We start from the raw sequence: 57,313 nt of genomic DNA on the forward strand, positions 1-57,313 counted from the left end.
GTCGTTGCGCACCCGGGCCTCCGCCTCGACGAGCCAGGGATGGTCCACTTGCGTCACCCACTCCACATCGGACGGTCGGGCCGGCGGGCCGGACGCCGCCCGGAGCGCGGTGATCGCCCGGGCGGCCACGTCCGGCGCCGCGTGGCTGTGCCGTGGTAGCTCCACGGCCGCGACGCCGACGTAGCCGATCTCCGTCAGCGCGGCCAGGGTCGCCGGCAGATTGAGCTCGCCCTCGCCGAACTCAAGATGCTCGTGGACCCCGGTGCGCATGTCGTCCAGCTGCACGTTCACCAGCAGATCCGCGGCGCGGCGCAAGCAGGTGGCCGCGTCGTCGGACTCCACCGCCACGCAGTGGCCGACGTCCAATGTGATGCCGAGCAGTGCCGGCGCGCCCAGCTCTTCGCGGAGCCGCAGCGCCTCGGACAGGTGCTCGACGAACATGCCCGGCTCGGGCTCCATGCCCAGCGGGACGTTCCGCGCGGCCGCCTCCTCCAGCACGGCCGCCACCCCGGCCCGCAGCCGCCGCCACGCGGTCTCGGGCGCCACCGTGGCCGGGCGGATGCCGGACCAGAACGAGACGCAGTCGGCGTTCAGGTCGGCCGCGATGCGCACCGCCCGGTTGAGGAAGTCGATGCGCCGCCCCGGCTCGTCGCAGACGAGCGTGGGGTGGTGCTTGCGGTGCGGGTCGAGCAGGTACCGCGCCCCGGTCTCGACGACGCAGCGCAGCCCGAGGCGGTCCAGCAGGCCCGCGACGTGCTCGGTCTGCTTGACCACGTCGTCGGCGAACGGGTCGAGGTGGTGGTGGTCGAGGGTGAGCGCCACGGAGGTGTATCCGAGATCGGCGATCACGTGCAACGCGTCGTCGAGGCGGTGGTTGGCGAAGCCGTTGGTGCCGTACCCGAGGTGGAAGGTCATGTCGGGCTCACCTTCCGCGACAGCGCGCGGGCCACGGGCAGGGCGGCGGCCACGGCGAGCGCGCCCAGCAGCGAGCCACGGCGGGCGGCGATGGCGGCCTGGAGCGGGACCATGCCGTGGATGCCCGCCATGGTGGCGTGCCGGACCGTCGCGGCGGACGGGTCCTGGCGCGCGGCGTACTGCGCGCGGCCGACGGTCGTGGAGTAGAGCGCGGCCGCGGTCAGCGCCCCGAGGCGGTGCCGGACCGAGTGGGCCCGCCCGCCTGCCGCCGCGGCGGCGGCGAGGGCGGTGCCGGCGAGCGCCGCCTCGGCGGTGGCCGCCGACGCACCGTGCACCTCGCCGCGGGACAGCGCGGTGACGCCGAGCGTGTGCCCGCCGACCGCGGCCGCCGCCGGGAGCGCGGCCCGCGCCCCGCCCGCGCCCATGAGCACGTCGAGCGCCCGGCAGGCGGCCATCGCCACCGGTCCGGCCGGGGTGGCCTTGAGGATCGTGTCGTACGCCCAGACCGCGGCGGCCAGTGGCAGGGCGACTCGCACGGCGTCGCGCCCGCCGGCCGCGGCGGCGAGCCCGACCCCGGCGGCGGTGAGCCCGCCGGCGACGGCCAGCGCCCGCCCCGGCGTGACCCGGCCGGACGGGATGGGTCGCTCGGGCCGCTCGGTGGCGTCGAGCTCGCGGTCGGCCCAGTCGTTGAGCGCCATGCCCGACCAGTAGAACGCCGCCGACGCGAGCGGCAGCAGTGCTCGCCTGCCGCGCAACGGCCGGCCCGCCGCGGCGGCCCCGGCGACCGTGTCGCCGAGGACGGTCAGGGCGGCCGGGGCCCGGACGAGCTGCAGGTACGCCTTCACGGCTCCTGCCTCGCCAGGGACTGCGCCCACGCGGTCAGCAGCTTGGTCTGCTCGGCGAAGCGGTGCTCGTCGCTGCCGATGGGGTCCTTGAAGAAGAACGCCAGCCCGCCGAGCGGACCCGACCGGCCGGCCGCGTGCGCGGCGGCGGTCAGCCGGGCGAGGTCCAGCACCAGCGGCGCCGCGAGCGCGGAGTCCAGGCCCGTCCACGTCAGCTGCAGGCTCATCCGCGCGCCGAGGAAGCCCTCGAACGACACGTGGTCCCACGCGGTCTTCTGCTCGCCCAGGTCGGGCACGTTGTCGATGTGCAGGGGCGCGGTCACCGAGTCGCCGAGCAGGGACGCGAGCCCGCGCGCCTTGGACTCCAGCTTGCCGCGCGCCTGCTCGGGGTCCGCGAGGTTCGCGCCGTCGCCGCCGCCCAGCAGGTTCGTGCCGGCCCACGAGCGGACGCGCAGGGCGCGCGCGGAGAACATCGGCGCGAGAACCGTCCGCAGCAGCGTCTCCCCCGTCTTGCCGTCCGCGCCCGCGTACGGCAGGCCGGCGGACACCGCCAGCTCGTGCAACGCGGGCAGGCGGATCCCGGGCGACGGGGTGAAGTCCACGAACGGGCAGCCGGCGAGCAGCGCGGCATACGCGGCCAGCGAGCTCGGCGGCAGCACGGCCCGCCCCGGCTCGGCGAGCGCGGCGCGCAGCGCCTCGAGCGAGTCGTGCTCGGGCAGGTGGGGCACCGGCGGCTCGGTCGAGGAGACGTTGACGACGACCACGCGCGCGAGCCCGTGCCGCGTGCGGAACTCGGAGATGTCCGCGGCGAGCCGGTGGGCCGCGGCCGAGAGCGGACCGGAGTGCGTCGACGGGTGGTAACCGTCCCGGATGGAAGCGTCGACGCCGCGCAGGCCGGCCGCCACCGCGGCCAGCACGCGGTGCGGGATCAGGCCGGAGTCGGCCAGCTGCTCGGCCCGTTTGTCCAGCGGGGTGCACGCGATGTCGTGGCCGCCCACGACGAGGTTGTCCCAGGACACCAGTCCCAGCTCGGTGAACGGCGGACGCTCGGTGACGCAGCCGGTGGGCTCGATGAGCCCGGCACGCAACGCCAGCAACCCGGTCACGGCGGTTGTGGCCACCGACCCCCGCGCACCGACCAGCCACAATCCGGTCGGTTCATGCGAAACCATGTGTGCGGACCCCTTTCCAGCGAATCAGGTGACACCGGTGGACCGGCGGCGTGGTGCGGGACGCCGCCGGCCCACCGGCCGTCCTCAGGCGCGAGCCACATACCCTCCCAGGCTCGGTGCTGCCGCTCGCGGTCGCACCGCGTCGATCGACTCGCGCGCAAGCTCGCTCATCGAGCGTTCACCGCCTTCGGCAGCTCGCGCGTCCCGTTGATCGAGTCGATCACCGCGTTGCCGTCGCGCTCGAGGACCGAACGGACGTCCGCGTCGGCGACCAGGGTGCGGTCGATCGCGAGCGTCACGAACGTGCCGAGGTAGCGCGCCGCCTTGCCGTCCTTGCCGTTCGCCTCGGCCTTGCGGGCCTTGGCGAGAATCGAGGACAGCTGCTTGTACGCCGAGAGCGACAGCCGGTTGGTCGCCCGGAACCGGTCGACCAGCTGACCGATGTCGCGCATCGACGTCGTCGTCATGAAGGACAGCGTCTGGCTCGTGGTGTTGCCGGCCTTGTCGGTGGCGCTTACCGCGAACCCGTGGTTGCCGAGCGGCAGCTGGTACAGCGCCACCGCGCGACCCGACGTGACCGCCTCGCCGTCGAGCGCACCGGTCACAGTGGACAATCCGGACGTGGTGTCCTCGGCGTGCCAGGACAGCACCACGTCCGTGGCGTCACCGTAGACCCGCCCGTCGGCCACGCCGGCCACCAGCAGGGTCGGCGACGTGCCGTCGATCTTGATGGTCGCGGCCTTGTCCGCCTCGACGTTCCCCGCCTTGTCCGCCGCCCGGTACAGCAGGGTGTGGTCGCCGTCGCCGGTCACGGACACGACGCCGGAGTAGCGGGTCCAGTCGCCGTCGTCGAGCCTGTACTCGATGCGGTCGACGCCCTGGCCAGCGTCGGTCGCCGACAGCTCGACCGGCACGGTGCCCGGATGCCACCCCGACGGGCCGGGGTCGGCGAACGTCGCCGTGGTGACCGGTGCCGCCTCGTCCGCGATCTCCTTGATCTGGATGTCGCGGAAGAAGACGTCGTCACCGTCGCCGTGGTTCTGGATGCCGACGAAGCCCTGGGTGAGGTCCCGCGCGGGATCGGTGCTCACGAAGTCGTTGATCAGCGCTCCGTTGAGGTAGACCTTGATGGTCTGGCCGGCCACGACGATCTCGTAGGTGTTCCACTCACCCGGCGGGTGCAGCGCGGCGTCCCGGGCCGGGATGTCCGCCGACTGGACCGAGTAGATCGAACCGGTGGTCTTCTCGTCCGCGTCCGTCGCGTCGATCTGGATCTCGTAGCCCTGGTTCACCGCCACCCACGGGTCCTCGCCGACGTCCGGGTAGCCCACGAAGACACCGGAGTTGTCATCGCCCGCGACCTTCCAGTCGACCTTCAGGCTGAAGGCGTTGAACTCCTCGTCGAAGGACAGCAGCCCGAGCCCGCCGGTCGACATGATCGTGCAGTCGTCGCGGTGGACGAACGAGCCGGGCCCGGCGTGCTGCCAGTGCCGCAGGCTCGCCTCGGTGCCGTCGAACAGGCTGCGGTAGCCGTCCTCCGGCGCCGTCGGCGTGCACTCCTGCGGACCGCCGCCACCGCCGGCCACGCCGTCGCCCTCGACGTGGATGGCGTCCACATCGAACAGACCGCCGCCGGTGCCCTGGAAGACCAGGTAGAGCGGCCCGGTGCCGCCCGGATCGGTGATCGGCGCCGGGGCGATGTCCACGTAGTTGTCCGGGCTGCCGGTGTTGGCCACCTGGACGGTCTGCACCAGCGGGCCGTCCGGCGCGTTCTTGTGCACCTCGATCGTGCCGCCCGGGCCGCCCGAGGACACCCGGTAGCCGATCGCGTCCACTCCGGTCAGGTTCACCGGGTCGAACTTCAGCCAGTCGCCCGGGTCGATGTAGCCGACCCGCTTGCCGCCCTCGGCGCCGTCGTGGTCGACGACCTGGATGCCGTTCATCTGGGTGAAGAACTCGGCCTGCTTCACCTTCGGCTGCAGTACGGCCTCGTCCTGGCCCGTGAGCGCCGGCGCGCCGGGCGCGCCACCGTCGGTGTAGCTCGCGTGGATCACGCCGAACACGTTCGCGTCCGCGCCGTGGCCCTCGTCGGCCGGTGTCTCGATCGAGCCCTCGCATCCGGTCGCCCGCGACAGCGGGTGCCCGTGGTTGTCGTGGCCGAGGATGTACTCCACGGTCACCTTCGAGCAGTCGATCGTGCCGTCCTCCGGGTCGGTCACGGTGACGTGGAACGGAACCGTGTCGCCGAAGCCGAAGAAGCCGCCGTTCACGGGCGCGTCCAGCTTGACCGCAGGCTCGGTGTTGCCCGCGGTGATCACCACGCTGGCCGCGCCGGTCAGCCCCGTCGTGTCGGTGACCGACAGCTTCGCCGAGTACTGGCCCGGCGTGGCGTAGGTGTGGTCGACCGGTCCGGCCTCCGTGGAGTCGGTGGTGCCGTCCCCGTCGAAGTCCCAGGCGTAGGTCAGCGCGTCACCGTCCGGATCCCGCGTGCCCGCCGGGTCGAAGTGGACGGTCAGCGGCGCCGGCCCGGAGGTCTTGTCCGCCTGCAGCGACACCTCGGGCGTGCGGTGGCCCTTGGTGTAGTCGATCCGGTAGAGCGCGGAGTCCTCCGCGCCGCCGAAGTACCCGCTGCCGTAGTCCAGCACGTACAGCGAGCCGTCCGGACCGAACTCGATGTTCATCGGCCTGGTCAGCGTCATCGAGTCGAAGAACGGCTCGATCGCGCCGCGCTCGCCGCCTCCACCGACCTCGATCGTGTGGATCCAGCCGCGGTCCCACTCGTAGGCGAAGTCCTTGCCGTCGTAGAACTCCGGGAACTTCGTCGGCGAGTCGAGGTTCGGGTCGAAGTGGTACACCGGGCCGCCCATCGGCGACTCGCCGCCGGTGCCGAACTCGGGCACGGACCCACCGTCGTACGGGATCCACGCCGCGATCGCCGGCGGCAGGTCGACCAGGCCGGTGTTGTGCGGGCTCTCGTTCTTCGGCGCCGCGCAGTCGAACGCCTGGCCCGACGCTCCGGTGGCGAAGTCGTAGTCGACGAACGGCTGGTTGTCCCCGATGCAGTAGGGCCACCCGTAGTTGCCCGGCCCCTTCAGCAGGTCGAACTCCACGATCCCGCCCGGACCGCGGGCGGGATCGGCCCCGCCGGCGTCCGGACCGTAGTTGCCGAGGTAGATCCACCCGGTCTGCTTGTCCACCGCGATCCGGAACGGGTTGCGGAAGCCCATCGCGTAGATCTCCGGGCGGGTCTTGTCCGTACCCGGCGGGAACAGGTTGCCCGCCGGGATGGTGTAGCTGCCGTCGTCCTGCACGGTGATCCGCAGGACCTTGCCGCGCAGGTCGTTGGTGTTGCCCGAAGTGCGCTGCGCGTCGAAGGCCGGGTTGCGGTCGGCCCGCTCGTCGATCGGGGTGTAACCGTCCGACTCGAACGGGTCGGTGTCGTCGCCGGTGGACATGACGAGGTTGCCGGCGCCGTCGAAGTCGATCTCACCGCCGACGTGGCAGCAGCGGCCGCGGTCGGTCGCGACCTCCATGATCTTCTGCTCACTCGCCAGGTCCAGCGTGCCGCCGCCGTCGCCGTCGTCGACGAACTTGAACCGGGACAGCTGGTTGTGGCCCTTGAACGGCTCGAAGTCCGCGGCCGTGCCATTGCTCGGCGCGTCCCCGGCCGGCGTGTCCAGCGGCGGCGCGTAGTAGGTGTACACCCAGTGGTTCTCGGCGAAGTGCGGGTCGATCGCGATGCCCTGCAGCCCGTCCTCGTCGTGGTTGTACACCGGGATCGTGGCGGCGAGTGACGTGCTCGCCTGCGGCGTGGTCAGCCACACGCGGCCGTCGCGCGAGGTGTGCAGCACGCGGCGGTCCGGCAGCACGGCCATCGCCATCGGCTCGCCGGTGACCTCCTCGCCCTTGGCCAGCGTGATCTGGTCGAAGTCGGAGTCGGCCGGCGGCTCGGCCGGGCCGGTGTCGGGCGTGCAGTCGGCCGCGTCCAGGCCGGCCGCGTAGCGGATGCCGCCCGCGAGGTGGTCGAGGAACGCCGGGTCGCGGTAGGACTCCGTGGTGTGGCCGCCGCCGGTGTACCAGGACCGGCCGGTGCCCTGCGGGTGGCACCACATGATCGGGTGGTCGCCCATCGCGTCCGGGCCGGCGTCGTAGCTGGTCTCGTCCAGCGACGCCAGCACCTTCACCGCGGTCCGCGGGTTGGTCCGGTAGTTGTACCACTCGTCGGTGCGCGTCCAGTCGTCCGGCAGGTTGGCCGTCGACGGGTGGTCGTGGCTCTCGACGTGCACCTTGGCTTCCTGGATCGCCGGGTGCGACTTGAACCAGGCGCCGACGAGCCGGCCGTACCAGGGCCAGTCGTACTCGGTGTCGGCCGCGGCGTGCACGCCCGCGTAGCCGCCGCCGGCCTCGATGTAGTTCTCGAACGCCGTCTGCTGCGCGGCGTCGAGGACGTCGCCCGTGGTCGACAGGAAGACCACGGCGGAGTAATGGGCGAGGTTCTCGGCGGTGAACGCGTTCGCGTCCTCGGTCGCCTCGACGGCGAAGCCGTGGTCCGCGCCGAGCGCCTGGATGGCGGCGATGCCGGCGGGGATGGAGTCGTGCCGGAAGCCGGCCGTCTTCGAGAACACGAGGACGGTCGGGTCCTCGTGCTGGGCGACCGGCTGTGCCGTCGAGTCCGCCGCGGCGACCCCCATGCCGGTCAGCAATGCCAGTGAGCCGACCGCGAGGCGCTGCCCGAAATGTGCTGCGCCGCGTAGTCCCCGCCGCACCCCAGGTGGTTTTGTCCGGTAACCGTTCGAAATGTGCCCTCGCACTGGTACTTTTCTCCTCGTCTCAGGGAAATCAGGGACCGCGAGAAGGACCTTTCTCCTTTCCGTGTTCGCGGCGCCGCCGGACGTGACGGGTCTGGCGGCGCCGCCTTTTCGTCAGCGGGTGCCGAACAGGTAATCCAGAGCCAGCTGGTCCAGCGCCTCGGCGTGCGCACCCCGCTGCGCCGCCGAAGCGACGTCGAGCTCCTCGGCCCTCAGGTCGGCGAGGCTCTCGCCGGGCGCGAGGGTGGGTTCGGACAGCTGGCCGACGCGGCTGTTCGCCAGTGCGGCAGCCACATCGGGGTCGGCCCGGAAGCGCCGGGCCTTGTCCGCGAGCACCAGGTAGTTGCGCATGCACGCCGCCGCGGAGGCCCAGACACCGGACTCGTCCTCGCTGCGCGCCGGCTTGAAGTCGAAGTGCCGCGGGCCGTCGTAACCGGCCTGTTCCAGCAAATCGACAAGTGCGAACGCGGATTTCACGTCGCCGTTACCGAACCGCAGGTCCTGGTCGTACTTCGCGCCGTTTTGACCGTTCAGGTCGAGGTGGAACAGTTTTCCGTGCCACAACGCCTGCGCATAACCGTGCACCACCGACATTCCGGCCATCTGCTCGTGCCCGACCTCCGGGTTGAGGCCGACACGGTCGGGATCCTCGAGCGTGGAGATGAACGCGATCGCGTGCCCGATGGTCGGCAGCAGGATGTCGCCACGCGGCTCGTTGGGCTTGGGCTCCAGCGCGAACCGGATGTCGTAGCCCTGCTCGCGGACGTACGCGCACAGGATGTTGACCGACTCGGCGTAGCGGTCCAGCGCGGCCCGCACGTCCTTGTTGAACGGCGACTCCGCGCCCTCCCGGCCGCCCCACATGACGTAGGTACGGGCGCCGAGCTCGGCCGCGAGGTCGAGGTTGCGCAGGATCTTCCGCAGCGCGAACCGCCGCACGTCGCGGTCGTTCGCGGTCAGCGCGCCCTCCCGGAACACCGGGTGGGTGAACAGGTTCGTGGTCGCCATCGGCACCACGAGCCCGGTGGAGTCCAGTGCCTTGCGGAAGCTCGCGATCCGGCTCGACCGCTCGGCGTCCGCGGACCCGAACGGGATCACGTCGTCGTCGTGGAAGCTCACGCCCCACGCGCCGAGCTCCGCGAGCTTCTCCACCGCGTACGCCGGGTCCATCGGCTCGCGGGTGGCCACGCCGAACGGGTCCACCCCCTGCCAGCCGACCGTCCACAGCCCGAAGCTGAACCTGTGCTCCGGACGCGGCCGGTAGTCGTTCACGGTATCCATGGTTCGCTCCCGCTCACTGTGTGCCTCCCGGCTGGATGTCGGCCCACGCCGAACCTTCCGCCGCGCTGCGCTCGACGGCCTCGAGCACCCGCTGCACCTGCAGGCCGTCCGCGAAGGACGGGGACGGGTCGACGCCGTCGCCGATCGCGCGGATCAGGTCGACGACCTCGTGGGTGAACGTGTGCTCGTAGCCGAGCAGGTGGCCGGGCGGCCACCACGCGCCGACGTACGGGTGGGTCGGCTCGGTGACGAGGATCCGCCGGAACCCGGCCGCCTCGCCCTCGGTCCCGTCGTAGAACGACAGCTCGTTCATCGACTCGAAGTCGAACGCGATCGAGCCGAGCGAGCCGTTGATCTCCACCCGCATCGCGTTCTTGCGGCCGAGCGCGAACCGCGTGGCCTCGTAGCTCGCCAGCGCCCCGTTCGCGAACCGGCCGAGGAACAGCGCCGCGTCGTCCACCGTGACGTCGTCGAGCTCGCCGGCCTCGGTCGGTCGCTTGTGGACGAACGTGTTCGTCACCGCGGACACCCCGGTGAGCAGGTCGCCCACGAGGTACTGGGTGGCGTCGACGATGTGCGCGCCGAGGTCGCCGAGCGCCCCGGAGCCGGCCTTGTCCTTGCGCAGCCGCCAGACCATCGGCGCCTTCTCGTCCGACAGCCAGTCCTGCAGGTACACCGCGCGGACGTGCCGCACGGTGCCGATCCTGCCGTCGGCCACCAGCCTGCGCGCGTACGCGATGGCCGGCACCCGCCGGTAGTTGAACGCCACCATCGACCGGACGCCGCGGGCGGCGGCCTCGGCCGCCGCCGCCGCCATCTCCTCGGCCTCGGCGACCGTGTTGGCGAGCGGCTTCTCGCACAGCACGTGCTTGCCCGCCGCGAGCGCCGCGATGGCGATCTCCGCGTGCGAGTCGCCCGGCGTGCAGACGTCGACCAGACCGACGTCGTCGGACGCCACGACCTCGCGCCAGTCGGTCGACACGCTCGCCCAGCCGTACCTCGCCGCCGCGGCCTTCGTCCGGGCGAGGTCACGCCCGCCGAGGACGGCGAGGTCCGGAACCATCGGCAGATCGAAGAATCTGTGTGCGTTCCGCCATGCGTGGGAGTGCACCGCTCCCATGAACGCGTGGCCGACCATGCCGATTCCGATCCGGCCCCCGCTGCCCTCAGTCATCGCTCATCCTCCGTGTCCTCCTGCGTGTCCACTGTGAACTCGCACTCCGCTCCGCCCGCTTCGCCTCAGGAGTCGAAGCCGACGTCCAGGTACGAGTCGACGTTCTGCTTGGTCACCACCGCCGAGTAGGTGGTGATGAACGCCGGGATCTCGTGCTCGGCGAAGTCGGCGACACCCTTGTTCTGGCCGAGCAGGCGGGCCAGCGAGACCGCGGTGGACGCCATCGACGGGCTGTAGAGGACGGTCGCCTTGATGACCGTGTTGTCGGCCTTGATGCGGTCCATCATGTCCCGCGAGCCGGCGCCGCCGACCATGATGAACTCGCTGCGGCCGGCCGAGTCGATCGCGGCCATCACGCCGATGCCCTGGTCGTCGTCGTGGTTCCACAGCGCGTCCAGCTTGGACGCACCCTGCAGCAGGTTCGCCGTCTGCTTCTCGCCGGACTCCGCGGTGAACTCGGCCGCGACGCGCGGGCCGACCTTGAACCCGGCCTTCGCCAGCGCGTCCTTGAAGCCTTTGCTGCGCTCCTGGGTCAGCGGCAGCGAGTCGATGCCGGCCACCTCGCCGATGATCGGGCTGGACACGCCCTTGGACTTCATCTGGTCGGCGATGTAGTTACCGGCGTTGACGCCCATGCGGTAGTTGTCGCCGCCGATCCACGTGCGGTACGCGAGCGGGGTGTCGAAGACGCGGTCCAGGTTGATCACGGGGATGTCCTTGTCCATGATCTCCTGGGCGGTGGCGGTCAGCGCCTTGCCGTCGAAGGGCAGGATGACCAGCACGTCGAGGCCGTCGTTGACCAGCGACTCGACCTGCGCGATCTGCTGGTTCACGTCGTTCGTGCCCTCGGTGGCGTTGAACGTGACGTCCTTGAACGCGTCGGCCTGGGCCTTCGCGTTCTTGGTGATCGCCGCGATCCAGCCGTGGTCGGCGGCCGGCGCCGAGAAGCCGATCGTGACCTCCTTGCCGGGCTGGGCGTTGTCGGCCCCACCGGCGGCGACCTGCTGCTCGTTGCCGGCGTTGGCCGGCTCGTTGGAGGTGCAGCCGACGACGAGCGCGCCCGCGCCGAGCGCGGAGGCGCCGAGGAGGAACCGGCGGCGGGCCAGGAACGGGCTCTGGGACATGGGTACTCCCTTGTACTGTCTGAAGTGGAGGAAAGGGCGGGGGTGTGTTGGTAGCGCTAGGTTTTTCGGGTGCGGGTGGTGGACGACTGGAGCAGCACCGCGGCGACGATGATCGCGCCCTTGGCGATGTTCTGGATGTCGGTCTCGAGGTTGTTCTGGGTGAAGATGCTGTTGACCACGGTGAAGATCAGCACGCCGATGAGCGTGCCGATCAGCGTGCCGCGGCCACCGGACAGCAAGGTGCCGCCGATGACGACCGCGGCGATCGCGTCCAGCTCGTAGAACTGCCCGTTGGTCGACGCGCCCGATGTGGTGCGGGCGACGACCATGAGCGCGGCGATCCCACAGCACAGGCCGGCTAGCGCGTACACGTACGCGGTGTGCCGCTTGACGTTGATGCCGGCCAGGCGAGCGGCCTCGGCGTTGCCGCCGACCGCGAACGTGCGCCGGCCGAACGTGGTGCGGTTGAGCACCACCCAGCCGATCACGTACACCACGGCGAGCATCCAGATCAGCACCGGGATGCCCAGCAGGTCGCCGCGGAAGAACTCGAGGAACCCCTGCACGGTCACGACCTGGGTGCGCCGCTCGGAGAGCCGCTCGGCCAGGCCGCGCGCGGACGCGTACATGGCGAGCGTCGCGATGAACGGCACCACCCGGCCGTACGCGATCAGCAGGCCGTTGATCAGCCCGGCGCCGAGCCCGACCGCGAGCCCGCAGAGCACCATGATCCACGGGCCGTAGGACTGGGTCGCGAGCGTGGTCATCCAGACGCTGGCGAGCGCCACCATCGAGCCGACGGACAGGTCGATGCCGCCGGAGATGATCACGAACGTCATGCCGACGCTGACCACGCCGATCGCCGCCGCGAGGCGCAGCATCGTGGAGATGTTGCTCTCGGACAGGAACGTCTGCGGCGCGGTGACGTAGCCGACCACGCACAGCGCGATCAGCACGCCTATCAGGATCGCCAGCCGGATGTCCATCCGCAGCCCGCTGGGCGTGCGCACCCCGCCGGTCGGACCGGTCTGGACCGGCTCCGGCACGGTTTCGTCTACAGAGGACCGCTCCTCCACGTCGCTCACGCCATCACCTCGCTGCCTTCCATGACCATGTCGAGCACGGCCGCCTCCGTGAGCTCGCTCGCCGGCGCCTCGGTGAGCAGGCGGCCCTCACGCATCACCAGCACCCGGTCGGACAGACCGAGCACCTCCGGAACCTCGCTGGACACGAGCACCACCGCCACCCCCGCGGACGCGAGCTCGTGGATCAGCCGGTACAGCTCGGCCCGCGCCCCGACGTCGACGCCGCGGGTCGGCTCGTCCAGCAACAGCACCTTGCAGTCGCGAACCAGCCAGCGGGCCACGACGGCCTTCTGCTGGTTGCCGCCGGACAGCGTGCGCACCACCCGGCGCGGGTCGGCCGGGCGCAGGTCGAGCCGCTCGAGCGTGGCCCGCGAGTCGCGCAGCTCGCGGCCGCGGTCGGAGAAGCCGGCGGTGCTGTACTCCGGCAGGCTCGCGAGCGTCACGTTGTCGGCCACCGACTGGTCCAGCAGCAGCCCCTGACTCTTGCGCTCCTCCGGCGCGAGCCCGACCCCGGCCGCCACCGCGGCCGGCACGCTGCCCGCACGCAGCCGCTTGCCGTTGACCCACACCGAGCCGGCGTCGGCCTTGCGCGCGCCGAACACCGTCTCCAGCACCTCGCTGCGCCCGGCGCCGACCAGGCCCGCGAGGCCGACGATCTCCCCGGCGTGCACCGTGAAGCTGACGTCGGCGAACTCGCTGCCGCGGGTCAGGCCCTCGACGCGCAGCACCTCGTTCGTCTCGTCCACGGTGGACACCTCCCTCTTCGGGAAGACCGTCTCCACCATCCGGCCGGACATCAGGTTCACGAGCTCGCTCGTCGACGTCGTGCGCGCGTCGAGACCGGCGGCGACCGTGCGGCCGTCCTTGAGCACGGTCACCCGGTGCCCGATGCGGCGGATCTCCTCCAGCCGGTGGGAGATGTAGACGACCGCGACGCCCTCGGTGGTGAGCTCGTGGACGATGCGGAACAGGTTGTCGACCTCGTCGGCGGCGAGCGCGGCGGTGGGCTCGTCCATGATGATCAGCCGGGCGTCGTGCACGAGCGCGCGGGCCATCGACACGAGCTGCTGGCCGGCCGCGGACAGCAGTGCGACCTCGCGGCCCGGCGGGATCTCCGGGTGGCCGAGCCGGCGCATCAGCGCGCGGGCCTCGTTGCGCATCCGGCGCCGCTGCGGGAAGCCGAACACCGCGTGCTCGTGGCCGAGGAAGATGTTCTCCGCCACCGTGATGCCGTCGACCAGGTCGAGCTCCTGGTACATCGTGGCGATGCCGAGGTTGAGCGCGGCGTTCGGCGAGCCGAACGTCGTGGGCTTGTCGCGCCAGCGGATCACGCCGCCGTCCGGCTGGTGCGCGCCGGAGAGCACCTTGATCAAGGTCGACTTCCCGGCGCCGTTCTGACCGAGCAGGCAGTGCACCTCGCCGGCGCGGACCTCGAGATCCACCCCGTCGAGCGCGCGCACCCCGGGGAAGGTCTTGACGATGCCGGACATCGTCAGCAGTACCTCGGCGTTCGGGTCGGGTTCGCCCGGCGCCGATGACTCGCTCGCGGGCTCGCTCATGCGGGCGCCTCCTCATCGTCGACGTTCGGTTGTCCGGCGGGCACGACGGTCGGGTCGTCGAGGACCCGGCGCAGCGCCGCGAGCGCGCCGCCGGCGGTGGCCGCGGTGAAGCCGAGCCCGGAGGCGACGATGCGCGCGCCGCCCGCGCCCGGGGCCAGCACGTTCGCCACGACCTCGTTGCGGATCGGCTCGACGAGCCACTCGGGCAGCGCCGCGAAGTAGCCGCCGAGCACGACGACGGCCGGGTTGAGCAGGTTGACCAGGATCGAGACGCCGTGCCCGAGCTCGGTGCCGATCTGGTGCAGCGCCTCGAGCGTGCGCCGGTCGCGCTGCTCGGCGCGGGAGCGGACGATGCGCATGCGCTGGTCGAGGTCGAGCGTGGGGTCGCGGACCGGGTCGTCGGGATCGGCGCACGCGTGCAGCAGCGCGCCGAGGCCGACCTGGGTCTCCCAGCAGCCGCGCCGGCCGCACGAGCAGTACGGGCCGAGCGGGTCCATGGCCATGTGCCCGATCTCGCCGGCGAAGCCGATCGAGCCGCGGATGAGCTTGCCGCCGGCGATCACGCCGCCGCCGATGCCGAAGTCGCCGGTGAGGTAGACGAGGTCGTCGACGGCCCCGCCCATCCTGGCGAGCTCGGCCTCCGCGCCGAGGTTGGCGTCGTTGTCGACCGCGATCCGGTCCAGCGCCAGTCCGGTGCGCGCGGCGAGTCCGTCGGCGACCGCGACGTCGCGCCAGCGCAGCCGGGGCGCGAACGTGACGATGCCGGCACCCCGGTCGACGAGGCCCGGCACGGAGACGGTGGCGCCGGCCGGCGGCCCGACGGCGCCCTTGACCTCGGCGAGCGCGGTGTCGGCGAGCTCGGCGAGCTGGTCGATCGCACGCTCGGGTCCGATGCCCGGCACGTCGCAGGCGACCCGGCGGTGGAAGAGCAGCTCGCCCGACAGGTCGGTGACGGCCGCGCCGACGTGCCCGACGTGCACGTCCAGCCCGAGGCCGCACACGCTGGTCGGCCGCAGGTCGACGAGCTGGCCGGGGCGGCCCTGGCCGCCCGCCGAGACGCCGGCGGAGTGCACGAGCCCGCGCAGCTCGAGGTCTGTGACGAGGCTCGAGACGGTGGCCTTGGACAGGCCGGAGCGGACCGCGAGCTGGGCCCGGGACAGCGCGCCGTGCTCGCGGAGGGTGCGCACCAGAAGTGCGAGGTTCCCTCGGCGCAGACCGGCTTGGTCCGCGGGGCGGCTCTGGCCCACCGTCGGCACTCCACTTCGTTGAGGCTCCGATCGAAAGTCGGTGCGCTGACTCACATAGGAGCGTCCCGTAGCGCCACTTCTCGTCGCAATACCCCGTTTGGCGCAACATCTGGATCGATCTTTTGACTCCAACCATCAAAAGTAGTGCTGATTCAACACGAAGCCGAGCACCAGGAGAGGGAGAGCGGGTCGGCGAGGGCGCGCCGGAGAGAGAGGAAGGGAGAGCAGGAGCGAGAGAGCGGACCACCGCTCAACAGACAGCTGAGGGACCGCGACAGCCGACCACCACTCGACAGCAGCCAAGACACCCGACCACCACTCGACAGCTACCTAAGGGGACCGCGACGCAACTCAGCCACAGAAACGCGCCCCAACCCGCACCATCCGCTGGAACGCAACCAACACTTCTAATCCCGGGGAGGCGGCACAGCGAAGGCGCGGTCGGTGGCGGACCAGGCCGCGCCCGTGACGCCGGCCAGCTCGCCCAGCTCCGAGAGCACGATCGGCAGGTTGCCCGTGGCAAGCGGCAGCGACCGGCGGTAGACCGAGCTGCGCACCTCGGCCAGCAGCGGGTGCCCGAGGCGGGACACGCCGCCGCCGATCACGACCATGCCCGGGTTCAGGAAGCTCACCAGCGACGCGACCACGTGGCCGAGCCGCCGCCCGCCCTCGCGCACCAGGTTCGCCGCGGCGAAGTCGCCGGCCACCGCCGCCTCGCCGACGTCCTGCGCGGTCAGCTTGCCCTGCTGCTCGAGCGCCTCCGCGAGCATCGTCGACCGGCCGCTCCGCGCGAGGGTCAGCGCGTCGCGGGCCAGGGCCGCGCCGCCGAAGTACGCCTCCAGGCAGCCGACCTCACCGCACGCGCACGCCGGGCCGTAGTCGTCGAGACGGATGTGCCCGATGTCGCCCGCGGTGCCGGCCACCCCGCGGTAGACCCGGCCGCCGAGCACGATGCCGCAGCCGATGCCGGTGCCGACCTTGACGAAGATGAGGTCGTCGAGCGAGCGGGCCACGCCGGCGTGCCGCTCGCCGAGGGCCATCACGTTCACGTCGTTGTCCACGGTCACCGGGCAGCCCCACTTGCCGGCGAGCTCGTCGCGCACGGGGTAGCGGTCCCAGCCGGGCATGATCGGCGGCGCGACCGGCATGCCGTCGCGGAAGCTGACCGGACCGGGCAGGCCGATGCCCGCGCCGATGAGCCGGCCGGGTGCCTTGTCCCGCACGCGGTGCACGAGGTCGACGACGCGGCCGAGCACCGGGACCGGGCCGAGCCGCACGTCGCAGTCCTCGCTCTCGCTCGAGAGCACCTCGCAGCGTCCGTCGGTGATCGCGACGTTGACCGACGTGGCCCCGACGTCCGCGGCCACGAACCGCAGGTCGTCGGCGAGGTGCACGAGCGTGGAGCGCCGGCCGCCGCGGCTGGCCGCCGGGCCGCCGATCTCCACCAGGCCGGTGTCCACGAGCCGGGTCAGCTCGCCGGTCAGCTTCGCCCGCGGCAGCTCGAGCCGCTCGCCGAGCGCGACGCGGGACATCGGCCCCTCGTCCCGCAGCAGGGCCAGCAACCTGGACTGTTGGCGGGAGCGGACGCCCGGCTGCTGGCCGGCATTCGATGCGGTCATGAGCGGACTCCTCGCCGATGTCTCTTCGCCCAATTTAGCCTCCGCGCACAGAGGACGGCCGTAGACTTCGGCGCCCGCGCCCCAGTCCCCACCTGGCCGCGGTGTGAATCGATCAACCCGGACATCCTTGGAGATGCGCATGGCGGCGAAGTTCGAGATCTACAACGACGCGAAAGGCGAGTTCCGCTTCCGGCTGAAGGCCGGCAACGGCGAGATCGTGGCGACGGGCGAGGGCTACCAGACCAAGTCCGGCGTGATCAACGGCGTCGACGCGGTCAAGCGCGCCGCCGCCGAGGCCGAGATCGACGACAAGACCGGCGAGAAGGCCAACGCCTGATCTCACTTGCCTGATTTTCACCCCGACGGGGGCTTTACCTGCTCGCCCGGCAGGTGAGGCCCCCGTCGTCGGCCGCGCGGAGGGTCGGCGTTCGCGAAGTCGACCTTGCCCCTAGGCTTGCCTTCGTGCGTCACGCAACCGTCAGGTTCGTTCCCGCCTTCGTCGTGTCGCTGTGTGCCCTGGTCGTCGCGGCTCTGGTGGCCGCACCGGGCGCGTCCGCCGGGCAGCGGGCCGGCCGCAAGGCCCAGCCGCAGACCCAGGACCAGCGGGCCGCCTGCGAGGCCCGCCAGCTACCGCCCGCACCCATCGACACCTCGGAGGAACCGCCACCCGGGGAAGCCAGTCCGGAACCACTGCCGGTTCCCGAGGACCCGGTCGGGGGACCACAGATGGGTAACTGCGGCATCATCCGGCCACCGGACGCACCCACCCCACCCGGTGGCATCAGCGCCGCCACGTGGGCCATCACCGACCTCGACAGCGGCGACGTGCTGGCCGCGAAGGACCCGCACGCGCGCGAGCGGCCCGCCTCCCTGATCAAGAGCCTGCTGGCCATCGTGGTGATCAAGGAACTGCGCCCGGACATGAAGGTGCGCGGCACCCAGGAGGACGCGAACCAGGAGGGCACGAAGGTCGGCGTCGGTCCCGGCGGCGTCTACACGGTCGACCAGCTGCTGCACGCGCTGATCATGCGTTCGGGCAACGACGCGGCGTGGGCGCTCGCTCGCACCCTCGGCGGCGAGGACGCCGCGCTGGAGAAGATGAACGCGCTCGCGCAGGAGCTCGGCGCGCTCGACACCCGCGCGGCCACCCCGTCCGGCCTCGACGGCCCCGGCATGACGACCTCCTCCTACGACCAGAGCCTGATCTTCCGCGCGGCCATGAAGTACGACGAGTACGCCGACGCCGCGTCGACCGAGTCCATCCAGTTCCCCGGCTACAAGGGCCACCCGGGCTTCCAGGTCAACAACGACAACAAGCTGCTCGGTGTCTACCCCGGCTTCCTCGGCGGCAAGACCGGCTTCACCGACGACGCCCGGCACACGTACGTGGGGGGCGCCGACCACGACGGCAAGCGGCTCGCCGTGGTGCTGCTGCGCGGCGAGCGCAACCCCGGACCGCTGGCCGAGCAGGCGAGCAAGCTGCTCGACTACGGCTTCAAGCTGGCCGCCAAGGGCGTCAAGCCGGTCGGTGAGCTCGTCGACCGCGCGCCGGACGCGCAGCCCAAGCAGAACGCGAGCCAGGGCGAGGAGGTCGTCGGCAACCCGGAGAGCGGGTCGACGGGCGCCCTGCCGGCGCAGGCCCAGCGCTCCGCGTTCGGCAACGTCGGACTGCCGCTCGTCGTGCTCGCCGGCGTGGCCGCACTGGCCACGTTGGCCATGTGGTTCCGGCGGCGGCGCGCCCGCATCGCCCGCGCGAACCGCGGCAACTCCGCCCAGATCTAGGTGTGCCGTCCACGGATGTCTGACCAGCGCTGACCAGCGCTGACTAGCGCGCCCGGCGGCGCCTGCCCCAAAGCAGGCCGAAGAGCGCGCCCGCGCCCAGCAGCCCCGCCGCGTCGCGCGCGCGTGGCACGTTGCGCACCACCATGGCCGGGCGGATCACCGCCGGCGGCGGTGGTTCCGGCGCGGCCGCGCGCACGTTCTCCACGGCGGTGGCCGTCCACGCGGTGATGAACAGCAGGTACCGCGCGACGAGGTTCGCGAACACCAGCAGGCCGATGATCGGTCCGAAAAGCGTGCCGGCCGGCGAGGTGAGCACGCTCTCCAGGAAGATCGTGGCGACCTGCTTGAGGATCTCGAAGCCGATCGCGGCGGCGATCGCGCCGCGCACGGCCGAGCGCACGCTGACCTTCTCGCGCGGCAGGCGCGAGATGACCCAGAGGAACACCACCCAGTTCGCGAAGAGCGACAGCACGATCGTCCCGGCACGCAACAGGAACACCGCCCACGCGTCGTGCTCGAGGCCCAGCGCGTCCAACAGGTCCTGACCCAGCGAGCTGCCGACCGCGGTGATCCCGAACGAGATCGCCAGCGCCACACCCAGACCCAGCAACGAAAGCAGGTCCGAGCGCATCCGGCGCAGGAACGGCACCTGCTTGTGCTCCAGCCCCCACTGCGCGGTCAGGGCGTCGCGCAGGTTGCTCATCCAGCCGAGCCCGGAGTAGAAGGCGGTCAGCAGACCGATGATCCCGACCGTGCTGCGCGACTTGATCGCCTCGTCGATGAGGTCGTTGATCACCTTGTCGAGCCCGGCCGGCACGGCGTCGGTGATGCTCTCCTTGAGGTTGTGCAGCTGCACGGGGTCGTTCGCCAGCACGAACCCCATGACCGCGAAGCCGATCATCAACAGCGGGAACAGCGACAGCACGCTGAAGTACGTGATCGCGGCCGCGTAGTGGTTGCCGTACCGCTCGTTGAACGCGTTGTACGCGCGCACCAGGTGGTCCAGCCACGGCCGCCGCCGACGTTGCCTGGCGAGCCAGGACTCCTTTTCCGCCACAGTTTCCGCCACAGTTGAACGCTAACCGTGTCGGCCGTCACACGCAGGGCGAAACGCCTGTTCAGCCGGGCGGCGCGGGCACGAAGCCGATCTTGTCGTAGGCCCGCGCCAACGTCACCGACGTGATCTCCCGCGCGCGCTCGGCACCGCGGGCGAGGATCTTGTCCAGCTCCGCGGTGTCGTCGAGGTAGCCGCGCACGCGCTCCTGGATCGGCGTCACGAACTCCACGAGCACCTCGCCGACCGCCTTCTTGAGATCGCCGTAGCCCTTGCCGGCGAACTCGTCGGCGACCCCGTCCAGCGGCTTGCCGGCGAGCGCGGAGTAGATCACCAGCAGGTTGGACACCCCGGGCTTGTTCTCCGGGTCGTAGACGATGTCGCGGCCCGCGTCGGTGACCGCGGAGCGGATCTTCTTCGCCGACACCTTCGGGTCGTCGAGCAGCTCCACGATGCCGCCCGGCGAGGACGACGACTTGCTCATCTTCGCGGTCGGGTCCTGCAGGTCGTAGATCTTGGCCGCTTCCTTGAGGATGTAGGGCTCCGGCAGCCGGAACGTCCTGCCGAACCGGGAGTTGAACCGCTGCGCCAGGTCGCGGGTGAGCTCGAGGTGCTGGCGCTGGTCCTCGCCGACCGGCACGTACGTCGCCTGGTAGGCAAGGATGTCCGCGGCCTGCAGCGCCGGGTAGCCGAACAGGCCCAGGCTGATCCGCTCGGCCTGCTGCTTGGCCGACTTGTCCTTGAACTGCGTCATCCGGCTGGCCTCGCCGAAGCCGGTGAGGCACTGCATCACCCAGCCGAGCTGAGCGTGCTCGGGAACGTGGCTCTGCACGAACAAGGTCGCGCGGTCCGGGTCGATGCCCACCGCGAGCAGCTGCGCGGCCGAGACGCGGGTGCGCCGGCGCAGCAGCTTGGGGTCGTGCTCGACGGTGATCGCGTGCAGGTCGACCACGCAGTAGAACGTGTCGTAGTCCTCCTGCAGCGCGACCCACTGGCGCAGCGCGCCGAGGTAGTTGCCGAGATGGAACGAGTCGGCGGTCGGCTGGATCCCGGACAGCACCCGGGGGCGAGGCTCTGGCTGCGCGTCTGACACGGCTGTCGATTCTCGCAGAAGGGCGGCGCGGTCCCGCGTCCGCGTCAGCGCGCGGGCTCGCCGGCGCGCGGCTCGACCGGCGGCATGGGCGCGGTCACCGCCGCGCTCGCCACCCGGTCCCGCCTGCGGTGCCGCAGCAGCCCGACGACCAGCCCGCCGAAGCCCAGCGCCACCGCCGCGATGCCCACCGGGCCGAGCAGCCCGAAGGACGCGCTCTCGACCGCCACCTGCTCGTCGGCCGCGGCCGCGGGCTGTGCCGCGGTCACCAGCACCGCGGCGGCCAGCGTGGGGACCAGAGCCAGCACAACACCCATCCGAACCAGCTTGCTCGTCACCGCCACCCGTGTATGGGCGGCCTGCACGGCAACTCGGTTGCGCACTGGTGCGCCTCCTGCGTTCGTCACGTCATGTCCCCTGACCGGGGGGCGTGGACCGGGAAACGTGCCGATCGTGGCCGCCCGTGGAGGCGCCGTTGATCCGATCGGTCAACGCGGTGGAGAGTAGCCCCGTGCTGTGCCCGCCGTCACGCGGGGGGTGCCGCCGATTGGCCGTCCAGGGTGTGCTCCGCTTCCGCCACCCAGCCCCGCCGCACGCCCTCGTCGATGATCGCCCGGGCGGTGGCCCCGAGGGCCGCCGACGCGGCGCCGATGTGTGCCTTGCGGGCGCGCACGACGTCGGCCGTGACGCCGGGCGTCTGCCAGGTGCCGCCGCGGGCCATCCAGTTGAGCAGCAACGGTTCCAGCCGGTCCATGGCCTTCGCGAAGCGGGCCTCCGGCGTCTCGCGGGCCTCGAACTCGTCCCACAGCGCGCGGAACCCCGCCGCCTGGTCGGCGGGCAGCAGGCCGAACAGCCGGTCCGCCGCGGCCCGCTCGCGTGCCTCCTGCGTCCGGGCGCCGACGTCGTCGTAGAGCGGGGTGTCGCCGGCGTAGATCTCGACGAGGTCGTGCACGACGACGAGCTGGACCGTGTGGCCGACGTCGATCGGCTCGTCGGCGTGCTCGGCGAGGAGGATGACCATCAGCGCGAGGTGCCACGAGTGCTCGGCGTCGTTCTCCCGGCGCGACGCGGCGGCCAGCGGCGACTGGCGCACCACGGTCTTGAGCCGGTCGACCTCGACGATGAAGCCGAGCTGGGCGGCGATGCGCGGGTCGACCGTGTCCGGCAGCGGGTTGCGATCGGTCAGCAGGCGTTCCACACGCCCGACCCTCGCAGGCCGCCCGTGCGGCGGGCAACCGCGTTACCGTGCCGGTCGCGGAGGTCCCATGAAAGTCACCGTCCTCGGCTCGTGCGCCGCGTGGCCCGAGCCCGGCCGCGCCTGCAGCGGCTACCTCGTGGAGCACGACGGCTTCCGGCTGGTCCTCGACCTCGGGTTCGCGACACTGCCGCGGCTGCTCGAGCACTGCCCGGGCGGGGCTGTCGACGCGGTCGTCGTGACCCACCGGCACAGCGACCACTGCGTGGACCTCAACGGGCTGCTGCGCGTGCGCCACTACGGCGAGCGGACGCTGCCGCGGATCCCCCTGCTGTGCCCGGCGGGCGCGGCGGCGGTCGTGGACGGCCTCGAGCCGCGGCCGCGGCTGGCGGAGCTGTTCGACCTCGCGGAGCTGCCCGGCAGCCACCAGGTCGGCCCGTTCCGGGTCGAGGGCGTCGAGCTTCCGCATCACGTGCCGAACGCCGGCGTCCGGCTCACGGTGACCGATCGGACGGTGGCCGAACGCACGTCAGCTGACCGCACGCTCGCCTACACCGGCGACACCGGGCCGGATCCGCGGTTGGCGGAGCTCGGCGCGGACGCCGACCTCTACATCATGGAGGCGACGCTGCAGGCCGTGCCGGCGCCGGGCGAGCCACGGCACCTGCTGACCGCGACCGAGGCCGGCGAGTGGGCGGAGCAGGCCGGCGCGCGGCGCCTGTTGCTCACGCACTTCTGGCCGGGCAGCGACCGAGACCTGTCGCTGCGGCAGGCCGCGGCGGCGTATTCCGGCGAGCTGCTGGCGGCCGACGAGGGCCTGGTGGTCGACCTGTCTAGCAGTCGCCGCTGACGGCCCGGACGAACTCGGCGGAGACCCAGCGGTCTTCGGCGAGCTTGCGGAAGCCCTGCTCGACGGTCTTGTCGGCGTCGGACTGGTCACCGCGGTTCATCTCGCCGACCACGTTGTTCGGTGCGACCGTGGGCGCGGAGCGCACGTTGAGGCCGTCGACGACCGCCTCGACGCGGCACTGCGAGCCGTTCGACGACGTGCCGCCGTCCTTGCCCTCCTCGGCGCGCTTCTCCGAGCCCATCGCGTAGAGCCACAGGACGCCGACCAGCAGCGCCACCGTGATGAGGGTGCGCTTGGTGGTCCACTTGATCTTCACTGGAACCGCTCCCGGGCCGGACGTGCTTCCTGCTCATCAGATATATCCCAGCCCGGTCGCGTTGGGAACGAGCCACCCCGCAAACCACTCGCAGGATGCAACGGCCGGACACCCCCGCTGCACAATCGGTCACGGCACGTGCGGATGCGCCGGACGGCGCGCCCCCGCCGCTCACCGCGGGTGACGCGCCGTCCGGCGCTGCTGTGAACCGCTGTTAGCCGGCGGCCATGCGCTGCTGGAGGTTGTCGTCCAGCGTCGCGAGGAACTCCTCGGTTGTCTGCCACTCCTGGTCCTTGCCCACGAGCAGGGCCAGGTCCTTGGTCATCCTGCCGCTCTCGACGGTCTCGACGATCACCCGCTCGAGCGTCTCGGCGAACTGGACGACGTCGGGGGTGCTGTCCATCTTGCCGCGCGCCTCGAGGCCCCGGGTCCACGCGAAGATCGACGCGATCGGGTTGGTCGAGGTCGGCTTGCCCTGCTGGTGCTGGCGGAAGTGCCGGGTGACCGTGCCGTGCGCCGCCTCGGCCTCGACCTTGCCGTCGGGCGTCATCAGCACGGAGGTCATCAGGCCGAGCGAGCCGAAGCCCTGGGCGACGGTGTCGGACTGGACGTCGCCGTCGTAGTTCTTGCAGGCCCAGACGTAGCCGCCCTCCCACTTGAGCGCGGCGGCGACCATGTCGTCGATGAGCCGGTGCTCGTAGGTGAGGCCCGCGGCGTCGAAGTCGGCCTTGAACTCGGCCTCGAAGATCTCCGCGAACACGTCCTTGAACATGCCGTCGTAGGCCTTGAGGATCGTGTTCTTCGTGGACATGTACAGCGGGAACTTGCGCTCGAGCGCGTAGCGCATCGACGCGCGCGCGAAGTCCTCGATGGACTCGCGGTAGTTGTACATGCCGACCGCGACGCCGCCGCCCTCCGGGTAGTTGGCGACCTCGAACTCCATCGGCTCGCCGCCGTCGGCCGGCTGGTAGGTGATCGTCAGCGTGCCGGGGCCGGGCACCTTGAAGTCGGTGGCCTTGTACTGGTCGCCATGTGCGTGCCGGCCGATGATGATCGGCTTGGTCCAGCCTGGCACCAGCCGCGGGATGTTGGAGATCACGATCGGCTCGCGGAAGATGACGCCGCCGAGGATGTTCCGGATGGTGCCGTTGGGGCTGCGCCACATCTTCTTCAGGCCGAACTCGGAGACCCGCGCCTCGTCCGGCGTGATCGTGGCGCATTTCACGCCGACGCCGTGCCGCGCGATCGCGTTGGCCGCGTCCACGGTGACCTGGTCGTCGGTGGCGTCCCGGTGCTCGATGCCGAGGTCGTAGTAGTCCAGGTTGATGTCCAGGTAGGGGTGGATCAGCTTGTCCTTGATGAACTGCCAGATGATGCGGGTCATCTCGTCGCCGTCGAGCTCGACGACCGTCCCCTGGACCTTGATCTTGGCCATGTGCCGGGATGCTCCTCTCGCGTCCTCTTCGCGCGCGTGTACCTGTTCTCAGTCGTTCCAAACGGTACACGCGTACTGTTAGCGACGCCCGGCGGCCCACTCCTCGGCGAGCATCGCGAAGACCAGCTCGTCGGTCCACTCGCCCTTGACGATCTCGTTCTGCACGAAGTGCGCCTCGCGGCGCATGCCGAGCCTCGTCATCAGCCGCGCCGACGCCTCGTTGCGCCCGTCGCAGCGCCCGACGATCCGGTGCAGCCCCAGCCCCTCGAAGCCCAGCCGCAGCATCTCGGCCGCGGCCTCCCGCGCGTAGCCGCGCCCGTGGTAGGCGGGGTTGAACACGAAGCCGAACTCCCCCTGCTCGTGCGGCTCGGACAACCATGCCAGGTTCACGTCGCCGATCAGGTCGCCGGTGTCGCGCAGCAGCGCGGCGAGCACGAGGACGTCGCCTTCCCGCTCCAGCGCCGGCATCGAGATCCGCCGCTTGAGCGCCTCCGCGGTCGCGGCGCGGTCTCGCGGGTCCCAGTACAGGTAACGGGTGACCTCGGGCAGGCTCTGGTAGGCGTGCATCGCGTCGAGGTCGTCCTCGGTGAACGGCCGCAGGATCAGCCGGTCGGTGATGATCGGGTACGAAGGTCGCAGCACACAGCCAACATATCGAGCACGGGCGTCGGGACGGCGTGCCATTATTGGCCACATGGCGACCTGGCTCACCGAGGATCCCGAGGCCAACAAGCTGCTCGACCGCGAGCCGTTGGCCCTGCTCATCGGCATGCTGCTCGACCAGCAGGTCCAGATCGAGGTGGCCTTCCTCGGTCCGAAGAAGCTCCTCGACCGCATGGGTTCGCTCGACGCGAACACCATCGCGGACTACGACCAGGAGAAGTTCCTCGCGATCTGCTCGACGCCGCCCGCCATCCACCGCTTCCCCGGCTCGATGGGCAAGCGCGTCCAGGCGCTGTGCCAGGCCATCGTCGCCGACTACGACGGGCGGGCCGAGAACGTCTGGACCCAGGGCGACCCGAACGGCGCCGAGGTCCTCAAGCGACTCAAGGCGCTGCCGGGCTTCGGCGAGGCAAAGGCCAAGATCTTCCTCGCCCTGCTCGGCAAGCAGCGCGGGCTCGCCGCCGCCGGCTGGGAGAAGGCCGCGGGCGACTACTCGACCAAGGGCTCGCACCTGTCCGTCGCCGACATCACGGACCCGGAGAGCCTGCAGCATGTGCGGGCGTACAAAAAGGAAATGAAAGCCGCGGCAAAGGCGAAAAGGGGCTAAAACGGTAGCCGCCGTACGGCCTAATCACGATAAGTACACGCTCGGGTACCATTTGCCACCAAGAGCGCTTACATTCCCGTCTTTTAGTTGGTCCTTTTCCGTCTTCGTGTGTACACCGCGAAACGGCACCACAACCGGCATTTGACTCCGTGACTTGGCCTGTTTACCGTTCCCGGCGGGTCCGGAGGGTTACTCGGGTGACGGAACCCAAGTTGTTGCGCCAACCCCAGAAAATGCCGGAAGGAAAGCGGACCGCGGTGATGACGACCCCCATCCGGCGTGGCCGGGCTCACTCCATTCGGACGCGCGTACTGACCATCGCGCTCGTGCCCTGTTTCGTCTTTTTGCTCGCGGGTGTCGCGGGCGCCGGGTACTTGATCTACGACGCGGCGAAGACGCGGAGCTACTACAACCTCGCGAGCGAGACGCAGGACACGGCGCTGCCGTTGATCCTCTCGCTGCAGGAGGAGCGCCGGCTCACGCTGCGCAGGCTGGCGAGCTTCGGTACGTTCCAGTCCGAGCTGATCAAGCAGCGCGCGAAGACCGACGCGGTGGTCGGCCAGGTCACCGAGAAACTCAGCGAGCTGAACGACATCGCCCCGGACTCGGTGAAGAAGGACATCGCGGAGTTCTCGACGCTGATGGCCAAGCTGCCCGAGCTGCGCGCCCGGGTGGACGGCGGCCAGGTCGGCGTGAGCGAGTCGTTCACCTTCTACAACCAGATCGTCGACCAGTTCATCCAGGGCTCGCAGGGCCTCTCGCTGTTCGCGCCGGACGCGCACATCGCGTACGCGCAGCTGGTCGTCGCCCCGCTGCTCACCGGCGCGGACCTGATGCAGCGCGCGGACGCGCTGGCCGCGGCCAACATCGTCGGCGGCGGGCTCACCGACATCGACTTCCGCACGTTCCAGGGCGAGGTCAGCGCGTACCACCAGCAGCTGGAGGCGGCGATCCCGCTGGCCAACGAGGACGTGCAGGCGCAGTACGCGGCGCTGCAGAAGAGTCCCGCATGGCAGCGGCTGATCTCCGCCGAGAACGCGCTGGTGCAGGGCAAGACCGAGATCCCGGTCAGCGAGGACCTGTGGCGCGCGGCCGCTCACGACGTCGGCGCGGCGCTCATGAAGATGCTGTCCACGCAGAACGACCGCACCAACGCCGAGGCGATCGACAAGGTCGACAACACGCTGATCCAGGCGATCGTCGCCGGCGTGCTGGTCATCCTGCTGGCCGTCCTCGTGTCGTTCGTCGCGCTGCGGCTGTCCCGCCGGCTCATCGACCGCCTGGTCCGGCTCCGGCGCGAGGCGCTGGACCTCGCCGACCACAAGCTCCCCGAGCTGGTCGAGAAGGTCCGCCACGGCGCGGACGTGCGGGTGGACGACTCGCTGCAGCTCCTCGACCACGGTCGCGACGAGATCGGCGAGGTCGCGGAGGCGTTCAACAAGGCCCAGCAGACCGCGGTGAGCGCCGCCGTGCAGGAGGCGAAGACCCGCGAGGGCACGAACAAGGTGTTCCTCAACATCGCCCACCGCAGCCAGGTGATCGTGCACCGGCAGCTGAAGGTGCTCGACGAGGCCGAGCGCGGGCAGGAGGACCCCGAGCAGCTGGAGATGCTGTTCCAGCTCGACCACCTGTCCACCCGGGCGCGCCGCAACGCGGAGAACCTGATCATCCTCGGCGGCGGGCAGCCGGGGCGGCGCTGGCGCAACCCGGTGAGCCTCACCGAGCTGGCCCGCGGCGCGGCGGCGGAGACCGAGCACTTCGCCCGCGTGAAGATCGCCAAGCTGCCGCCTCGCGCGGTCAACGGCCCGGTGGTCGGCGACCTTGTGCACCTGCTGGCCGAGCTGATCGACAACGCGACGTCGTTCTCGCCGCCGGAGTCGCGCGTCGAGGTGCGCGGCAACGTGGTCGGCCGCGGCGTGGTACTGGAGATCGAGGACCAGGGTCTGGGCATCGAGCCCGAGCGCCTCGACGAGCTCAACTCGATGCTCGCGAGCCCGCCGGACTTCGGGATCATGGCGCTGTCCGCGGAGCCGCGGCTCGGCCTGTTCGTGGTCGCGCGGCTGGCGGCCCGGCACGGGATCGGGGTGTCGCTTCGCGAGTCGGCCTACGGCGGTACCCGGGCGATCGTGCTGGTCCGCGCGGAGCTGCTGCACGACGCGCCGGCGCCCGACGAGCGGACCGGCCGGCCCGAGGTGTCCACACCGGACAGCTCGGCCCTGCCGGTGTCGACGGTGACGGTGCCGATCCAGGTGTCGGACCTCCCGCCGCTGCCGGTCGTCGATGCGCGGCCGGGCGAGGACCTCTTCCGCCCGCAGCGCCCCGTGGACGAGCCGGCGAACGGGCACGCCAACGGCTCCGGCCCGCATCACTACGCCCCGCCGCCCGCCGCGGGCGCGCACGCGCGGCAGGACCCGCCGACGATCAGCAGGCCCCCGCTGCCGCCGCCGCACCCGCGGCCGCAGCAGCCCGCCGGGCAGCTGGCCCCCGACCGGCCACCGCTGCCCCGGCGGCGGCGTCAGCAGAACCTGGCGCCACAGCTGCGGGAGGACCCGGTCGACACGTGGCCGCCGGAGAGCTCGCACGAGGAGTCGCCGGACCAGGCACGCAGCCGGCTGGCCGCGTTCCAGCACGGCACGCGCCGGGGCCGCGAGGAGCCGGCCGTCGGGGACATCGGCAATGACGGCGACGACCACGGGGAGCGTGGGTAATGGCCAACACCGCAGTGAATGAGCTGGACTGGTTGCTCGACGAGCTGGTCAAGCGAGTCGCCGGGGTGGACCGCGCCGTCGTGCTGTCCGCGGACGGGCTCCTGATCGGCCGGTCGAGCAACCTCTCCGAGGCCGACGGCGAGCATCTCTCCGCGGTGGCGTCGGCGTTCCAGAGCCTCGCCCGGGGCACCGGCCGGCACTTCGGCGGCGGGCAGGTGCGCCAGACGCTGGTCGAGATGGACCACGCGTTCCTGTTCGTCACCGCGGCCGGGCACGGCGCGTGCCTCGCGCTGCTGGCCGAGGAGACCGCGGACGTCGGGATGATCGCCTACGAGATGAACCTCCTGGTCAAGCGCGTGGGTGCGGTGCTGACGGCCAAGCCGCGCGAGGCCATGGGACGCCCGTTGCCATGAGCACCCCGACGGAGGCCTGGTTCGACGATCCACTGGTGCGGCCCTACGCCGTCACCGGTGGCCGGACCAGGTCGAGCCAGCGGGGGCTCGACCTGATCACGCTCGTGGTCGCCATGCGCACGCCGGCCGAGGTGGCGGACCTGCAGCCGGAGTACGCGATGGCGTTGCAGGTCTGCCAGCAGCCGATCTCCGTGGCCGAGGTGTCGGCGAAGATCGACCTGCCGCTGCAGGTGGTGAAGGTCGTGCTGAGCGACCTGATCGCGCAGGGCCACCTGATCTTCCGGTCCGCGGCACCGACGAACGAAGCTCCGAGCCAGTACATACTCCAGGCGGTTCTCGATGGCATCAGAAGGCTCTGACCGGCGGCTCACCACGGCGGTGAAGATCGTCGTCGCGGGCGGCTTCGGCGTCGGCAAGACGACGCTCGTCGGTTCGGTGAGCGAGGTGCCGCCGCTGCGGACGGAGGAGCTGATCACCGAGGCATCGTCTCGAGTGGACGATCTGGCCGGCGTCGAGGCGAAGACCACGACCACGGTCGCGCTGGACTTCGGCCGCATCACCATCAGTCCCGAGCTGATCCTCTACCTGTTCGGCACGCCGGGCCAGAACCGCTTCTGGTTCATGTGGGACGAGCTCGCGCGCGGCGCCCTGGGTGCGGTCGTGCTGGCCGACACCCGCCGCCTGGACTCGTGCTTCCCCGCCGTCGACTTCTTCGAACGCCGGGGCCTGCCGTTCATCGTGGCGGTCAACTGCTTCGACGACGCGTACCGGTATGGCACGGAGGAGGTCCGCGCGGCCCTCGACCTGGACCCCCAAACCCCGGTCCTGCTGTGCGACGCCCGCGACCGCGAGTCGACGAAGCAGGTCCTGGTGACCCTGATGCACCACGTGATGGCCGGCTCCCGCCTGGCCCGCACCCACTGACCGGTCAACCGTCCACAACGGACCGACCCAGCATGGCGGCCTTCGCGATCAGGTAGCGCTGTTCCGGTTGGCTCGGGGTTTTCCGTGCCGCTCGCTCGTAGTGCTCGTGGGCGGCTGCCCGGTCGCCGGCCAGGGCCAGTAGGTGCGCGCGGACCGCGTCGGTTCGGTAGTGGGTGGCCAGGGCCGCGTCTGTCGCCGCGGTGTCCAGCTCGGCCAGCGCGGGGCCGGCGCCGTGCACCATCGCCAGCGCCACGATCCGGTTGAGCGTCACCATCGGGCCGGGGGCCACCGTGCGCAGCAGCTCGTACAGGCTCAGGATCTGTTGCCAGTCCGTGTCCGCCGCCCGCGCCGCCGCGTCGTGCACCGCCGCGATCGCCGCCTGCAGCTGGTACGGGCCGACCTGCGCGGTCGCCAGCGTTTCGGTGATCAGCTGGTCGCCCTCGGCGATCTGCGCCCGGTCCCACCGCGACCGGTCCTGCTCGTCCAGCGGCACCGGCATCCCGTCCTCGTCGAGCCGAGCCGGCCGGCGAGCGTCGGTCAGCAGCATCAGCGCCAGTAGGCCGGCGACCTCACCGTAGGCCGGTAGCGCCGCGCGCAGCTGGCGGGTCAGCCGGATCGCTTCCGCGGACAGCTCGACCCGGTGCAGCGTCTCCCCCGCCGACGCCGTGTAGCCCTCGTTGAAGATCAGATACAGCACGCGCAGCACCGCGCTCAGCCGCTCGGCTCGCTCTTGCGGCGGTGGCATCGTGAAGCCCGCGGCCTTGATCTTCTGCTTCGCGCGGCTGATCCGCTGCGCCACCGTCGGCTCCGGCACGAGGAACGCACGCGCGATCTCCGCCGTCGTCAACCCGCCGACCGCCCGCAGGGTGAGCGCCACCTGCGACGACGCGGTCAGCTCCGGGTGGCAGCACAGGAACAGCAGCGTCAGCGAGTCATCGACGGCCGGCACCTCCGTCGCGGCCACGTCCATCGTGAACACCGCGGACTCGCGCCGGCGCCGCGCGGTGTCGCTGCGCCACTGCTCTGTCCGCCGCCGCGACGCGACGGTGATCAGCCAGCCCTTCGGGTTGTCCGGCATGCCCTCGACCGGCCACTGCCTCGCCGCGGCGAGCAGCGCCTCCTGCACGGCGTCCTCACACGCGTCGAAGTCGCCGTACCGGCGGGTCAGCGCGGTCAGCACCTGCGGGGCGAGCTCGCGCAGCAGCGCGTCCACGCCTACGCCAGCGCCGCGAGTTCGGTCACCGGCCGGACCTCGACGAGCCCCATGAACGCCTCCGGCACCTTCGCCGCGATCTCCACCGCGCGCTCCTCGGTCGCGCAGTCGACCAGGTAGAACCCGACGAGGTACTCCTTGACCTCCGCGAACGGCCCGTCCGTGGTCAGCGTCCGGCCCTCGGTGACGTGCACCCGCTTGGCCGTGACCGGGTCGTCGAGCGGTTCGGAGGCGACCATCTCGCCGGACGCGGTGAGCTCCTTGTCGAGCGCCTCGTAGGCGGCCAGCCCCTGGGCGCGCCGTTCCGGCGGGAACGTCTCCCACAGCGCCCGGGACGCCGGGTTGCTGTAGATCAGAATCAGGTACTTCACTGGCCGATCCTCTCACCGCGATGTCGAATTGGACGTCTCCGCGACTACGTACATGTCGAGGCCGGAACGAAAGGAGCACACACCATGTTCGAGAACACCAAGGCGTTCAGCGGCTTCTCCGTGGACGACATCGAGAAGGCGAGGCGGTTCTACGGCGAGACGCTGGGCCTGCGGGTATCCGAGGCGAACGGCATGCTGACGCTGCACCTCGCGGGCGACCGGAACACGCTCGTCTACCCGAAGCCGGACCACGCGCCGGCCACGTACACGATGCTGAACTTCCCGGTCGCCGACATCGAGGAGGCAGTCGACCAGCTGGTCGCGCGCGGCGTCGAGTTCGAGAAGTACGACGGCCTCGACGAGCGCGGCATCTACCGCGGCACCGGCCCGCTGATCGCCTGGTTCCGCGACCCCGCCGGCAACATCATCTCGGTGCTGCAGATGGACGGCTGAGTTCTCACATCCTCTCGGGTGCGGCGATGCCGAGCAGCCCGAGCCCGAACGCGAGCACGCGGGCCGTCAGCGCGCACAGCGCCAGCCGGCTCGCGCGGACCTCGGGCTCGGCCCGCAGCACCGGGCAACGCTCGTAGAAGGCGGTGAACGCGCCGGCTAGCCCGTACAGGTACGCGCACAGCCGGTGCGGTTCGAGCGATGTGGCGACCTCGGTCACCACGGTGGGTAGGCCGAGCAGGGCGAGCGCGAGCTCCCGCTCGGCGGGCCCGGCGACCGTCACCGCGCCGGGTTCGGCCTCGGCGCGGCGGAGGATCGACCGGGTCCGTGCGTGCGCGTACTGCAGGTACGGGCCGGTGTTGCCGTCGAAGGCGAGCATCCGGTCGTAGTCGAAGGTGTAGTCACGCATGCGGTCGGCCGCGAGGTCGGCGTACTTGACGGCGCCGATCCCGACCGCCGGTGCGACGGCGTCGACATCGATGTCGGCGCCGAGCTCGCGAACCTTCGCGGCCGCCCGTGCGACGGCCTCGTCGAGCAGCGTGGCGAGCGTGACGTTCTCACCGGCGCGAGTGCGCAGCATCTTCCCGTCCATGCCCAGCACCGATCCGAAGCCGACGTGCTCGGCTCGGACGCCGTCGGTGAGCCAGCCGGCTTCCCGGGCGGCTTGGAAGATCATCTGAAAGTGTTGCCGTTGCGGCGTTCCGACCACGTACAGCAGCCGCGTCGCCTTCAGATCGAGGATGCGGTGCCGGATGGCGGCGAGGTCGGTGGTGTCGTAGCCGTACCCGCCGTCGGCCTTGCGGACGATCAGCGGCAGCGGGTCACCGTCGCGGTTGGTGAACCCCGCGGGGAAGACGCACTGCGCCCCGTCGCTCTCGCGAAGCAGGCCGAGCCGTTCGAGCTCGGCGGCGACCGGACCGAGCTGGTCCTGGTAGAGGCTCTCGCCGGCGACGTCGCTGTGTTTCAGCGTGACGTCGAGCCGATCGTAGATCTCGGCGAAGTACCCGAGCGACCGGGCGACGACGACGTGCCACAGCTCGCGGGTCGCCGCGTCACCGGACTGCAGCGCGACGACCCGGCGCCGCGAGCGCTCCCGGAACTCCTCGTCGGCGTCGAACTTCCGCCGCGCGGCGCGGTAGAAGTCGCTGAGCTCGCCCACCGACGAGTCGGCACCCGCGCCGGTGTCGACCAGGTGCTCGATGAGCATGCCGAACGGGGTGCCCCAGTCGCCGAGGTGGTTCTGCCGGATCACGCGGTGGCCGAGCCACTCGAGCAGCCGGGCGATCGCGTCGCCGATGATCGTCGAGCGCAGGTGCCCGACGTGCATCTCCTTGGCGGCGTTGGGCGCGGAGTAGTCGACGACGACGGTCTGCGCCTCGACGGCATCGAGTCCGAACCGCTCGCCGCCGGCCATCTCGGCGACCATTGTGGACAGAACGTCCTCGCGCAAGGTCAGGTTGACAAAACCCGGCCCGGCGACCGTGACGTCGGAGCAGAGGTCCTCGAGCGGGTCGTGGCCGAGCACCGCCAGGGCCACGTCCCGCGGCGGCTTCTTCAGCGTGCGGGCGAGCCGGAGCGCCCCGTCGGCCTGGAAGTCGGCGCGCTGGGATCGGCGCAGCACGGGATCCACCGGCTCACCGGCGACCGCGGCGAAGGCGGCACCGAGACGTGCGCTGAGGACCGATTCCAGACTCATGCCACGACGTTATCCAACCCCACCAACGAATTTGGCCTTGCACCCCGCCGAAAGCCGGGGTTATCCACAACCGCCCCAACTGTCCACAGGAACCGCGAGACGAACGATTCCCGCCACGGGCTCGCGCTACCGCGCACAGGTGCGCCGGCCACGGTCCCACGAGGATCACCTGACCAGGCGGAACACCGCCGGGAGCCCGGCCGGCAAACTCATCGAGAAATCTTGGGGGAAACCGTAGAGGACGCGTAGCGTGCTTCGACGTCCCCACGAAGGCGCCACCGATAAGCGCCATCAGTGAGGAGTGACGACATGAAGTACATGCTGTTGATGAACACCACCGACATCGGTCACCCGCCCATCACCGAGTGGGAGCCGGCCGACGTCAAGGCACACATCGAGTTCATGCGCGAGTTCACCGAGGGCCTGGTCAAGTCGGGCGAGTTCGTCTCCGGCGAGGGGCTCGCCCTGCCGGACGAGGCGAAGATCGTCACCGCGCGGGACGGGGGCGCGCCGGCGGTCACCGATGGGCCGTTCCCCGAGTCGAAGGAGTTCCTCGCCGGCTACTGGATCGTCGACTGCGACGGCCTCGACCGCGCCCTGGAGATCGCCGCCGCGGCGTCCGCCTCGCCCGGGCCCGGCGGCATCACGCTGAATCACCCGATCGAGGTGCGCCAGGTGCTGTCCGCGCCGCCCGACGCCGAACTGTGACGGACGCCCGCGTCGAGGACCTGCTGCGCGACCTCGCGCCGCAGGTCCTCGGCGCCCTGATGCGCCGCTACGACGACTTCGCCGCCGCCGAGGACGCCGTCCAGGAGGCGCTGATCGCCGCGGCCGAGCAGTGGCCCGAGCAGGGGCTGCCCGGCTACCCGCGTGGGTGGCTCATCCAGGTCGCCTCCCGGCGGATGACCGACCACCTGCGCAAAGAGCAGGCCCGGCGCCGCCGCGAGGACCTGGTCGCGGCACAGCCGGCGCCGGACGCGGTCGCGCCGGACACCGACGACTCGCTGACCGTACTGTTCATGTGCTGCCACCCCGCGCTCAAGCCGGCGGCGGCGATCGCGCTGACGCTGCGCGCCGTCGGCGGCCTGTCCACCGCCGAGATCGCCTCCGCGTTCCTCATCCCAGAGGCCACGATGGCGCAGCGGATCAGCCGCGCGAAGCAGAAGATCAAGTCGTCCGGTCTGCCGTTCCGGCTGCCGACCGACGCCGAGCGGCCGGAGCGGCTGCGGCTCGTTCTGCACGTGCTGTACCTGATTTTCAACGAGGGCTATACGGCGACGGCCGGGCCGGCGCTCGCGCGCGTCGAGCTGTCGGCGGAGGCGATCCGGCTCACGCGAGCGGCGCACCGGCTGCTGCCACACGAGAGCGAGGTCGCCGGGCTGCTCGCGCTGATGCTGCTGATCGACGCGCGGCGCCCGGCGCGCACGCATGCGGACGGCACCCTCGTGCCGCTCGCCGAGCAGGACCGATCGCGGTGGGACGCGGACACGATCGCCGAGGGCATCGCGCTGATCACCGAGACGCTGCCGGCCGGACCGACCGGTCCGTACCAGGTGCAGGCGGCGATCAACGCGGTGCACGACGAGGCGAAAGACGCCGCGGACACGGACTGGCCGCAGATCCTCGCGTTGTACGGGGTGCTCGAGCGGCTGTCGGACAACCCCATGGTGCGGCTGAACCACGCGATCGCCGCGGCGATGGTGCACGGGCCGGCGAACGGGCTGGCGATGCTGGAGCCGTTGGCGGACAAGCTATCCGGCCACCACCGGCTGCACGCCGTGCGCGCGCACCTGCTGGAGATGTCGGGCGACGAAACCGCGGCCGTCGCGGAGTACCGCGCGGCGTCGAACAAGGCGACGAGCCTCCCGGAACGCCACTACCTCATGGACCGCGCCGCACAGCTCCGCCGACAAGCCGGCCCCGACGTCCACTGAGGACATCGGGGCCGGATGAGAAGAACGGTCAGGACTTGCGACCCACCACGGCCGCGCTGCACTGCTCGACCTGGCTCAGCGGCCGAAGGCGCGGGCCGTCCGGCCACCACAGGTCAGAAAGCTCGAGGTCACCCTCCTTGCCCGGGCCGGGCGCGATGATCTCCAGGCCGGGAAGGAAGGCCAGGATCTCCTCCTTCGTACGGAACTTCCCCGAACCCATCGGGCTGTGCAGGAAAACGTCCTCCATCCGGCGGGCGAGCTTGCTGTGCTCCGGCGTCTGCGGGTCGAGGAAATGCGAAATCGCCACAAAACTGCCCGACGGCAGCGCGTCGATGTATTCCTGCATCAGTTCCGCGCCGTTGTCCGCGGTGTAGTGGTGCAGCGTGCCGACCTGCAGCAGCGCGATCGGCTTCGTGAAGTCCAGGTGCTTCTGCACGATCGGATGCGCCAGCACCTCCTGCGGCTTGAAAATGTCCGCCGACGCGAAATGCGTGAAGTCGTTCTCCGTGAGGAGAGCTTCCCCGTGCGCGATCACCACCGGGTCGTTGTCGATGTACACGACCCGCGCCTCGGGATCGATCCGCTGCGCGATCTGGTGGGTGTTCTCCGCGGTCGGCAGGCCGGAACCGCAGTCGAGGAACTGGCGGACCGCGCCCTGGTCGGCGAGGAACCGCACCGCGCGGGTCAGGAAGTTGCGGTTCGACCACGCGAGGTCGCGCGCCTCCGGAGCCGTGGCACGGACCTTCTGGAACACCTGCCGGTCGATCTCGTAGTTGTCCTTGCCACCGAGGAATGCGTCATATACCCGGGCGATACTCGCTCTCGTCGGATCGACTCCGACGGGCACCGAACTCGGCGCGTCGTACTTGGCCGCGGTCCCAGACATCGCTACCTCACTCTGCGGGCTCCAGAAGACCGAACCAGCGTATCGGCGGCCCGACTCACGGTAAACGCGGCACGGATCGTGGCGAATGCCCGTGCAGATGCACATTCGCAGGTAGTAGCCCTCGCCGCCATGATCATGCAAGTTGCAGAAGTGCACCCGTTCGGCCTAACGTAGTGTCGCACGAACGGAGCGTGATGCTCCGATGTGGACAATCAACGTCGCAGGCTGCGTCCGGCGGCGAACACACACAGTGCCGCGATCACGCCGAGCGTCCCCGACAGCACGAGGGGCCATACCCTGGCCGTGCTCATCGACAGCATGAAGTTGAGCACGCAACCGGCGAAATAGAGCGCGGCGAGGGCGAACCAGCCGAGGGCGGGGTGGAGGAGCACGTTGCGCGCGGTGCGATGCGGGCGCTGACGAAGCATCGGGCCGCACCTCCACGTGTGATATTCGATGAAATCGCAACACTCCGGCCATGAGTTACCAAGCCGGCGATTTCGATCGGATCACCTGGCGCGGGCGAGGAACACGACGTCAGGTTCGCCGCGTGACACCGGGACGGAGAGTGTCTCGACCGCGCCGAAACGCGCAGCCAGGCGCGCTGCGAAGGCCGGGCTCGCACCCGCGCTCCAGACCGCCAGCACGCCACCGGGCGACAGCGTGCGAGCGACCATGCCGAGTCCGGAATTGTCATAGAGAGCGGCGTTCCCGTCAGTGACGGTCCAATCCGGACCATTGTCGATATCGAGGCAGATGCCGTCGAACAATTCACCCGACGAGGGAAGCCACGAGAGCAGGTCGGCCTCGACGCACCGCACCCGCGGATCGGCGAGCGCGTCGCCGTGCCACGACCGCAGCGGCCCGCGGTTCCAGTCGATCACGGCCCGCTCGCGCTCCACGACCACGACCTCGCCGACCCGCGGATGGTCGAGCGCCGTGCGGAGCGAGAACCCGACGCCCAGCCCGCCGACGAGCAACCGGCCGCCGGCCGGCATCCGGTCGGCCACCGCGTCGACCATGAGTCGTTCGGACGCGCCGCCGCGCGTGTCCATCAGGAACACGCCGTTCGCGATGATCTCGAAGTCCGCGCCGGCCCGGCGCAGCACCAGCTCGCCGCATACACCGGTGAGCCGGTCGAGGACCTCGGACCCTTCGTTCACCGGTCCACCCTAGTTACCCTGAACGGGCGGAGGTGGTCACATGGAAGCGGCAGTAGGCGACCGGCTGCACGTCCACGGTCGCAACGTTGGCAACCCGGACCAGCTGGCCGAGATCGTCGAGGTGCGCGGGGACGAAGGCGGGCCGCCTTACCTGGTGCGCTATCCCGACGGCCACGAGGGACTCGTGTTCCCGGGCCCGGACTGCGTGATCGAGCACGGCTGAGAAGACGCCGACGCCTTCCCGGCCTGCGGTGCCGGGAAGGCGTCGTGGCCGCGCGCCCGGTCAGACCCGGATGAGCTCGTCGATCAGGCCGTCGACGTCGAAGTGGTCGGACTCCGCGCCGATGGCCACGATCTGCTCGGTGGCGGCGAGGAACGAGCGGACACCCGCGTGGTCCAGCTCGAGCTCGGCGTAGCCCTCGGGCGACTCGATCTCGACGACGAGCATCGTCAGCTCGCCCTCGTACTCGGGACGCAGGCGGACGTCGCCCACCCCCGCCGGCCCGCGTAGGCCTTCGACCAGCAGGTCACGCGAGAACGCCCATTCGACCCAGCGGTCCCGCTCGGTCTGGAACGCGGCGATGACGGTGAACGGCTGATCGGCACGGTAGGACCAGCGCGAGCGAACCGGGGTGCCGTCATGCAGCGCCACGAGCTCCGCGTGGATGGCTTCGGTCGACATTGTCTGGCCCTCCTCCTCGAGCCGGTCCGCCGTTGGGCGCGGGCCGGTCGAGGATGAGATCGACCTGGCGGCCAGGTCATGATGCCGAAGCCGAAATATTCACGCTATTCGGTGCGAACGGATACCCACAGCTAACGTCCGACCTGGGGATCTAGATAAGCCCGAGCCCCTGGACGGCGTCCCGCTCCTCCGCGAGCTCGGCGACCGAGGCGTCGATCTTCGAGCGGGAGAAGTCGTCGATCTCCAGACCCTGGATGATCTCCCACCGCCCTCCGGCGCAGCGCACCGGGAACGAGGAGATCAGGCCCTCCGGCACCCCGTAGGAGCCGTCGGACACCACGGCCATCGAGGTCCAGTCGGTGCCGTTCACCCAGTCGTAGACGTGGTCGATCGCGGCGTTCGCGGCTGACGCGGCCGACGACGCGCCGCGCGCCTCGATGATCGCGGCACCGCGCTTGGCGACGGTCGGGATGAACGTGTTCTTCAGCCACTCGTCATCGTTCACGGCGGCGGCCGCGGTCCGGCCGTTCACCTCCGCGTGGAACAGGTCGGGGTACTGCGTCGCGGAGTGGTTGCCCCAGATCGTCATCTTCGAGATGTCGCCGACCGCGACACCGAGCTTCCCGGCGAGCTGCGACAGCGCGCGGTTGTGGTCGAGACGGGTCATCGCGGTGAAGCGGTCGGCCGGCACGTCGGGCGCGTGCGCCTTCGCGATGAGCGCGTTCGTGTTGGCCGGGTTGCCGACCACGAGGACGCGGACGTCGTCGGCGGCGCCGGCGTTGATCGCCTCACCCTGCGGCTTGAAGATGCCGCCGTTGGCCTCGAGCAGGTCACCGCGCTCCATGCCCTTGGTCCGCGGCCGGGCGCCGACCAGCAGCGCGACGTTCACGCCGTCGAACGCGTGCTTCGGGTCGTCGGTGATGTCGATGCCGGCGAGCAGGGGGAAGGCGCAGTCGTCGAGCTCCATGGCGGTGCCCTCGGCGGCCTTGAGCGCCGGCGGGATCTCCAGCAGCGACAGCCGCACGGGCGTGTCCGGCCCGAGAAGCTGGCCGGAGGCGATGCGGAACAGCAGTGCGTACCCGATCTGGCCGGCGGCACCGGTGACGGTGACCTTGACGGCAGCCTTGCTTGCCACGGGGAAGATCCTCCCGACGAAATGACGAAATCCGGTGGTGGGAGGCTAGCAACCGGGTGCCCGCGCACCACCGCTGGGAGCGCACCGTCACATGTGACGCCGGACCGGTCAGTGGTCCAGCGAGAAGCCCTCGATCGTCAGGGCGACCGCGAGCACGCAGACGCCGAGTCCCGCATAGGTCAGCACGTCGACGCCGCGGCCGCGGATGGCGATCAGACCGGCCTGGTCGTCCCGCAGCAGCGCGCGCATGGCCGCCGCCATGATCAGCGCGGCACCGATCAGCACCGTGCCCTGCCGCCAGTGGTAGAGCAGGATCCGCACCAACCCGAGCGCTACAACCGCCAGCACCATGCCGAACGGCAGGTGGGTCAGGACCGGGTGGCGGCGGCGCTGGGGTGTGGTCACTTCGACAGGCTCCGTTCAGTGCCGATGCTCACTTCGACAAGCTCCGTTCGGTGCCGATGCTCACTTCGACAAGCTCCGTTCGGCGGCCAGGACCGTGTTCGTCAGCAGCATCGCGATCGTCATCGGTCCCACGCCGCCCGGCATCGGCGCGAGGTAGCCGGCCTTCTCGCGGACGGCCGGGTGCACGTCGCCGACGAGGCCCTGGTCGGTGCGGGTGATGCCGACGTCGAGAACCGCGGCGCCGGGCTTGATCATGTCGGCGGTGATCAGCGCGGGGTTGCCGGCCGCCGCGACGACGATGTCGGCCCGGCGGGTCTCGGCGGCCAGGTCCTTCGTGCCGGTGTGGCACAAGGTCACCGTCGCGTTCTCGCTGCGGCGCGTCAGCAGCAGGCCGAGCGGGCGGCCGACGGTCACGCCACGGCCGACGACCGTGACGTTCGCGCCGGCGATCGGCACGTCGTAGCGCTTGAGCAACTCGATGATGCCGACCGGCGTGCACGGCAGCGGACCGGTCTCGCCGAGCACGAGCTTGCCGAGGTTCATCGGATGCAGGCCGTCGGAGTCCTTGGCCGGGTCGACCCGCTCGAGCGCGGCGCCCGAGTCGAGCTGCCCGGGCAGCGGCAGCTGGATCAGGTAACCCGTACACGCGGGGTCGGCGTTGAGCTCGTCGATGACCTCGTGCAGCCGGGCCTGCGTGATGTCCGCGGGCAGGTCGCGGCGGATCGAGGTGATGCCGACCTTGGCGCAGGCGTTGTGCTTGCCGCGCACGTAGGAGTGCGAGCCCGGGTCGTCGCCGACGAGGATCGTGCCGAGCCCGGGGACGACGCCCTTGCGCGCGAGCGCGGCGACCCGCTCGCGGAGGTCGTCGAAGATGGCGTCGCGAGTCGCCTTGCCGTCCAGGATCGTTGCGGTCACGCCCTGCATCCTCTCACCGCCGTATCGCCGCGACGCCGACCGCCACCATCGTGATGGCCGTGCCGATCACGCTCGCCGCGGTGAGCCCGCCCCCGGTGGGCACGACGATGTCGAGCAGCACGGCGCCGGTGAGCTGGCCCGCGACCGAGGCGAGCCCGAGCAGGAGCACGCCGGTGAACCGGACGGCCGCGACCGCGGTCAGGATCGCGATCATGCCGAGCGGGCCGCCGACGTAGTACCAGAACTCGCCGGGCGGCGCCCCGGGCAGTCCGCGCACGAGCGCGTCGACCAGCGCGGCGATGATCAGCGCCGCGGTGCCGACGGAGAAGTTGACCAGCGTGGGCACGACGATGTGGTCGGACTCGACCCGCACCAGCCCGTTGACCGCCGCCTGCCACGCCAGCCCCAGCCCGGCGATCGCGGGCAGCAGCGCCCACCACAGGCCGCCCGCCTCGATCGCGGCATGGTCGGACACCGCGATCACCACGGCCACCACCGCTAGCGCCGCGCCGGCCGCACGCGGCAGCGTCACCGGCTGCGGGTCGGCGGGCCCGAGCCCGGCCCGGTCGACCGCGAGGCTCGCCACGACCTGCCCGGCCACCACGGCGATCGTGAACACGGCGACCCCCAGCGTGGCGACCGTGATCCCCTGCGCGGTCACGAACAAGGCCCCGCACGCGCCGCCCAGGCACTGCCAGGGGCGCAGCCGGCCGCCGCGTACGCTGTTGCGGAGCCGGACCAGTCCGGCGCGAGCCGAGGGAGTCGCAGCCACGGACACGGCAAGCAGGACGGTGCCGATGCCGAAGGAGATGAGTGCGGCGAAGACGCCGTCGTGCATGACGTGCCCCAGCTGACCGTTGATACGGCCCTGAACGGCGAGCGCCACCCCGCCGACCGCGGCGACGGCGGCGCCTGCCACCCGTACGCGTGCGGGCGGATGGTGCGGTGAGGAGATCACGTGTGCACATCCTCACCTACGGCCTTGCGGCGAGGGTCACCGGCCAGGTAGAGAGCTTGCTGAGCCGCAGTCCGATGGACAAGGGAAGATGTGAGCGTGGCACAACCGACCCAGCTAACCCCGACCGAGCAGGATGCCCTGGTCAAGCAGATCGGGCTGGCGATGCTGCGGGTCGCGCCCGACGACTGGGAGCAGCTGACCGTCGACTACCGCGCGGTGGGCCGCTACTCCGAGTCGACGGGCAAGGTGGTCTACACCGACGGGGGGACCGAGCCGTGGACGATGCCGCCGGACCTGGCGGGGTTGTTCGCACGGCTACGTGGGGGCATGTACCGCGAGGGGCGCGGGACGTGGTTCAACGCGAGGTACCGGCTCGACCACCCGTCGTCGTACAACCTCGAGTACGACCGCGAGGAGCCGAAGTGGGACCTGCCGCCGCCGCCGCAGGCCTACCCCGACGACATGCGGATGTTCCCCCGCACGGATGACAACGTGCCGGCGTGGTTGCGCCGCAGGCTGGCCTCGGCGCCGCCCGCCCCGGGTGGCCCGCCGCCGCCGCGCTTCCGCGTGGCCCGGATCTTCGACGGCCCGAACCAGGCGGTGAACCGCCCGCCGGTCGCGCCGGACGAGGTGCGGGACGTGCTCGACTACCTCGACGCCGCGCCGCTGGCCGGACCCGCGCGCGGCTACGACATCGATCGCATGGGGCCGGACGGGCGGCAGTCGGTGCCGGTCGCGTTCCACACGGACGGCACCTGGATCTGGCCGGCCGCGGTCAACTACTACCTGCGTGAGCACAACATTCCGCCGGAGCCGGACCTCGTCAAGCACATCGCGCGGCAGCACTTCGAGGTCCCGCTGATCGACGACTCGGTCCGGTCGGCCGCCGCCGCGTTCCTCGGTTCCGGTGGGCCGCCGCGGCCGCCGGGCCCTCCGCCCGGACCGCCACCTGGTCCGCCCGGTCCGGCGGGTCCGCCTGGTCCGCCGCCTGGACCGCCCGGTGCGCCGCCGACGCGGGCGATGGCACCGCCCCCGCCACCGCCCCCGGGCCCGCCCCCGCCACCGGTCACGAAGGTCGTGCCAGCGCCGAAGCCGATCGTCCCGCCGCCGGATCCCAGTGGTTCGGCCCCGCCGGCCGCATTGCCGTCGCAGGGTCCGCCGGCGCAGACGATCGACGCGCTGCGCGCGCGGCTGTCGGACCTCGGCGTGCCGGACACGGCGTTCCGGATCGGCCCGCCGGGCGGGCGCGCGTGGACGATGGAGCAGACCGACGAGGGCTGGCGGGTCGGCTGGTACGACCGCGCGTTCGTGGCGCCGGCGATGTTCGAGGACGTCGCCGACGCGTCGGCGTTCTTGCTGGGCAAGCTGATGATGGACGCGGACCGCGGGCACGCGCCGGGCCCGGTGCACGTGGTGCCGGCGTCGTACGGCATGTCCGGCTCCGAGGGGTCCGGCAAGGACGCGGCACTGAGCTCCGACGAACCGGTGAGCCCGAGCCAGGAGCTCGAGGCTCCGCCGCCGGCAGCGGCCGCGGTCACGCCACCGCCTCCGCAGGCCGTCGACTACGGCCCGCCCGACGGCTACGGCCCGGGCGGCTTCGGCGCGGCACCGGACGCGGGCATGCCCGACGGCGGCTTCGGCCCGGGTGCGCCGGGCACCTTCGGTCCGGCACCTGACGGCGGCGTGCCCGAGGCCGGTTTCGGTCCGGGCGCACCCGGCGGCTTCGGCCCCGCAGGCGGTTACCCGGAGCCCGCGGCCCCGGACTACGGACCGCCGGATGCCGGACCGGACTCCGGTCGGCACAGCCGCCACGGCGTCCCCGACACGGACGGCCGGCCCGACAACGGCCGCTCGTCCTACGGCCAGCCGGAGGGCGCATACGGTGCCGCGGGCGGTCCCGACGGGTTCCGCCCGCCGGACGGCGGCTACCACGAGCCCGACGACCTGCCCCGCCGCGGCGGGGGCCAGCCGGACGGCTACCGCCCACCCGATGGTGGCTACCACGAGCCCGACGATCTACCTCGCCGCGGCGCCGGCCAGCCGGTTCCGGGCGGCGGGTTCGGCCGGCCGGACGATCGAGTCGGCGCGGCCCGCGCGGGGTTCGAACCGGACGGCCCGTTCGGCAGGCAGCCGGACCCGCGTGGCTCGGAGCTGGAGCGGACCGAGTTCGCCCGGCCGGACGCGCTGCTGGCCGACTCCCCGCCCTCGGGTTTCGAGCGTCCCGACGTGTCCGGGCCACCGTCGCCGCAGTCGGGCTTCGACCGTCCGGACATGCCGGCCTCGCCTCGCGCGGGTTTCGAGCGTCCCGACCTGTCCGGGCCACCGTCGCCACAGTCCGGTTTCGACCGACCGGAGTTCTCGCGGTCCGGTGCCGGTGGTCCCGAACCGGGGCGGCCGGACTCACCGGGGCCGGGCGCGCGCGCTGGTGATCAGACGATGGTCGCCCGGCCGGCGCCGGCCGGGTCGGCAGCCGCGCCGGTGTCCGGCGACTGGCCGATCAGCCCGCTGCCCGGCGAGCCGCCGCTGACGTTGTTCCGCGGCAAGCGGCTCGTGGAGCTGGAACCGGGCATGGAGATCGACCGGTTCGGCGAGGACGACGGCAACCTCGTGTACGCACAGGGCACGCCGTTCCGGGAGCGGTCGCTGGTGCCGGAGTGGGTGGAGCGGCCGTACCACGTGTACCAGGTCCGGCAGCCGGTGCAGGTGCTGACCGGCGCGGCGATCCCGTGGTTCGACCAGCCCGGCGGCGGGACGGCGTACCTGCTGCCCGACGCGATCGGCGAGCTGGTCGCGATGGGCCGGCTCGTGGAGGTCAACGGCAGGGAGCGGCCGCCGAGCTAGCTCGAGGTGTCGACGCGCAGCCCGTGAGCGGCGGCGAACGCGACGGCGGTATCCAGGTCGACGAGGGCGCCGCCGAGCTTGGCGTGTGTCAGACCGGTGGCGTCGAGCTGTGCTTCGCGGAGGTCGGCGCCGTCGAACTTCGCCTCCAGCAGGCGGGCGCCGGTGAGGTCCGCGCCGCGCAGGTCGGTGTTGCGTAGGTCGGCGCCCATGAGGTTGGCCTCGCGGAAGCGAAGGCCGGCGAGGTTGGTCGTGCGCAATGCGGCCTCGGAGAGGCTCGCGAGCGTGAGGTCGCAGTCGGTGATCTTCCACGGCCGGAACCGGCATTCGACGAAGGTCGAGCCGAGCAGGCTGCAGCCGGTGAACTCGCTCTCGGTCAGCGTGGTGCGCTTGAAGGTGCAGGAGCGGAAGGCGCTGGAGCGGTGCCGCGACTCGCCGAGATCGGTGCGGGTGAAGTCGCAGTTGTCGAAGGTGCAGCCCTTGGTGATGAGGCCGCGCAGGTCGGCTTCGGCGAAGGTGCAGTCCTCGAACGCGCGGCCGGTCCACTCCTGCCCGGTGAGGACGGCGTCCGCATAGTTCTCGTCCCGTTCGGTCATGGGGGCACTCTATGGAACGACCACGACAGGCCGGCGCGCGTCGTTGACGAGCGAGCGCGTCACGCCGCCCCCGCGCCCGACGACGATGCAGTCGGCCCGCCGGTCCTCGGCCACGGCCTCCAGTCCGTGGGCCGGATCTCCGCGGTAGTGGACGAGCTCCCACTGCACGCCGGACTGATCGAGATAGGCGGACGCGGCCTGGTGCAGCTCCGCGACGTACTCGCTGGCCGCCTCGGCCGCGGTGGCCATGCCGAGGGGCGACCAGTAGGCGGGCCCGGCAAGCGCCTCGACGTAGACGAGGACGAGCAACGCCCGCTCGCGGCGGGCGAGCCCACTGGCCCAGGCGGCGGCGTGCAGCGCCCGATCGCCCCCGTCAACCCCGACCACGATCACGGCAAGCCCGTCCTTGCCGATCTCGAAATCGCCCCGTCGCGACACGCTTGGATCTTAGATCCGTTGCTCTGCAAGGACATAGGGCCCATCGGGTGCTCACCAACGCGCTCTTTGTTACGCGCCGCGTTCACCCGGCTGTCTCTTGCTCTCGACTGCCCGCATGCGTCGGCCGGCGGATTGTGCCTTGCTCAGCTCTCGTGTGGAGTGATCCGCTGAGAGCGTCGCTGCGGTGCGGATCCCCAACACCGCTGGACCTCGTGCCCGCCCACCCCACAGCTGTCCGGACATCGCACTGGCGCATCTGGCCTCGCGTTGGCAAAGCCCCACCACTCCCGGGGGCCACCCACGTTCCAGTCTACCGGCGGTGGGTGTGAGGAGGCGGGATCGCTGTCGCCTGTGGACAACTGCGGCGTGCGAATGGAAGATCCGACCGACTTGCCTGCTGCACAACGGTTTTCGAGGCATTCCTGGCGATGGATCCCCCGATTGCCAAGCCTAGTAGGCAGGGCCGACGGTTCGAGCGCGTCGACGGCTGGTGTGTGGACAACTCGTGTCGGGCCGCGGGTCAAGGGGGCCGGGTTCACGAATCGCCGGAGCTGCGCGTCTGCTGCCCGCGGCTCAGCGTCTACTTTCGATTCGTGAGGTCACGCATCAGCCCACCCCCGGTGCGGTGCGGTGCGGTGCGGGTTGCGGGCGGGACTGCGGGTTAGCGGAAGTCCCTTGACTTGGCGGGGATGCTCAGGTCCAAGGGCTCCAGGTGGTCGGCCAGGATGCTTGTTACGCCTTCTGCACTCTCGACCATGCCGCGGACCAGCAGGGCCGACGAGTTCCTCGCGATGCGGCGGTAGCGGGTCCACAGGCCTGGCGAGCAGACGACGTTGATCATGCCCGTCTCGTCCTCCAGGTTGAGGAACGTCACGCCGCCCGAGGTGGCGGGGCGTTGGCGGTGGGTTACCGCGCCGCCGATGAAGACGCGGGTGGCGTTGTCCTTTTCGGACACCGTCTTGATCGGGCGTGCGCCTACCTCGTTCAGGTGGGCTCTCAGGAACTCCGTCGGGAACGTGTCCGGGGACAGGCCAGTCGCCCAGACGTCGGCCACCGTCAGTTCCAGCGGGGTCATGCCGGGCAGCGACGGCGCGGTCGCGCCCACCGCGGTGCCCGGCAGCCGGTCGGGTCGTTCGCCGGCCACCGCGCCTGCTGCCCACAGGGCTTCGCGGCGTGCCAGGTCGAAGCAGTCGAACGCGCCCGCCGTGGAGAGGGCCTCGATCTGCGCCCTCGTCAGCTGCACCCGACGCGCGAGATCGGTCATGTCCGCGTACGGGCCGTTGTCCTCGCGCTCGGTGACGATCTTGCCGGCCAGCTCGTCGCCGATCGTGCGCACGGTGCCCAGGCCCGTGCGCACCGCCGGTCCCGCGCTGTCGTGTTCGTCGCGAGGATCGCGTGGGCGTAGCGCGAAGCCCGATGGTTCGAGCGTCGCGTACGAGAGGCTGGCGTTGATGTCCGGCCCGCGGACGGTGACCAGGTGCCGTCGGGCGTCGGCCACCAGCGACTGCGGCGAGTAGAAGCCCATCGGCTGCGCGCGCAGGAGCGCGGCGCAGAACGCGGCCGGGTAGTACAGCTTGAACCACGCGCTCGCGAACACCAGGTACGCGAAGCTCAGCGCGTGACTTTCCGGGAAGCCGAAGTTGGCGAACGCGAGCAGCTTCTCGTAGATCCGCCCGGCCAGGTCGGCGTCGATCCCGTGCTTCGCCGCTCCGGCGTAGAAGCGCTCGCGTAACCGCTCCATCCGCCGCGTCGACCGCTTGGCGCCCATCGCGCGGCGAAGCTCGTCGGCTTCGGCAGGCGTGAAGTCGGCGATGTCCACGGCCATCTGCATCAGCTGTTCCTGGAACAGCGGCACGCCCTTGGTCTTGTGCAGGGCCTTCTTCAGCAGCGGATGGTCGTAGGTGACTTCTTCCTGTCCGTTGGCACGGCGGATGTACGGGTGGACCGAGCCGCCCTGGATCGGGCCTGGGCGGATCAGCGCGACCTCGACCACCAGGTCGTAGAACTCCTTTGGCTTCAACCGGGGCAGCGTGGCCATCTGCGCGCGGCTCTCGACCTGGAACACGCCGACCGAGTCAGCGCGCGTCAGCATCTCGTAGACGTGCTCGTCGTCGAGGTCGAGCCTGTCGATGTTCACCGTCGTGCCGTGGTGCTCCTCGACCATCTCCACCATGTACCGCAACGCGGAGAGCATGCCCAGGCCGAGCAGGTCGAACTTGACCAGACCGGCGGCCGCGCAGTCGTCCTTGTCCCACTGCACGACCGTGCGTTTGTCCATCCGCGCACGTTCGACCGGGCACACCTCGCTGACCGGCCGGTCGCAGATCACCATGCCGCCGGAGTGGATGCCCAGGTGCCGCGGGAAGTGCTCCAGCTGTCCGGCGAGCTCGAGCACGGCCGCCGGCACGTCGTGGTGGTTGTCCGCCACAGTGGACTCGAGTGGCCCCCAGCGGTCGATCTGCTTGCTCCACGCGTCCTGCTGCCCGGGCGAGTAGCCGAGGGCCTTGGCCATGTCACGCACCGCGGACTTCGCGCGGTAGGAGATGACGTTGGCGACCTGGGCGGCGTGCCGGCGGTCGTAGCGCTCGTAGACGTACTGGATTGCCTCCTCGCGGCGGTCGGACTCGATGTCGAGGTCGATGTCCGGCGGGCCGTCGCGGGCCGGGGCGAGGAACCGTTCGAACAGCAGGTTCCATTTCACGGCGTCGACCTTGGTGATGCCGAGCGCGTAGCAGACGGCGGAGTTGGCCGCCGATCCCCTGCCCTGGCAGTAGATCCCGTTGCGTCGGCAGAAGTCGACGATGTCGGACACGATCAGGAAGTAGCCGGGGAAGCCCAGCTCCTCGATGACACGCAGCTCGTGCTCTATTTGTGCGTAGGCCTTCGGGTTGGCCCCGGGAGTGCCGTACTGCCGCAGCGCGCCGGCGTAGGTCTTCTCGCGCAGGTAGCTGTCCTCGGTGTGGCCGCCGACCTCGAACGGTGGGAGCTCGGGCGCCACCAGCTTGAGGTCGAAGGACAGTTCGACGCCGAGAAGCGCGGCGCGTTGCACGGCGCCCGGATACCGCGCGAACCGCCGGCTCATCTCCGCGCCCGAGCGCAGGTAGGCCGTCGGCGCGGGCGGCAGCCAGCCGTCGAGCTCGTCGAGCGAGCGGCGGGCGCGCACCGCGGCCATGGCGGCGGCGAGGTCGCCGCGGTTCGGGTGCGCGTAGTGCACGGCATTGGTGGCGACGACCGGCAGGTGCAGGTCCATGGCCATCTTTGCGAGCAGGTCGTTGTGCATGGTGTCGAGCGGCATGCCGTGGTCGATGAGCTCTAAGTACACCCGGTCCTTGCCGAACCGGTCGACGAGACGGGTGAGCTCGGCGAACGCGGCGGCCGGGCCGTCGCGCAGCAACGCCGCGCGCACGGCACCCTTGCGGCAGCCGGTCAGCACGACGCACTCACTCGCGGTCTCGGCGACGACCTCGTCGTAGTCGTAGACCGGCTGTCCCTTCTCGCTGTCGTCGGCGAGCTGGGCCGTGGTGATCGTGCGGCAGAGCTGCCGGTACCCGGCGGGACCGGTGGCGAGGAGGAGCAAGTGCTCGCCCTCCGGGTCGGCGACGCCGTTCTGCGGTTCGTGCAGGCCGAGGCTGAGCTCGGCACCGAACACCGTGCGGACGCCGAGTTCCTTCGCGGCCTCGGCGAAACGGACGACGCCGTACATGCCGTCGTGGTCGGTGATCGCGATCGCGTCCAGCCCGAGGAGTGCGGCCGCCTCGATGAGCTCCTCGGGGTGGCTGGCGCCGTCGAGAAAGCTGAAGTTCGAGTGGCAATGCAACTCGGCGTAGGGCGTTCGGGTCTCGGCACCGGCGAGGTCGGTGGGGCCGGGTGGGCCGAGGCCGGCTGGCGCGGTGTAGCGCTCCCGGTGTCTGGACCAGGCGGGGCTGTCGCCGCCGTCGCCGCGGATCCCGGCCTTCTTCTCGGGTGGCCGGCCGGAGAGGATGCGTTCTACTTCGGACCAGCTGACCGGTGGGTTGTTCCAGCCCATCAGCGACATCTCGCTCGCGACGTGGCAGCACTCGGGCGGGCGGTTGTGGTGACTGGTGGGCTGGTTGGGCAAGGACCGGTTGCGACGGAGCCGCCGCCGCGGGAGCCGGCGCTCGTGGCAAAACCGTTCGCGACGGGATGACTGGCGGCGATGGTGCCATCGGTTGGTATGGCGGCGAAGCTGACACGGCCGGGCGTGGCGGCGCACGCCGGATCGGGTGACTGCTCCGGAGAGGCGAGATCGACCTCGTTGCGGATCGTCGACGAGGCAGCCGGATTGGCAGCGGCGAAACCGCCCCGGGCCGGGCTGTCCAGCGCCTCGATTCGCAGCAGATCGGCGACGTTGTCGGCTACCTCGGCCCGGGGCGGCGAGTGTGGGGCTGAGAAGGTCGGCTTGGTTGGGGCGTGGTGGGGCGGCCCGGCGGGCGGGTGTGTCGATGGTGGTTGGGCTTCGTGGTTCATCAGCGGGCTCGGATGTTCTCCGGGGAGTGGCGGGGGGCGGGGACGAGCAGATCCAAGCCCAGTAAGTCCTCGTCCGGGTCGGGGACGGCTCGGCTCAGGTACGGGTAGCCCGCTACGCACACCGGGTTCGGGTGGCCGATGACGAACTGGCGGCAGCTGCCGTCCAGGGTGCGGCACTCCGGGCAGGCTCGGGGGTCTCGCGGCATCAGTCGTACATTCCTTCCACTGTCCACTTCTCGCCGGCCAGGACGAGCAGCAGGGCCGTCTGTGTGTCCTCTTCGGACTGGTCGGGGTCTTCGCGCTCCTCGAGCAGGACCTGGAGGCGGGTACGCCGGTGCGACTCGGCCCACCAGCGCTCGTCGGTCGGCCAGGGACCGGCCCAGGCGACGATGCGGCGCGGTGCTGCGCCCTCGATCGCCACCTGGGCCGGCGAGCCGGTCAGCTCGTCGCGGACGTTGATGTCCACCGGCCGGCCGAATGTGTCGGTCACCTTGGCGCGCAACGGTTTCATCGGCACGGTCGCCGGCGACGGGGCGGGCAGCACTCCCGGCCATGGCGCGGCGGGATCGGCGGCTGGACTGCGCTCGTCGCCCCACGGGACCAGGCGCACGCGCTCGGCCGGATCGCGTCCGCCACCCAGCACGGGGACGACCACCGCCTCGGGACCGCCGAGCAGACCCTGGACGTGGATCATGGCCCGGCCGGCGCGCTCGTCGGCCTCCGCACGACCCTCGCCGCGCCACAGGTCCAGCTGCAGCGCCGTGCCCTCGATGACCTCGACGGGCTCCAGGCGCAGCACCGTGACGCCGGCCGACAGGGTGGTGCCGCGCAGCCAGCCGTCCAGCTGCCAGCGCACCCGGTCGGCGATGCCGGACGGCGTGAGCGGCTCGGCGGCCCGCCAGACGCGCTCGCGCTCCTCACCGTGCGCGGTGGCCGCGTGGATGCCCAGGCGCGTGCAGGCCAGGCCGTGCACGGCAAGGCCGGCGTGCAGCCGTTCGGCCAGGATCTTGGCCACGAACGCCGCCGCGTCGACGCGCTCCACCGGAGGGTCGAGCACCTTGTCCACGGCGAGCTCGGGGGGCGGTCGGCGGCGGTCCGGCGGGCGTTCCTGGCCGCCGCGAGCCAGGCGGTGCGCGACGACGGCGTCGCCGCCGAACCGCGCGGAGACGTCGCGCTCGGGCACCGCCGCGAACGCGCCCAGCGTGCGCAAACCCAGGCGGCGCAACAGGTCCACCAGGTCGGCGCGATCCATCCCCTCGGACGGCCGGTGCAGCTCGCGCACGCTCAGCGGCGCGAGGAACTCCCGGCTCGCGCCCGGCTCGACGATGAGCCCGCGCCGCGCGGCGAGGATGGCGGCGAACAACCCGTCGGCGATGCCGACCTGGCACTCCGCGCCCGTGCGCAGCGCGACCTGGTCGATCAGCCGTTCGGCCGCTCCCTCCTCCCCGCCGAAGTAGCCGGCCGGGCCACGGGCGGGCACCGCGACGATGCCCGGCCGAACTATCTCGACGCCGACCGCGAGCTCCTCGACCGCGGCGGCCACCGGTTCGAACAACCGCGCGTCCCGGTCGGGATCGTCGGCGAACACAACCAGCTCGGGGCAGCGCCCCTGGGCCTCGCGACGCCGCATGCCGCGCCGCACGCCCTCCGCCCGGGCAAGTGCGCTCGCGGCGACGACGAGATTGCCGGTGACCACCGCGATCGGCCGCCCGGGGAGGAGGGCAGCCGCCGCACCCGCGGCGGTCACCGGCCAGTCCGGGCACCACACGACGAGCATCCGGTGTGGTGCCCCGACGTTGTTCATGTTTCGAACGTACGAGCGATACGCGGCGCTGTCAAGCGGACTCTCAGCCAACTGCCAGGCAGGGCGAAACCCTTTGCTGCCAACAAGTTGACCGCCCGGCCCGGCACTCCTCGAACGCTCACGCGACACCCACCGGATCGGTCGCCGGCCGGGGTCGCAGAGCCGGCAACGCCGGGGCGATGCCGCCGCCGGGAGCGGGGAGCCGCAGGGTCGTCCGGACCGGCCGGGCGGCGGCGCCACGGCCCCGGGCCGTGACGGTGACTTCGCGGCCGGCGAGGTAGCCGGCGCCCTGCTCGATGCCGTCCCAGCGATAGCTCGCGCAGCGCAGCTCGAGGTCGGCGCCCGGCCAGGAGCCGACCGTCAGCAGGACCGCGCCGCGATGGCGGGCACGCGCGGACAGGCGCCTGGCCTGCGCGTCGCCGAGCCGCGCGCGCGGGGTGACGACGAGGTCCATCCCGTCGAGCAGGGCGGCGACCACCGCGGGCAGGTCCGCGCCGGGATGCCGGACCAGCGCGAGCCGGTCGACCGCGACACCCAGCTCGGCGGCGGCGAGCACGCCGAGGTCGGGCATGCCGACGACGGCCGCCCACGAGTCACCTGCCGTGGCTTCCGCGAGCAGGGCGAGCAGCAGCGACGTCGAGCCGTGCACGGACACCGTGCTGCCGCGCCGGAGCCCGCCCCACGGAAACAGCCCGGCAAGGTCGGTGTGCACGGGTAGCATCCGCACGCGGCCGGACGGCGCCTTGGCGAGGTCGCTGGCCACTCCCACCGCACCGGAAGTGGCCAGCGATGCACCCAACGCCGGCATTCGCGCACACCTCCCCGCAACTCCGCACGCGCCGCGGGGAAGGCAGCACTCGAACGCCTGTTCGATAGTACCAGAGAAGCGGGGGCAGGAACAGCCGAGCCTTCGGCACTGACCCGGCAGCCGGCGGTCGGCACGGCGGCGGCCCGCCGGGGTGTGCCCGCCGGCAAAAGTACCGGCGGGCACACGTCGCTCCGCGAGCTCAGGCGACCGGGACATCCCTCCTGCGGAACCCGGCCAGGCCGGCGACCCCGACCACCACGGCGACCGCGAGCAGCCACACGAGCGGCGTCGCCGTGACGTCCGCGCCGGGAACCCGCGGAATGTGGGTGAACGGCGAGATGTCCAGCACCCACTGGTCGAGCTGCAATGCCGGGCCGACCAGCCCGATCAGCAGGCACACCGTGAGCGCCGCCCACGCCACCGCCGCCAGCCGCGGCAGCACGCCGAACAGCAGGACGGTGACCGCCGAGAGCACCCACACGGCGGGCAGCTGCACCATCGCGCCGCCCAGCAGCCGGGGCAGCTCGCCGCCGACGTCGCGGACGTTCAGGCCGTGCGTCAGGCCCATCGCGACGCCTGCCGCGGCCAGCGTCACCGCCGGGCCGAGCAGCGAGAACAGCAGGTGGCTGCCGATCCAGCGCAGGCGGCCGACCGCCGTCGCCAGGACGGGCTCGGCTCGGCCGCTCACCTCCTCGTTGCGTGCCCGCAACATCGCCTGGATCGCGTAGGCGCCTGCGATCAGCCCGAACAGCCCGAGAATGCTGGCCAGGTAGCTGTTGATCAACCCGGTCGCGCCGCCCATGCGGGCGAACACGTCGCGGAGCTCCTGGTTGTCGCCGACGAGGTCCCCGACGCCCTCGGCGAGGTAGCCCAGGACGATGCCCAGCGCCACGAACCCGCCCACCCAGCCGGCGAGCAGGCTGCGGTGCAGCCGCCACGCGAGCCCGAACGGCGAGGACAGCGCGGCCGACGCCGACGCCGGACCCGGCCGGGGCGGCAGCAGACCGGCGCCGACGTCGCGCCGTGCGGACAGGGCGATCGCCACGTATGCGAGCAGCGCGCTCACGACCACCACGAGCAGCGCCGGCCACCACGCGTTCTCGCCGTACGGGCGGATCCGCTGCACCCAGCCGATCGGCGAGAGCCAGGTCAGCCAGGCCAGCGGCCCGTCGGACATGGCGCTGATGTCGCCGACGATGCGCAGCACGTAGGTCACGCCGAGCGTGGTGATCGCGATCCCGCGCGCGTTGCCCGCGGCACCCGCCAGCTGCGCGGCCACCGCGCCGACCGCGGCGAAGATCCAGCCGGAGGCGGCCATCTCGAGCCCGAACGCCACCGAGCCCGCACCCGGCATGTCCTGGCCGGCCATGCCGCCGGCGAGGATCAGGCCCATCACCAGGTTGGCGCCGAACGTCGCGACCAGGGCGGCCGCGAGCGGCGCGTGGCGGCCGACGACCGTGGAACCGAGCAGCTCGCGGCGGCCGGTGTCCTCCTCGGTCCGGGTGTGCCGGATGACCGTGAGGATGCTGACGATCCCGATGATCACGGGCAGGAAACCGGCGCGCCATGCGACGAGCTCGCCGAGCCCGGAGCCGTGCAGCCCGCCGTACAGCGCCACGAAGCCCGCGTTGTTCGCGCTGGTCGTGGCGTACCGCAGGCGGCCGGCGGCGTCCGGGAACAGCTCGTCGATCGCGGTCACGTAGGACAGCGGGATGAGGCCGAGGAACAGCACCCACAGCGGCATGATGACGCGGTCACGCCGAAGGATGAGCCGGACCAGCTTTCCGGTGCCGGTCAGGGTGGTCATCGCACGGCCTCCAGCGCCGTGCCACGGTCGTAGTGGCGGAGGAACAGCTCCTCGAGCGTCGGCGGCTGGCTCACGAGGCTGCGCACGCCGGCTTCGGTCAGGCGGTGCAGGACCGCGTCCAGCGAGTCGGTGTCGACGTCGAGCTTGATCCGCGTCCCGTCGTCCTTCAGGTCGTGCACGCCGGGCAGGTCGGCCAGGCCCGCGACCGGGCGCGCGAGCTCGGCCTGGATGTTCGTGCGGGTGAGGTGGCGCAGGTCGGCGAGCGTGCCGGTCTCCACGGCGCGACCGTCGCGGATGATCGTGAGCCGGTCGCAGAGCGCCTCGACCTCGGCGAGGATGTGGCTGGAGAGCAGCACCGTGCGGTCGCCGCGGCGCTTCTCCTCGCGGATCTCCTCGCGGAAGACCTCCTCCATCAACGGGTCCAGGCCCGACGTCGGCTCGTCGAGCAGCAGCAGCTCCACATCGGACGCGAGGGCGGCGACGAGCGCGACCTTCTGCCGGTTGCCCTTGGAGTAGCTGCGGCCCTTCTTGCGCGGGTCGAGGTCGAAGCGTTCGAGCAGGTGGTCGCGGCGCTTGCGGTCGAGCCCGCCGCGCAGCCGGCCGAGCAGGTCGATCACCTCGCCGCCGGTCAGGTTGGGCCAGAGCGTGACGTCCCCGGGCACGTACGCGAGCCTGCGATGCAGCTCGGTCGCACCGCCCCACGGGTCGCCGTCCAGCAGCCGTACGGTGCCGGCGTCGGCGCGCATCAGGCCGAGCAGGATCCGGATCGTCGTGGACTTCCCCGCGCCGTTCGGGCCGAGGAAGCCGTGCACCTCGCCGGTGCGGACGGCCAGGTCGAGGCCGTCCAGCGCACGCGTCGGGCCGAACGTCTTGACCAGTCCGGCCGCCGAGATGGCGTCGGTAATGATGCCGGTCATCGTGGTTCTCCCCTTTCTTGTTTCGCCAACCCGGCCCGCAGCTTCGCGGCCTCCTGCCGGGTGAGCAGCGGGTTCGAGTAGGCGTGCAGCAAGGTCTCGGACAGCGCCAGGTCGCCCTCGGACGTGGTGAGGTCGACGCCCATCGCGCGCGACAGGTGCGGGAAGAGGATGGGGACGCCGAGCGCCATCGCGGTGATCACCGCCGCCCAGTGCCGGACGTTCACCTCGGACGCCTCCGGGTTCGCCTTCACGTAGTCGGCGAGCCATTGCTCCGTCATCCCGACCATCTCGTCGAACAGCACGCCCGCGCCCCCCTCGGCCAGCGACCGGGTGAGGTATCGCGAATGGGGCAGCATCGACGACCGGGCGGCGGCGACGTAGTTGCTGATCTCGCCGGCTCGCATGTCCGCCACGGCCTGGTCGTTGAGCCGCCGGATCGTCCGCACGAGCCACTCGTCACAGGCATCGCGCAGCGCCTGCTTCGAGCCGAAGTGATGGCGCACCAGCCCGGACGAGACGCCTGCCGTCTCGGCGATGCCACGGATCGTGGCCCGCTCGAAGCCGTGCTCCGCGAAGTGCCGCATGGCCGCGTCGCGGATGCGGGCGCGGGCGGTGAGGTCCTCGGGGTCCGGTGCGGTCGCCATGTGCTCCTGTCCCGTCGTGTAGCTGACTACTCGAACGACTAGGAGACTACACGCACGTGTAGGACGCTGCATAGGTGAGCAGCGGCCGAGCGCATCGACCCGGCCGATCCTTGGCCGATGTACTCACCTGCGCACGAATCCGGTTGGTGAACTTGTCACAAGATGAGCAAGGTGTCAGTTTGTTGCGTTCTGGTGACACATTTGCGGCTCACGATCCGATAAGCCGAATGCCACCCCTCTACGGCGCGTGGTGGCGGCGAGGAGTTGTGCACATGACGGTCGAGACCCGGCTGGACGGAAGTGTCCTGCCACGGCGCCTCGCCGACATCCTGCGCCCCGAGCTCGCCAGCCTCGCGACCGAGATCGTCGACGAGATCCGCGCCAAGATCCCCGCGTACGCGCGCCCGCTCGACGGCCCGTACGGCAAGTCCATCCGCGCCGGGGTGCAGCACGCGACGAGCCTGTTCATCGAGCAGATCGCCGACCCGGAGACGTCGGCGCAGAAGTGCTACGAGGTGCACCACAAGCTCGGCCAGAACGAGATGCGCGAGGGCCGCAGCCTCGACGAGCTGCAGGCGGCGTACCGCGTCGGCGCGCGGGTGTCGTGGCGGCGGATCATGCGCGTGGGCAAGCGGAACGGGCTGTCGTCGACGGTGATGTCGCAGCTCGCCGACGCGGTGTTCGCGTACATGGACAAGCTCGCGTCGATCGCGCTGGACGGCTACCTCGAGGCGAAGGCCACGTCCGCGGGTGCGCTCGAGACGTGGCGCCGCCGGCTGCTCGGGATGATCCTGCAGACGCCACCGGCGCCGGCCGCGGCGATCGGTGAGCTGGCGCAGCTGATCGGCTGGGCGGTGCCGGAGAAGGTGTCGCCGGTCGCGGTGCAGGCGCTGCCCGGCTCGGGACACAACCAGCGCAAGCCGACCCTCGACCCGGACGTGCTCGCCGATCTCGACGGGCTCGAGCCGCGGCTGCTCGTGCCGGGCGACGTGACCGACGCGCGGCTGGAACGGATTCGCGTGGCGCTGCCGCAGTGCCGGATCTCGGTCGGCCCGTCGGTGCGGCTGGACGCGGCGACGCACGCGCTGCGGTGGGCGCGCAAGGCGCTGACGCTCGCGCAGCACGGCGTGATCGCGGACGGGCTGGTCATCCGCGGCGACCGGTATCTGTCCACTGTGCTCGTGCACGCCGACGACCGGCTGCTGGCGACGCTGCGGGAGCGGTTGCTCGCGCCGCTGCGGGGGCTGACCGCAAAGCAGCGGGAGCGGATGCTGGAGACGTTGCGGGCGTGGCTGGACACGC

Annotated in this window: 52 protein-coding genes (1 of these 52 cut by a window edge); 14 read left to right on the forward strand and 38 right to left on the reverse strand. The window is 71.4% G+C overall.

The genetic code is table 11. The features are described from left to right. The 11 genes from VH969_RS32075 to VH969_RS32125 all read right to left on the reverse strand — a co-directional run. Positions 1 to 915: sugar phosphate isomerase/epimerase family protein (locus tag VH969_RS32075; protein WP_331981196.1), on the reverse strand; the 915-nt coding region annotated here is incomplete at its 3' end. Continuing rightward, positions 912 to 1,760 carry an SCO3242 family prenyltransferase gene (locus tag VH969_RS32080; RefSeq protein ID WP_331981199.1) on the reverse strand — a complete coding sequence of 283 codons (849 nt, stop codon included), beginning with the start codon at positions 1,758 to 1,760 and terminating at the stop codon, positions 912 to 914. The genes VH969_RS32080 and VH969_RS32075, both read right to left, overlap by 4 nt. Next, a complete protein-coding gene (locus tag VH969_RS32085) occupies positions 1,757 to 2,929 on the reverse strand; it encodes an inositol-3-phosphate synthase (protein WP_331981201.1) in 1,173 nt (390 codons plus the stop codon). The genes VH969_RS32080 and VH969_RS32085 overlap by 4 nt, the downstream gene beginning before the upstream one ends. A 167-nt stretch (positions 2,930 to 3,096) precedes the next feature. Then, positions 3,097 to 7,620 (reverse strand): ThuA domain-containing protein, encoded by a 4,524-nt coding sequence (locus VH969_RS32090; RefSeq protein WP_331981204.1) that lies wholly within the window; start codon positions 7,618 to 7,620, stop codon positions 3,097 to 3,099. 231 nt (positions 7,621 to 7,851) lie between these two features. Then, positions 7,852 to 9,018 carry a xylose isomerase gene (xylA, locus tag VH969_RS32095; RefSeq protein WP_331981207.1) on the reverse strand — a complete coding sequence of 389 codons (1,167 nt, stop codon included), beginning with the start codon at positions 9,016 to 9,018 and terminating at the stop codon, positions 7,852 to 7,854. Positions 9,019 to 9,031: 13 nt separating this feature from the next. Further along, positions 9,032 to 10,192: a Gfo/Idh/MocA family protein gene (locus VH969_RS32100; RefSeq protein WP_331981210.1), complete on the reverse strand. Its 1,161-nt coding sequence runs from the start codon at positions 10,190 to 10,192 to the stop codon at positions 9,032 to 9,034. A gap of 65 nt (positions 10,193 to 10,257) precedes the next feature. Further along, positions 10,258 to 11,316: a substrate-binding domain-containing protein gene (locus VH969_RS32105; RefSeq protein ID WP_331981213.1), complete on the reverse strand. Its 1,059-nt coding sequence runs from the start codon at positions 11,314 to 11,316 to the stop codon at positions 10,258 to 10,260. Between the two features lie 56 nt (positions 11,317 to 11,372). Beyond that, complete coding sequence (locus VH969_RS32110; RefSeq protein WP_331981395.1) at positions 11,373 to 12,302, reverse strand: ABC transporter permease; 930 nt, start codon at positions 12,300 to 12,302, stop codon at positions 11,373 to 11,375. Between the two features lie 95 nt (positions 12,303 to 12,397). Next, positions 12,398 to 13,960: a sugar ABC transporter ATP-binding protein gene (locus VH969_RS32115; protein ID WP_331981216.1), complete on the reverse strand. Its 1,563-nt coding sequence runs from the start codon at positions 13,958 to 13,960 to the stop codon at positions 12,398 to 12,400. Further along, positions 13,957 to 15,147 (reverse strand): ROK family protein, encoded by a 1,191-nt coding sequence (locus VH969_RS32120; RefSeq protein WP_331981219.1) that lies wholly within the window; start codon positions 15,145 to 15,147, stop codon positions 13,957 to 13,959. Before VH969_RS32120 ends, VH969_RS32115 begins: the two co-directional genes overlap by 4 nt. A gap of 467 nt (positions 15,148 to 15,614) precedes the next feature. Beyond that, on the reverse strand, positions 15,615 to 16,826 hold the full coding sequence (locus tag VH969_RS32125) for an ROK family transcriptional regulator (RefSeq protein WP_331981222.1): 1,212 nt from the start codon (positions 16,824 to 16,826) through the stop codon (positions 15,615 to 15,617). Between the two features lie 139 nt (positions 16,827 to 16,965). On the opposite strand from VH969_RS32125, the gene VH969_RS32130 reads away from it, so the two are divergent. Further along, positions 16,966 to 17,163, forward strand: a complete 198-nt coding sequence (locus VH969_RS32130; RefSeq protein WP_331981225.1) for a YegP family protein — start codon at positions 16,966 to 16,968, stop codon at positions 17,161 to 17,163. 125 nt (positions 17,164 to 17,288) lie between these two features. Further along, the gene (locus tag VH969_RS32135) at positions 17,289 to 18,608 is read left to right on the forward strand and encodes a D-alanyl-D-alanine carboxypeptidase family protein (RefSeq protein WP_331981228.1); all 1,320 of its coding nucleotides are present in this window, start codon (positions 17,289 to 17,291) and stop codon (positions 18,606 to 18,608) included. Positions 18,609 to 18,651: 43 nt separating this feature from the next. On the opposite strand, the gene yhjD is transcribed toward VH969_RS32135, so the two are convergent. From yhjD to VH969_RS32155, 4 genes are all read right to left on the reverse strand, one after another. After that, positions 18,652 to 19,677 carry an inner membrane protein YhjD gene (gene yhjD / locus VH969_RS32140; protein WP_331981231.1) on the reverse strand — a complete coding sequence of 342 codons (1,026 nt, stop codon included), beginning with the start codon at positions 19,675 to 19,677 and terminating at the stop codon, positions 18,652 to 18,654. 49 nt (positions 19,678 to 19,726) lie between these two features. Beyond that, positions 19,727 to 20,755: a tryptophan--tRNA ligase gene (trpS, locus tag VH969_RS32145; protein WP_331981234.1), complete on the reverse strand. Its 1,029-nt coding sequence runs from the start codon at positions 20,753 to 20,755 to the stop codon at positions 19,727 to 19,729. Positions 20,756 to 20,799: 44 nt separating this feature from the next. After that, the gene (locus tag VH969_RS32150; protein ID WP_331981237.1) at positions 20,800 to 21,069 is read right to left on the reverse strand and encodes a hypothetical protein; all 270 of its coding nucleotides are present in this window, start codon (positions 21,067 to 21,069) and stop codon (positions 20,800 to 20,802) included. A gap of 209 nt (positions 21,070 to 21,278) precedes the next feature. After that, positions 21,279 to 21,950 (reverse strand): HD domain-containing protein, encoded by a 672-nt coding sequence (locus VH969_RS32155; protein ID WP_331981240.1) that lies wholly within the window; start codon positions 21,948 to 21,950, stop codon positions 21,279 to 21,281. A gap of 67 nt (positions 21,951 to 22,017) precedes the next feature. Here VH969_RS32155 and VH969_RS32160 point away from each other — a divergent pair, with 67 nt between their 5' ends. Beyond that, entirely contained in the window at positions 22,018 to 22,797 is a 780-nt protein-coding gene (locus tag VH969_RS32160; RefSeq protein WP_331981243.1) for an MBL fold metallo-hydrolase, read from the forward strand. On the opposite strand, the gene VH969_RS32165 is transcribed toward VH969_RS32160, so the two are convergent. The 3 genes from VH969_RS32165 to VH969_RS32175 all read right to left on the reverse strand — a co-directional run bounded on the left by VH969_RS32165 (position 22,781) and on the right by VH969_RS32175 (position 25,190). Next, entirely contained in the window at positions 22,781 to 23,113 is a 333-nt protein-coding gene (locus VH969_RS32165; RefSeq protein WP_331981246.1) for an SH3 domain-containing protein, read from the reverse strand. The two genes, VH969_RS32160 and VH969_RS32165, sit on opposite strands and share 17 nt — an antisense overlap. A 214-nt stretch (positions 23,114 to 23,327) precedes the next feature. Continuing rightward, the gene (locus tag VH969_RS32170; protein WP_331981249.1) at positions 23,328 to 24,548 is read right to left on the reverse strand and encodes an NADP-dependent isocitrate dehydrogenase; all 1,221 of its coding nucleotides are present in this window, start codon (positions 24,546 to 24,548) and stop codon (positions 23,328 to 23,330) included. A gap of 78 nt (positions 24,549 to 24,626) precedes the next feature. Continuing rightward, a complete protein-coding gene (locus VH969_RS32175; RefSeq protein ID WP_331981252.1) occupies positions 24,627 to 25,190 on the reverse strand; it encodes a GNAT family N-acetyltransferase in 564 nt (187 codons plus the stop codon). Positions 25,191 to 25,242: 52 nt separating this feature from the next. Between VH969_RS32175 and VH969_RS32180 the strand changes: the two genes are divergently transcribed. The 5 genes from VH969_RS32180 (at position 25,243) to VH969_RS32200 (ending at position 29,863) form a co-directional block, all read left to right on the forward strand. Next, complete coding sequence (locus VH969_RS32180) at positions 25,243 to 25,818, forward strand: HhH-GPD-type base excision DNA repair protein (protein ID WP_331981255.1); 576 nt, start codon at positions 25,243 to 25,245, stop codon at positions 25,816 to 25,818. A 326-nt stretch (positions 25,819 to 26,144) separates the two neighbouring features. Beyond that, positions 26,145 to 28,526 carry a sensor histidine kinase gene (locus VH969_RS32185; RefSeq protein WP_331981258.1) on the forward strand — a complete coding sequence of 794 codons (2,382 nt, stop codon included), beginning with the start codon at positions 26,145 to 26,147 and terminating at the stop codon, positions 28,524 to 28,526. Next, a complete protein-coding gene (locus VH969_RS32190; RefSeq protein ID WP_331981260.1) occupies positions 28,526 to 28,939 on the forward strand; it encodes a roadblock/LC7 domain-containing protein in 414 nt (137 codons plus the stop codon). Before VH969_RS32185 ends, VH969_RS32190 begins: the two co-directional genes overlap by 1 nt. Beyond that, positions 28,936 to 29,298, forward strand: a complete 363-nt coding sequence (locus VH969_RS32195; protein WP_331981263.1) for a DUF742 domain-containing protein — start codon at positions 28,936 to 28,938, stop codon at positions 29,296 to 29,298. Before VH969_RS32190 ends, VH969_RS32195 begins: the two co-directional genes overlap by 4 nt. Beyond that, positions 29,279 to 29,863, forward strand: a complete 585-nt coding sequence (locus VH969_RS32200) for a GTP-binding protein (RefSeq protein WP_331981268.1) — start codon at positions 29,279 to 29,281, stop codon at positions 29,861 to 29,863. Before VH969_RS32195 ends, VH969_RS32200 begins: the two co-directional genes overlap by 20 nt. A gap of 4 nt (positions 29,864 to 29,867) precedes the next feature. On the opposite strand, the gene VH969_RS32205 is transcribed toward VH969_RS32200, so the two are convergent. Next, positions 29,868 to 31,076 (reverse strand): RNA polymerase sigma factor, encoded by a 1,209-nt coding sequence (locus VH969_RS32205; protein ID WP_331981271.1) that lies wholly within the window; start codon positions 31,074 to 31,076, stop codon positions 29,868 to 29,870. Positions 31,077 to 31,078: 2 nt separating this feature from the next. Next, positions 31,079 to 31,447, reverse strand: coding sequence for a YciI family protein (locus tag VH969_RS32210; RefSeq protein WP_331981274.1), 369 nt, complete (start codon positions 31,445 to 31,447; stop codon positions 31,079 to 31,081). An 84-nt stretch (positions 31,448 to 31,531) separates the two neighbouring features. Between VH969_RS32210 and VH969_RS32215 the strand changes: the two genes are divergently transcribed. Then, on the forward strand, positions 31,532 to 31,900 hold the full coding sequence (locus tag VH969_RS32215) for a VOC family protein (RefSeq protein WP_331981277.1): 369 nt from the start codon (positions 31,532 to 31,534) through the stop codon (positions 31,898 to 31,900). 4 nt (positions 31,901 to 31,904) lie between these two features. Here VH969_RS32215 and argS read toward each other — a convergent pair whose 3' ends face one another. Beyond that, on the reverse strand, positions 31,905 to 33,593 hold the full coding sequence (gene argS / locus VH969_RS32220; RefSeq protein ID WP_331981279.1) for an arginine--tRNA ligase: 1,689 nt from the start codon (positions 33,591 to 33,593) through the stop codon (positions 31,905 to 31,907). A 309-nt stretch (positions 33,594 to 33,902) separates the two neighbouring features. Here argS and VH969_RS32225 point away from each other — a divergent pair, with 309 nt between their 5' ends. Further along, the gene (locus VH969_RS32225; protein WP_331981282.1) at positions 33,903 to 34,301 is read left to right on the forward strand and encodes a YciI family protein; all 399 of its coding nucleotides are present in this window, start codon (positions 33,903 to 33,905) and stop codon (positions 34,299 to 34,301) included. Further along, complete coding sequence (locus VH969_RS32230; RefSeq protein WP_331981285.1) at positions 34,298 to 35,527, forward strand: RNA polymerase sigma factor; 1,230 nt, start codon at positions 34,298 to 34,300, stop codon at positions 35,525 to 35,527. Before VH969_RS32225 ends, VH969_RS32230 begins: the two co-directional genes overlap by 4 nt. A 28-nt stretch (positions 35,528 to 35,555) precedes the next feature. Here VH969_RS32230 and VH969_RS32235 read toward each other — a convergent pair whose 3' ends face one another. The 3 genes from VH969_RS32235 to VH969_RS32245 all read right to left on the reverse strand — a co-directional run bounded on the left by VH969_RS32235 (position 35,556) and on the right by VH969_RS32245 (position 37,576). Beyond that, positions 35,556 to 36,413 carry an SAM-dependent methyltransferase gene (locus VH969_RS32235; RefSeq protein WP_331981288.1) on the reverse strand — a complete coding sequence of 286 codons (858 nt, stop codon included), beginning with the start codon at positions 36,411 to 36,413 and terminating at the stop codon, positions 35,556 to 35,558. A gap of 212 nt (positions 36,414 to 36,625) precedes the next feature. Further along, positions 36,626 to 36,841 (reverse strand): hypothetical protein, encoded by a 216-nt coding sequence (locus VH969_RS32240; protein ID WP_331981291.1) that lies wholly within the window; start codon positions 36,839 to 36,841, stop codon positions 36,626 to 36,628. 81 nt (positions 36,842 to 36,922) lie between these two features. Beyond that, complete coding sequence (locus VH969_RS32245) at positions 36,923 to 37,576, reverse strand: spermine/spermidine synthase domain-containing protein (RefSeq protein ID WP_331981294.1); 654 nt, start codon at positions 37,574 to 37,576, stop codon at positions 36,923 to 36,925. A gap of 40 nt (positions 37,577 to 37,616) precedes the next feature. On the opposite strand from VH969_RS32245, the gene VH969_RS32250 reads away from it, so the two are divergent. Next, positions 37,617 to 37,799 carry a DUF1918 domain-containing protein gene (locus VH969_RS32250; protein ID WP_331981297.1) on the forward strand — a complete coding sequence of 61 codons (183 nt, stop codon included), beginning with the start codon at positions 37,617 to 37,619 and terminating at the stop codon, positions 37,797 to 37,799. A 60-nt stretch (positions 37,800 to 37,859) separates the two neighbouring features. Here VH969_RS32250 and VH969_RS32255 read toward each other — a convergent pair whose 3' ends face one another. The 5 genes from VH969_RS32255 to VH969_RS32275 all read right to left on the reverse strand — a co-directional run bounded on the left by VH969_RS32255 (position 37,860) and on the right by VH969_RS32275 (position 41,671). Continuing rightward, entirely contained in the window at positions 37,860 to 38,258 is a 399-nt protein-coding gene (locus VH969_RS32255) for an SsgA family sporulation/cell division regulator (RefSeq protein WP_331981300.1), read from the reverse strand. Positions 38,259 to 38,409: 151 nt separating this feature from the next. Next, entirely contained in the window at positions 38,410 to 39,393 is a 984-nt protein-coding gene (locus VH969_RS32260; RefSeq protein ID WP_331981303.1) for a malate dehydrogenase, read from the reverse strand. A 108-nt stretch (positions 39,394 to 39,501) separates the two neighbouring features. Next, positions 39,502 to 39,798 (reverse strand): DUF3017 domain-containing protein, encoded by a 297-nt coding sequence (locus VH969_RS32265; RefSeq protein ID WP_414638646.1) that lies wholly within the window; start codon positions 39,796 to 39,798, stop codon positions 39,502 to 39,504. A gap of 60 nt (positions 39,799 to 39,858) precedes the next feature. Further along, on the reverse strand, positions 39,859 to 40,713 hold the full coding sequence (locus tag VH969_RS32270) for a bifunctional methylenetetrahydrofolate dehydrogenase/methenyltetrahydrofolate cyclohydrolase (protein ID WP_331981306.1): 855 nt from the start codon (positions 40,711 to 40,713) through the stop codon (positions 39,859 to 39,861). Between the two features lie 13 nt (positions 40,714 to 40,726). Further along, the gene (locus tag VH969_RS32275) at positions 40,727 to 41,671 is read right to left on the reverse strand and encodes a DMT family transporter (protein WP_331981309.1); all 945 of its coding nucleotides are present in this window, start codon (positions 41,669 to 41,671) and stop codon (positions 40,727 to 40,729) included. A gap of 96 nt (positions 41,672 to 41,767) precedes the next feature. Between VH969_RS32275 and VH969_RS32280 the strand changes: the two genes are divergently transcribed. Next, the gene (locus VH969_RS32280) at positions 41,768 to 44,512 is read left to right on the forward strand and encodes a TNT domain-containing protein (RefSeq protein ID WP_331981312.1); all 2,745 of its coding nucleotides are present in this window, start codon (positions 41,768 to 41,770) and stop codon (positions 44,510 to 44,512) included. Here the strand turns inward: VH969_RS32280 and VH969_RS32285 are convergent. The 9 genes from VH969_RS32285 to VH969_RS32325 form a co-directional block, all read right to left on the reverse strand. Next, positions 44,509 to 45,105, reverse strand: a complete 597-nt coding sequence (locus VH969_RS32285) for a pentapeptide repeat-containing protein (protein ID WP_331981315.1) — start codon at positions 45,103 to 45,105, stop codon at positions 44,509 to 44,511. The genes VH969_RS32280 and VH969_RS32285 overlap by 4 nt on opposite strands. A 9-nt stretch (positions 45,106 to 45,114) precedes the next feature. Continuing rightward, complete coding sequence (locus tag VH969_RS32290; RefSeq protein ID WP_331981318.1) at positions 45,115 to 45,543, reverse strand: universal stress protein; 429 nt, start codon at positions 45,541 to 45,543, stop codon at positions 45,115 to 45,117. Positions 45,544 to 46,204: 661 nt separating this feature from the next. Next, the gene (locus tag VH969_RS32295; RefSeq protein ID WP_331981401.1) at positions 46,205 to 49,570 is read right to left on the reverse strand and encodes an error-prone DNA polymerase; all 3,366 of its coding nucleotides are present in this window, start codon (positions 49,568 to 49,570) and stop codon (positions 46,205 to 46,207) included. A gap of 460 nt (positions 49,571 to 50,030) precedes the next feature. Next, positions 50,031 to 50,237 carry a hypothetical protein gene (locus tag VH969_RS32300; RefSeq protein WP_331981321.1) on the reverse strand — a complete coding sequence of 69 codons (207 nt, stop codon included), beginning with the start codon at positions 50,235 to 50,237 and terminating at the stop codon, positions 50,031 to 50,033. Next, positions 50,237 to 51,835, reverse strand: a complete 1,599-nt coding sequence (locus tag VH969_RS32305; RefSeq protein WP_331981324.1) for a DNA polymerase Y family protein — start codon at positions 51,833 to 51,835, stop codon at positions 50,237 to 50,239. Before VH969_RS32305 ends, VH969_RS32300 begins: the two co-directional genes overlap by 1 nt. 118 nt (positions 51,836 to 51,953) lie before the next feature. Next, the gene (gene imuA', locus VH969_RS32310) at positions 51,954 to 52,643 is read right to left on the reverse strand and encodes a DnaE2-dependent mutagenesis accessory factor ImuA' (protein WP_331981327.1); all 690 of its coding nucleotides are present in this window, start codon (positions 52,641 to 52,643) and stop codon (positions 51,954 to 51,956) included. 199 nt (positions 52,644 to 52,842) lie between these two features. Beyond that, a complete protein-coding gene (locus VH969_RS32315) occupies positions 52,843 to 54,450 on the reverse strand; it encodes an ABC transporter permease (protein WP_331981330.1) in 1,608 nt (535 codons plus the stop codon). Then, positions 54,447 to 55,367, reverse strand: coding sequence for an ABC transporter ATP-binding protein (locus tag VH969_RS32320; protein WP_331981333.1), 921 nt, complete (start codon positions 55,365 to 55,367; stop codon positions 54,447 to 54,449). Before VH969_RS32320 ends, VH969_RS32315 begins: the two co-directional genes overlap by 4 nt. Then, entirely contained in the window at positions 55,364 to 56,011 is a 648-nt protein-coding gene (locus VH969_RS32325; RefSeq protein ID WP_331981336.1) for a TetR/AcrR family transcriptional regulator, read from the reverse strand. Before VH969_RS32325 ends, VH969_RS32320 begins: the two co-directional genes overlap by 4 nt. 272 nt (positions 56,012 to 56,283) lie before the next feature. Between VH969_RS32325 and VH969_RS32330 the strand changes: the two genes are divergently transcribed. Continuing rightward, positions 56,284 to 57,313: the 5' portion of a PucR family transcriptional regulator gene (locus VH969_RS32330; protein ID WP_331981339.1), read on the forward strand. 218 nt of this gene lie beyond the right edge of the window; the window shows 1,030 of its 1,248 coding nt (coding positions 1–1,030); it begins with the start codon at positions 56,284 to 56,286; its stop codon lies off the right edge, out of view.

Source organism: Actinophytocola sp. (genome assembly GCF_036555685.1).
Classification (GTDB): domain Bacteria; phylum Actinomycetota; class Actinomycetes; order Mycobacteriales; family Pseudonocardiaceae; genus Actinophytocola.

Coding starts and splice junctions, on each gene's coding strand:
- VH969_RS32195 (WP_331981263.1), top strand. CDS start 28,936: ATGAGCACCCCGACGGAGGCCTGGTTCGACGATCCACTGGTGCGGCCC.
- VH969_RS32255 (WP_331981300.1), bottom strand. CDS start 38,258: ATGTCGACCGAAGCCATCCACGCGGAGCTCGTGGCGCTGCATGACGGC.
- VH969_RS32190 (WP_331981260.1), top strand. CDS start 28,526: ATGGCCAACACCGCAGTGAATGAGCTGGACTGGTTGCTCGACGAGCTG.
- VH969_RS32215 (WP_331981277.1), top strand. CDS start 31,532: ATGTTCGAGAACACCAAGGCGTTCAGCGGCTTCTCCGTGGACGACATC.
- VH969_RS32285 (WP_331981315.1), bottom strand. CDS start 45,105: ATGACCGAACGGGACGAGAACTATGCGGACGCCGTCCTCACCGGGCAG.
- VH969_RS32180 (WP_331981255.1), top strand. CDS start 25,243: ATGGCGACCTGGCTCACCGAGGATCCCGAGGCCAACAAGCTGCTCGAC.
- VH969_RS32115 (WP_331981216.1), bottom strand. CDS start 13,960: ATGAGCGAGCCCGCGAGCGAGTCATCGGCGCCGGGCGAACCCGACCCG.
- VH969_RS32300 (WP_331981321.1), bottom strand. CDS start 50,237: ATGCCGCGAGACCCCCGAGCCTGCCCGGAGTGCCGCACCCTGGACGGC.
- VH969_RS32130 (WP_331981225.1), top strand. CDS start 16,966: ATGGCGGCGAAGTTCGAGATCTACAACGACGCGAAAGGCGAGTTCCGC.
- VH969_RS32295 (WP_331981401.1), bottom strand. CDS start 49,570: ATGGGCTGGAACAACCCACCGGTCAGCTGGTCCGAAGTAGAACGCATC.
- VH969_RS32320 (WP_331981333.1), bottom strand. CDS start 55,367: ATGACCGGCATCATTACCGACGCCATCTCGGCGGCCGGACTGGTCAAG.
- imuA' (WP_331981327.1), bottom strand. CDS start 52,643: ATGCCGGCGTTGGGTGCATCGCTGGCCACTTCCGGTGCGGTGGGAGTG.
- VH969_RS32170 (WP_331981249.1), bottom strand. CDS start 24,548: ATGGCCAAGATCAAGGTCCAGGGGACGGTCGTCGAGCTCGACGGCGAC.
- VH969_RS32325 (WP_331981336.1), bottom strand. CDS start 56,011: ATGGCGACCGCACCGGACCCCGAGGACCTCACCGCCCGCGCCCGCATC.
- VH969_RS32225 (WP_331981282.1), top strand. CDS start 33,903: ATGAAGTACATGCTGTTGATGAACACCACCGACATCGGTCACCCGCCC.
- VH969_RS32150 (WP_331981237.1), bottom strand. CDS start 21,069: ATGGGTGTTGTGCTGGCTCTGGTCCCCACGCTGGCCGCCGCGGTGCTG.
- argS (WP_331981279.1), bottom strand. CDS start 33,593: ATGAGTCTGGAATCGGTCCTCAGCGCACGTCTCGGTGCCGCCTTCGCC.
- xylA (WP_331981207.1), bottom strand. CDS start 9,018: ATGGATACCGTGAACGACTACCGGCCGCGTCCGGAGCACAGGTTCAGC.
- VH969_RS32105 (WP_331981213.1), bottom strand. CDS start 11,316: ATGTCCCAGAGCCCGTTCCTGGCCCGCCGCCGGTTCCTCCTCGGCGCC.
- VH969_RS32090 (WP_331981204.1), bottom strand. CDS start 7,620: ATGGGGGTCGCCGCGGCGGACTCGACGGCACAGCCGGTCGCCCAGCAC.
- VH969_RS32125 (WP_331981222.1), bottom strand. CDS start 16,826: ATGACCGCATCGAATGCCGGCCAGCAGCCGGGCGTCCGCTCCCGCCAA.
- VH969_RS32240 (WP_331981291.1), bottom strand. CDS start 36,841: ATGCTTCGTCAGCGCCCGCATCGCACCGCGCGCAACGTGCTCCTCCAC.
- VH969_RS32100 (WP_331981210.1), bottom strand. CDS start 10,192: ATGACTGAGGGCAGCGGGGGCCGGATCGGAATCGGCATGGTCGGCCAC.
- VH969_RS32235 (WP_331981288.1), bottom strand. CDS start 36,413: ATGTCTGGGACCGCGGCCAAGTACGACGCGCCGAGTTCGGTGCCCGTC.
- VH969_RS32315 (WP_331981330.1), bottom strand. CDS start 54,450: ATGACCACCCTGACCGGCACCGGAAAGCTGGTCCGGCTCATCCTTCGG.
- VH969_RS32160 (WP_331981243.1), top strand. CDS start 22,018: ATGAAAGTCACCGTCCTCGGCTCGTGCGCCGCGTGGCCCGAGCCCGGC.
- VH969_RS32250 (WP_331981297.1), top strand. CDS start 37,617: ATGGAAGCGGCAGTAGGCGACCGGCTGCACGTCCACGGTCGCAACGTT.
- VH969_RS32200 (WP_331981268.1), top strand. CDS start 29,279: ATGGCATCAGAAGGCTCTGACCGGCGGCTCACCACGGCGGTGAAGATC.
- VH969_RS32305 (WP_331981324.1), bottom strand. CDS start 51,835: ATGAACAACGTCGGGGCACCACACCGGATGCTCGTCGTGTGGTGCCCG.
- VH969_RS32110 (WP_331981395.1), bottom strand. CDS start 12,302: ATGGACATCCGGCTGGCGATCCTGATAGGCGTGCTGATCGCGCTGTGC.
- VH969_RS32085 (WP_331981201.1), bottom strand. CDS start 2,929: ATGGTTTCGCATGAACCGACCGGATTGTGGCTGGTCGGTGCGCGGGGG.